Origin of the sequence: Telluribacter roseus (genome assembly GCF_017355915.2) — a bacterium.
GTDB lineage: Bacteria > Bacteroidota > Bacteroidia > Cytophagales > Spirosomataceae > Telluribacter.
On sequence record NZ_JAFEUV020000024.1, the window covers coordinates 1 to 44,423 of the forward strand.

At 51.2% G+C, this 44,423-nt stretch carries 34 protein-coding genes; 15 read left to right on the top strand and 19 right to left on the bottom strand.

Features of this window, described 5'->3' with window-relative positions:
* Positions 1–816: 816 nt before the first annotated feature.
* A complete protein-coding gene (locus JTN23_RS24680; RefSeq protein ID WP_247237821.1) occupies positions 817–3,258 on the bottom strand; it encodes a ribonucleoside-diphosphate reductase subunit alpha in 2,442 nt (813 codons plus the stop codon).
* Between the two features lie 484 nt (positions 3,259–3,742).
* Between JTN23_RS24680 and JTN23_RS24685 the strand changes: the two genes are divergently transcribed.
* From JTN23_RS24685 to hemC, 6 genes are all read left to right on the top strand, one after another.
* Positions 3,743–3,985 (top strand): type B 50S ribosomal protein L31, encoded by a 243-nt coding sequence (locus tag JTN23_RS24685; protein WP_247237788.1) that lies wholly within the window; start codon positions 3,743–3,745, stop codon positions 3,983–3,985.
* 128 nt (positions 3,986–4,113) lie between these two features.
* Positions 4,114–5,325: a putative sugar nucleotidyl transferase gene (locus JTN23_RS24690; RefSeq protein WP_247237789.1), complete on the top strand. Its 1,212-nt coding sequence runs from the start codon at positions 4,114–4,116 to the stop codon at positions 5,323–5,325.
* 6 nt (positions 5,326–5,331) lie between these two features.
* On the top strand, positions 5,332–6,453 hold the full coding sequence (gene holB, locus JTN23_RS24695) for a DNA polymerase III subunit delta' (RefSeq protein WP_247237790.1): 1,122 nt from the start codon (positions 5,332–5,334) through the stop codon (positions 6,451–6,453).
* Positions 6,450–6,956 (top strand): ATP-dependent zinc protease family protein, encoded by a 507-nt coding sequence (locus JTN23_RS24700; protein ID WP_247237791.1) that lies wholly within the window; start codon positions 6,450–6,452, stop codon positions 6,954–6,956. The genes holB and JTN23_RS24700 overlap by 4 nt, the downstream gene beginning before the upstream one ends.
* Before the next feature lie 8 nt (positions 6,957–6,964).
* Positions 6,965–7,867, top strand: coding sequence for a 30S ribosomal protein S6--L-glutamate ligase (rimK, locus tag JTN23_RS24705; protein WP_247237792.1), 903 nt, complete (start codon positions 6,965–6,967; stop codon positions 7,865–7,867).
* A gap of 153 nt (positions 7,868–8,020) precedes the next feature.
* Positions 8,021–8,956 (top strand): hydroxymethylbilane synthase, encoded by a 936-nt coding sequence (hemC, locus tag JTN23_RS24710; protein WP_247237793.1) that lies wholly within the window; start codon positions 8,021–8,023, stop codon positions 8,954–8,956.
* Positions 8,957–9,036: 80 nt separating this feature from the next.
* Here hemC and JTN23_RS24715 read toward each other — a convergent pair whose 3' ends face one another.
* The 11 genes from JTN23_RS24715 to JTN23_RS24765 form a co-directional block, all read right to left on the bottom strand.
* On the bottom strand, positions 9,037–10,719 hold the full coding sequence (locus JTN23_RS24715) for a RagB/SusD family nutrient uptake outer membrane protein (protein ID WP_247237794.1): 1,683 nt from the start codon (positions 10,717–10,719) through the stop codon (positions 9,037–9,039).
* 11 nt (positions 10,720–10,730) lie between these two features.
* Positions 10,731–13,670, bottom strand: a complete 2,940-nt coding sequence (locus JTN23_RS24720; protein WP_409049473.1) for a SusC/RagA family TonB-linked outer membrane protein — start codon at positions 13,668–13,670, stop codon at positions 10,731–10,733.
* A 432-nt stretch (positions 13,671–14,102) separates the two neighbouring features.
* On the bottom strand, positions 14,103–14,618 hold the full coding sequence (locus JTN23_RS24725) for a cupin domain-containing protein (protein WP_247237796.1): 516 nt from the start codon (positions 14,616–14,618) through the stop codon (positions 14,103–14,105).
* A 78-nt stretch (positions 14,619–14,696) separates the two neighbouring features.
* Positions 14,697–16,004 carry an acetylxylan esterase gene (locus JTN23_RS24730; protein ID WP_247237797.1) on the bottom strand — a complete coding sequence of 436 codons (1,308 nt, stop codon included), beginning with the start codon at positions 16,002–16,004 and terminating at the stop codon, positions 14,697–14,699.
* 210 nt (positions 16,005–16,214) lie between these two features.
* Positions 16,215–17,432 carry an AGE family epimerase/isomerase gene (locus JTN23_RS24735; RefSeq protein WP_247237798.1) on the bottom strand — a complete coding sequence of 406 codons (1,218 nt, stop codon included), beginning with the start codon at positions 17,430–17,432 and terminating at the stop codon, positions 16,215–16,217.
* Positions 17,432–18,625 carry a glycoside hydrolase family 130 protein gene (locus tag JTN23_RS24740; RefSeq protein WP_247237799.1) on the bottom strand — a complete coding sequence of 398 codons (1,194 nt, stop codon included), beginning with the start codon at positions 18,623–18,625 and terminating at the stop codon, positions 17,432–17,434. Before JTN23_RS24740 ends, JTN23_RS24735 begins: the two co-directional genes overlap by 1 nt.
* A 19-nt stretch (positions 18,626–18,644) precedes the next feature.
* Complete coding sequence (locus JTN23_RS24745) at positions 18,645–20,471, bottom strand: sodium:solute symporter family protein (protein WP_247237800.1); 1,827 nt, start codon at positions 20,469–20,471, stop codon at positions 18,645–18,647.
* A 48-nt stretch (positions 20,472–20,519) separates the two neighbouring features.
* Positions 20,520–21,635, bottom strand: coding sequence for a glycoside hydrolase family 26 protein (locus tag JTN23_RS24750; RefSeq protein WP_247237801.1), 1,116 nt, complete (start codon positions 21,633–21,635; stop codon positions 20,520–20,522).
* Between the two features lie 245 nt (positions 21,636–21,880).
* A complete protein-coding gene (locus JTN23_RS24755; RefSeq protein WP_247237802.1) occupies positions 21,881–23,092 on the bottom strand; it encodes a glycan-binding surface protein in 1,212 nt (403 codons plus the stop codon).
* Positions 23,093–23,128: 36 nt separating this feature from the next.
* Positions 23,129–24,802 carry a RagB/SusD family nutrient uptake outer membrane protein gene (locus JTN23_RS24760; protein WP_247237803.1) on the bottom strand — a complete coding sequence of 558 codons (1,674 nt, stop codon included), beginning with the start codon at positions 24,800–24,802 and terminating at the stop codon, positions 23,129–23,131.
* A 34-nt stretch (positions 24,803–24,836) separates the two neighbouring features.
* Entirely contained in the window at positions 24,837–28,097 is a 3,261-nt protein-coding gene (locus JTN23_RS24765) for a SusC/RagA family TonB-linked outer membrane protein (RefSeq protein WP_247237804.1), read from the bottom strand.
* 289 nt (positions 28,098–28,386) lie between these two features.
* Here JTN23_RS24765 and JTN23_RS24770 point away from each other — a divergent pair, with 289 nt between their 5' ends.
* Complete coding sequence (locus JTN23_RS24770) at positions 28,387–29,271, top strand: AraC family transcriptional regulator (RefSeq protein WP_247237805.1); 885 nt, start codon at positions 28,387–28,389, stop codon at positions 29,269–29,271.
* Between the two features lie 178 nt (positions 29,272–29,449).
* On the opposite strand, the gene JTN23_RS24775 is transcribed toward JTN23_RS24770, so the two are convergent.
* Positions 29,450–30,517: a branched-chain amino acid aminotransferase gene (locus JTN23_RS24775; RefSeq protein ID WP_247237806.1), complete on the bottom strand. Its 1,068-nt coding sequence runs from the start codon at positions 30,515–30,517 to the stop codon at positions 29,450–29,452.
* Positions 30,518–30,857: 340 nt separating this feature from the next.
* On the opposite strand from JTN23_RS24775, the gene JTN23_RS24780 reads away from it, so the two are divergent.
* From JTN23_RS24780 to ypfJ, 5 genes are all read left to right on the top strand, one after another.
* Positions 30,858–32,651 (top strand): CotH kinase family protein, encoded by a 1,794-nt coding sequence (locus tag JTN23_RS24780; protein ID WP_247237807.1) that lies wholly within the window; start codon positions 30,858–30,860, stop codon positions 32,649–32,651.
* Positions 32,652–32,795: 144 nt separating this feature from the next.
* Positions 32,796–33,347, top strand: a complete 552-nt coding sequence (locus JTN23_RS24785) for an RNA polymerase sigma factor (RefSeq protein WP_247237808.1) — start codon at positions 32,796–32,798, stop codon at positions 33,345–33,347.
* A complete protein-coding gene (locus JTN23_RS24790) occupies positions 33,334–34,026 on the top strand; it encodes a hypothetical protein (protein ID WP_247237809.1) in 693 nt (230 codons plus the stop codon). Before JTN23_RS24785 ends, JTN23_RS24790 begins: the two co-directional genes overlap by 14 nt.
* A gap of 40 nt (positions 34,027–34,066) precedes the next feature.
* Positions 34,067–35,164 (top strand): hypothetical protein, encoded by a 1,098-nt coding sequence (locus JTN23_RS24795; RefSeq protein WP_247237810.1) that lies wholly within the window; start codon positions 34,067–34,069, stop codon positions 35,162–35,164.
* A gap of 293 nt (positions 35,165–35,457) precedes the next feature.
* Positions 35,458–36,327, top strand: coding sequence for a KPN_02809 family neutral zinc metallopeptidase (ypfJ, locus tag JTN23_RS24800; RefSeq protein WP_247237811.1), 870 nt, complete (start codon positions 35,458–35,460; stop codon positions 36,325–36,327).
* A gap of 39 nt (positions 36,328–36,366) precedes the next feature.
* Here the strand turns inward: ypfJ and JTN23_RS24805 are convergent, their stop codons facing one another.
* The 4 genes from JTN23_RS24805 to JTN23_RS24820 all read right to left on the bottom strand — a co-directional run bounded on the left by JTN23_RS24805 (position 36,367) and on the right by JTN23_RS24820 (position 39,235).
* Positions 36,367–37,038, bottom strand: a complete 672-nt coding sequence (locus tag JTN23_RS24805) for a hypothetical protein (RefSeq protein ID WP_247237812.1) — start codon at positions 37,036–37,038, stop codon at positions 36,367–36,369.
* A 12-nt stretch (positions 37,039–37,050) separates the two neighbouring features.
* Positions 37,051–37,728 (bottom strand): hemerythrin domain-containing protein, encoded by a 678-nt coding sequence (locus JTN23_RS24810; protein WP_409049472.1) that lies wholly within the window; start codon positions 37,726–37,728, stop codon positions 37,051–37,053.
* A 75-nt stretch (positions 37,729–37,803) separates the two neighbouring features.
* Positions 37,804–38,583: a DUF5602 domain-containing protein gene (locus tag JTN23_RS24815; RefSeq protein ID WP_247237814.1), complete on the bottom strand. Its 780-nt coding sequence runs from the start codon at positions 38,581–38,583 to the stop codon at positions 37,804–37,806.
* Between the two features lie 178 nt (positions 38,584–38,761).
* Positions 38,762–39,235 (bottom strand): cupin domain-containing protein, encoded by a 474-nt coding sequence (locus tag JTN23_RS24820; protein ID WP_247237815.1) that lies wholly within the window; start codon positions 39,233–39,235, stop codon positions 38,762–38,764.
* A gap of 81 nt (positions 39,236–39,316) precedes the next feature.
* On the opposite strand from JTN23_RS24820, the gene JTN23_RS24825 reads away from it, so the two are divergent.
* A complete protein-coding gene (locus JTN23_RS24825; protein ID WP_247237816.1) occupies positions 39,317–39,733 on the top strand; it encodes a MarR family winged helix-turn-helix transcriptional regulator in 417 nt (138 codons plus the stop codon).
* 89 nt (positions 39,734–39,822) lie between these two features.
* Here JTN23_RS24825 and JTN23_RS24830 read toward each other — a convergent pair whose 3' ends face one another.
* Both JTN23_RS24830 and JTN23_RS24835 read right to left on the bottom strand, forming a co-directional pair.
* Complete coding sequence (locus JTN23_RS24830; RefSeq protein WP_247237817.1) at positions 39,823–40,773, bottom strand: DUF6624 domain-containing protein; 951 nt, start codon at positions 40,771–40,773, stop codon at positions 39,823–39,825.
* An 11-nt stretch (positions 40,774–40,784) separates the two neighbouring features.
* Positions 40,785–41,447: a hypothetical protein gene (locus JTN23_RS24835; protein ID WP_247237818.1), complete on the bottom strand. Its 663-nt coding sequence runs from the start codon at positions 41,445–41,447 to the stop codon at positions 40,785–40,787.
* 223 nt (positions 41,448–41,670) lie between these two features.
* Here JTN23_RS24835 and JTN23_RS24840 point away from each other — a divergent pair, with 223 nt between their 5' ends.
* The gene (locus tag JTN23_RS24840; protein ID WP_247237819.1) at positions 41,671–42,849 is read left to right on the top strand and encodes a serine hydrolase domain-containing protein; all 1,179 of its coding nucleotides are present in this window, start codon (positions 41,671–41,673) and stop codon (positions 42,847–42,849) included.
* Positions 42,850–43,110: 261 nt separating this feature from the next.
* Positions 43,111–44,268, top strand: coding sequence for a PQQ-dependent sugar dehydrogenase (locus JTN23_RS24845; RefSeq protein WP_247237820.1), 1,158 nt, complete (start codon positions 43,111–43,113; stop codon positions 44,266–44,268).
* Positions 44,269–44,423 lie beyond the last annotated feature (155 nt).

The window sequence follows — 44,423 nt, forward strand, 5'->3', positions numbered from 1 at the left end:
TGTCTCAGCCTTTCTGGCTTATGTATATCCTGCTGGATTGTTTCAGACACCTCAATCGCTTCGTGGAAGTGGAGCCAGGAAGACTGGCTGCTTTACCTTGTGGGCGCCTTATCATAACGGCGCTGGTGCTTAATTTAGTTCCTCTTATAGAAGAACTTTTTGCTTCACTACTAGGGGCTTCTTGTGCCCCGGCCGGACCGTCTGTCCTGCCTGCTTCCCGTTGTTTGGGAGTGCAAAAGTAGTAGGTAGTACCTATCTTCTGCAAGTGTTTTTTAGATTATTTTTTCAGCGTTTGCTAAGTGCCTCACACGGTGAGGGTAAAGCGGCTGATAGGCTTCTGCTTCCGTATTAGAGCCTAAGAAAGAACATCCGTAGATGCTCTGGTAGTTCCTATGCTTGGGAAGTTTTTGTAGGACTTTCTTCTTGATAAAAGAAAGGGCCCAGGCTTGTTAGCAGGACCAGAAGTATAACAGCAGTTACTCTTCTTGAAGTTCCTGAGTCCAGAAAGATTTTGTAGATGATCTTTACTCACAAAGGAACGGCCAACGCTTGCTAGCAGGACCAGATAGATAACACTTCCTGATATTCTCAGAGTTCCTCTTTAAGTAATGATTTCTCAGAGGTTTTACATCGCCAGAGGACTGGGAAGCTAACACGTGTCACTTCCCCAGGTTCCTTGCCGCTGGCTTTATAAGGGAGTCCTTATAGCCGAAGAAAGGCCCCTGTCTTTATGGGACAGGGGCCTTCTTGCTTAGGTAATATAGTAACGCCGCTGACAGGGCTTTTAGTTCTTCATCGTTGAAGATTTTCTAAGCCTTATGCACCACAAGCTTCACAGCCTTCGGGATCATCCAGAGAGCACTGCATATCAGAGCGGTTGTCACGAGTGACGGGCTTCTTGTGCTCTTCCGCGTACTGAGCGTAGTTGAGCTCTTTCTCCTCCACATTAGCCACGGCTGGCTCGATCTGAGCTTCGGCCTGCTTCTGTACAGTAAACTTGATCGGATCGGCGGCGGCACGGGTACGCAGGTAGTACATACCTGTCTTGAGACCCTTCTTCCAGGCATAGAAGTGCATCGAAGTCAGCTTACCAAAGTTAGGATCTTCCATGAAGATATTGAGCGACTGCGACTGGCATATAAAGGCACCACGGTCAGCCGACATATCCATGATAGCACGCTGCTTGATCTCCCAGGCCGTCTTGTACAGATCTTTGATATTTTGAGGAATCTCAGGAATAGGCTGAACAGAACCGTTGGCCATGATCAGCTTATTCTTCATATCCTCATTCCAGAGTCCCAGTTTCACGAGGTCTTTCAGGAGGAATTTGTTAACTACCACAAATTCTCCGGACAGTACGCGACGCACGTAGATGTTGGACGTGAAAGGCTCGAAGCACTCGTTGTTACCGAGAATCTGGCTGGTAGAGGCGGTTGGCATAGGGGCCATAAGCAGTGAATTACGTACACCGTACTTCATTACTCCTTTACGCAGATTCTCCCAATCCCAGCGGTTGCTATCTGGCTTCACGCCCCACATATCAAACTGGAATATACCTTGTGAGATGGGGCTACCAGCCCAGGTCTCGTAAGGTCCTTCTTTACGGGCCAGCTCCATAGAAGCTTCCATAGCACCGTAGTAGATGGTCTCGAAGATATCTTTATTAAGCTGACGAGCTTCGTCTGAGTCAAACGGCATCCGCATGAGACAGAAAGCATCCGCCAATCCCTGAATACCTATACCTATAGGACGGTGACGCTTGTTGCTGCGCTCGGCCTCGGGTACGGGGTAATAGTTCAGGTCAATGATCTTATTAAGGTTGCGCGTTACAACCTTGGTTATTTCGTAAAGTTGCTTGTGATCAAAACGCATAAAGCCGTCGGCTCCTTTGGTCACGAACTTAGGCAGTGCGATCGAAGCCAGGTTACACACGGCTACCTCATCGGCAGCGGTGTACTCCATGATTTCGGTACATAGGTTCGACGACTTGATGGTACCCAGGTTCTTCTGGTTAGACTTGCCGTTAGCGTGGTCCTTATACAGCATGTAAGGCGTTCCGGTTTCGATCTGGGATTCCAGAATCGCAAACCACAGGTCTTGTGCCTTGATGGTTTTGCGGGCTTTGCCTTCAAGTTCGTACTGCTCGTACAGTTTCTCAAACTCCTCGCTATGCGTATCAGCCAGACCGGGACACTCGTGCGGGCAGAACAGCGACCAGGTGTCGTTGGCTTCTACTCGCTTCATGAACAGGTCCGGAATCCACATGGCGTAGAACAGGTCACGGGCACGACGCTCTTCCTTACCGTGGTTCTTTCTCAGATCCAGGAAGTCGAAGATATCAGCATGCCAGGGCTCCATATAGATAGCGAAAGAACCTTTACGCTTTCCACCTCCCTGATCAACGTAGCGGGCGGTGTCGTTGAATACACGCAGCATAGGTACGATACCGTTGGAAGTACCATTGGTACCTTTGATATACGAACCGGTAGCCCGGACGTTGTGGATGCTCAGACCAATACCACCTGCCGACTGTGAGATAAGCGCGCACTGCTTCAGAGTATCATAGATACCGTTGATGCTATCTTCCTGCATGGTCAGCAGGAAGCATGACGACATCTGTGGCTTGGGAGTACCGGCATTGAACAAGGTAGGTGTCGCATGCGTAAACCACTTCTCCGAAAGCAGATTATAGGTTTCGATGGCAGCCTGTACGTCCTGCTGGTGAATACCAATAGCCACACGCATGAGCATGTGCTGCGGACGTTCGGCAATCTTTCCGTCTACCTTTAGTAGGTATGACTTCTCGAGTGTCTTATAGCCAAAGTAGTCGTACGCGTAGTCGCGGTCATATATAATAGTAGAGTCCAGTACCGCAGCATTACGGCGGATCACATCGTATACTTCCTTAGAAATCAGGGAAGCGTTCTCCCCTGTCTTGGGGTCAACATACGTATAAAGACGCTTCATCGTAGCCGAGAAGGACTTCAGCGTATTCTTATGCAAATTGGAAATAGCAATACGGGCCGCCAGAATAGCGTAATCAGGATGCTTGGTAGTCATCGAAGCGGCGGTCTCAGCAGCCAGGTTGTCCAGCTCAGCCGTAGTCACACCATCATAGATACCCGCTACCACTTTCTTAGCTACCTCGATGGGCTGTATGTAGTTCCCATCAAGACCATAGCAGAGCTTTTCAATTCGAGCTGTGATCTTGTCGAATTTCACAGACTCTCTTCGACCATCGCGTTTGATTACGTACATTGGCATGGTATAGAGTTGGTTTTCAAGAAGTTATAGATTGATTTTTAATACTCACTTAGACGTAGCGCCTCAAAATTTTTCCTTGAAGTAACGGCTTTGCCGTCGAAAAAACAACGGGCTTTTTTGTGACTCAGGGAAAAATCTAATCGGTTTTGAATGTTAATGAATTGTTAAGATTCTTATTTCAAGCCGCTTATAGAAACGCCTACCCAAATACCTCTATCAAAATAATACCACAAAAAAAATCCCCCCACAAAAAGGCCGGTAGTTACTTGTTAATCAAACAGTTACTATGTACGCGTGCTCTATAATTTAACTACTATAACTCAGTTTAACAAGAAATTGATTTGAGATTGGGGCATAAACTTCACGAAAGGTCGAAAATAAAAAATATCGCCTGCAGTGTTTGGGGAGATAAGAATAAGTTTCTATTTTTGCAGTCCTTTTCGCAGAAACGTAAATAACACATTAACAATAGATAACGATGAAAAAAGATATTCATCCTAATTACAGAGAGGTAGTTTTCTGGGATTTGTCAAGCGACGATAAGTTTATCACCCGTTCGACTATCCAAACTAGCGAAACTATTCAGTGGGAAGATGGCAAAGAGTACCCTGTTTACAAGGTGGAAGTTTCTTCTAAGTCACACCCATTCTATACAGGTAAGAACATCCTGGTTGATACAGCCGGTCGTGTTGACAAGTTCAGAAAGCGTTACGGCAAGTAATAGCCCATACAAGAACATACTGATACTGGGGCAGTCTCCAATTGCGAAAGCAGAGAGACTGCCTCTTTTTTTTGCCCGATCCAATAAATTAGGCGAAATTTGAACGTACCATACCATACTCCCCTGGCATGATCAACGTAGTTCTGTTTGACGACCCAACCCTGCGGGTCCAGTTGCTTCCATTTACCTTTACCCGGCCGGTAGCAGCTATCCGGTGCGGCATCAAAACCATAGCCGAAAAATGGGCTGATACACTGGGCACTCTCCCATCGTACCTGACGGAACCCTATCTGCAGAACCGGTTTGCGCTGGTAACAGCCGAAGACAACCTTTATATAAATGGCTCCCTCTGCCCGGACGGGCAGCTCCTGGAGGCGCTCAAAGGCCTGGCTGCCGAAACGGCCCTGGTATCGGAGCATAACGAACTGCTGGCGCTGCGGACTACTTCCCACTGGCACCCCAGTTCGGGTGTTACAGCCTCTGCCATTCAACAATATACTCATCCACTGGTCATGATCCGGCAGTTATGGGATATATTCGGAGAGAATGGAGCTCAGATCAAAGCTGATTTTGAACATATCACCAAAGGGCGTGCCTCCGCCAGCCTGACGGATCCCTTTACGCGCTGCTACAATCCGGAGGCTATCTTTATAGAAGAAGGAGCTACCATTAGAGCGGCAATCTTGAATGCTGAGAATGGCCCTATCTACATTGGCAGAAATGCCGTGATCAATGAAGGGTCGGTAGTACAGGGCCCTTTTGCCATGGGAGAAGAAGCGGTACTGAATCTGGGAGCTACCATCCGCCCCAACACTACCATTGGCCCCTACTGCAAAGTAGGCGGTGAGGTGAATAACTCAGTACTGTTCGGGTACAGCAATAAAGCGCACTCGGGCTACCTGGGTAACTCGGTATTGGGTGAATGGTGTAACCTAGGTGCCAACACCAACAACTCCAACCTCAAGAATGACTACACTACGGTAAAGTTATACAACTACGCCGCGGGAGAACTCGTAGACACCGGACGGCTGTTCTGCGGGTTATTCATGGGCGACTATACCAAGGCCGGTATCAGTACCATGTTTAATACAGGTACGGTGGTAGGTGTCAATGTTAATGTATTCGGGGCCGGCTTTCAGCCCAAGTTCATCCCATCGTTTACTTGGGGAGGACAGGCCGAAGGCTTTACTACCTATCGTTATGAAAAAGCCATGGCCGTAGACCGCGAAACGGTTAGCCGACGTGACATACCCTTTGGTGAAGAAGAAGAAACCCTGCTCTGGGAAGTATTTGAGCGTACGCAGGCTGTACGCATGAAACAAGATATACGCTCTTTCTGATATACCGTGCTATTTAGAGATATACCCGGCCAGGATTATGTAAAGCAGGCGCTTATACGCTCGGTGCACCATAGCCACGTAGCGCACGCGCAGCTCTTTGACGGCCCAACCGGTGGAGGTACCCTGGCGCTGGCCCTGGCGTTCGCTACGTACATCAACTGTGAGGAGCGCCTGGATGATGATGCCTGCGGACATTGTGCCTCCTGCGTCAAAATGAACAAGCTGGTACACCCCGACCTCCACTCTATTTTTCCGATTGCTACTTCCAAAAAAGTAGGTGGTAATACTAGTGAGGCTTTTTTGCCCCTTTGGCGGGAATTTGTACTGGAAAGTCCCTACCGGCTCTTACCCGAGTGGCTTGACTTTATTAATGCCGAAAACAAGCAGGGGAATATTTCAGTTGAAGAGGCCCGGAATGTACTTCGCAAGCTGGCTCTCAAGTCGTACGAAGGTGAGTACAAGATCCTGATTATCTGGAAGCCGGAGCTGATGAACATCGCCTCAGCCAACGCCCTGCTCAAGATACTGGAGGAGCCTCCGGCCAAAACGCTTTTCATACTGGTAAGTGATCAGTCAGACCGCCTGCTTACGACCATACTGTCCCGCACCCAGCGGGTGGCGGTGCCGGCATTTGATGACGAGGAGGTGAGTGATTTTTTACAGAAGTATCATCAGGTGGAAGAAAGCCGCGCCCGGCAGATTGCCTACCTTTGTGATGGCAACCTGGCCGAAGCCAGGCGCATGGCACAGGAGAGCCCCGATGACCGCCAGACTTGGTTTGCCGACTGGATGCGCTCCTGCTACAGGAATGATGTCGTGCACCTGGTTAAGCTGGCCGATGCGTTTGATGCCATGAATAAAGAAACACAAAAGGGGCTTTTTGAGTATTCATTACGGCTATTCCGCGACATGCTCGTGTGGACTCAGGGAGCCGGTGAACTACTCCGCGTACCAGGTGAGGAGCTGTCGTTTGTACAGAACTTCTCAAAGGCGGTTTCTATGAACGCGCTGGAAGGTATGATCGGAGAAGTGAACGAGGCCTACTACCACGTAGAGCGTAATGTCCGGGCCAAGATGGTATTCCTGGATCTGTCCCTAAGGGTGGCACAGCTTTTTAAAAAACCATGAAAAAAAAGCCGAAGAAGTCTTCCCAAAAATCAGGTAAAGACGTTATCGGAGCAACGGAGATGGTGGATTTTCCGGAACTGGGCTGGCACCATGTGCAGGCTCGTGTCGATACAGGAGCCGCTACCTCTGCCATTCATTGCTCACGGGTGCGCCTGGTCAGGCAGGGCGAACAAGTTCGGCTTAGTTTTTATCTGGATGTGCAGAAAGGCGCTCCCAAGCAGCGCTTCTCGGTCAGCGAATTCAAAGAAAAAACCATAAAAAATTCGTTTGGGCAGGAAGAGCGACGTTATGTCATCAAGACCAAAATCACGCTAATGGGGCGAAAGATCCGGACGGAATTCTCACTAGCTGATCGCCAGAAAATGACATACCCGGTACTACTGGGTCGTAAACTACTTAAAGGACGATTCGTCGTAGACGTTTCCCAAAAGAACCTTTCATCACAAACCCAAAAGTCCAGGGCCTTCGAAGAGCCGGATGCTACTGCTTCAACAATCGTTTAACAATCACTATGAAAATTGCCGTATTATCCACCAATCCCGAGCTTTACTCTACACGAAGGCTGGTGGAGGCTATTAAGGATAAAGGTCATCAGGCGCTGGTAATCGACCACCTGAAGTGCTTCCTGATCGTAGAAGGTGGGAGGCCTTCAGTCATATATAAGAATGAACTTATAACAGATATTGATGCTATCATCCCCCGGATCGGCAGCTCAGTAACGGCCTTTGGCTGCTCGGTGGTGCGTCAGTTTGAGCTGATGAAGGTGTTTTCGACCGTAAAGTCCCAGGCCATTACCCGTTCCCGCGACAAGCTGCGGAGTATGCAGATCCTGACCAAAGCCGGGGTGGATATCCCGAAAACAGTATTTGCCAAGAATGCTACGCAGGTAAAGGATCTCATCAAGATCGTGGGTGGACCGCCGGTAGTGATAAAGCTACTGGAAGGTACCCAGGGTGTAGGTGTGGTACTGGCGGAGAGTGCCCAGGCGGCCAAGTCCACGATTGAGGCCTTTTACGGATTAAAGGCTAACTTTCTGATCCAGGAATTTATAGCGGAGTCCGGCGGGGCTGATATCAGGGCCTTTGTGATTGGCAACCGGGTGGTAGCGGCCATGAAGCGCCAGGGCATGGAGGGTGAGTTTCGCTCTAACCTGCACCAGGGAGGCGAGGGCCAGCGCATCGAGCTGACTCCGCAGGAAGAAGAAACGGCTATCGCGGCGGCCCGGGCGCTGGGGGTGAGGGTAGCGGGGGTGGATATGCTACAGTCGAAGCGGGGGCCACTGGTGATGGAGGTTAACTCCTCACCCGGACTGAAGGGGATCGAAAAGACCTCGGGTATTGACGTAGCGGGAGAGATCATCAGCTACATTGAGGAAAAGATCAAAGCCGACGAAGGAGATACCGTAGGGGTTTAGCTGCTATAAGCTGTAGGCTTTATGCTGTAAGCTGTACGCTTCTTCGGTGTGACATTCGTCAGGGTTTGAAATAGGATTTGTACTAATTTTGTTTCCATAGTGCTTACTGCTTTGGGCATACAGCCTAAGGCATACAGCCTAAAGCAACTAAAAATGCATATAAAGATTGGAACACGAGGTAGTAAACTAGCCCTATGGCAGGCGTACTACGTCGAAGAACTTTTACAGAAAGGCGGACTCACTACCGAGATTGTTATCATCGAAACCAAAGGTGATAAGATCCTGGACCGCTCCCTGTCGAAGATAGGTTCGAAGGGAGTATTCACGGAAGAACTGGAAGATCAACTGCGCTTTGGGGGCATTGATATTGCCGTGCACAGCGCTAAGGATCTGCAGTCGTCGCTACCGGCGGAGTTCGAGATTGTAGCCTTTACCGAGCGGGAGCAGGCCAATGACGTACTGGTGAGCCACGACAAGAGCCTGTCGCTGAAGAGCGGGAAGCCCTTTGTGGTAGGTACCTCTTCTACCCGTCGGGTAGCTGTACTGAAGCACTTCTACCCCCACATCAAGACCGTAGACATGCGCGGCAACCTGCAGACCCGCCTGCGGAAGCTGGAAGAAGGGCAGTGTGATGCACTGCTACTGGCTTATGCCGGCGTGCACCGCATGAACTACGACGATGTAATCGCGGAGCACCTTTCGCTGGATGAGTTTACGCCCGCCGTCGGACAGGGTAGCGTAGCCATTGAGTGTATCTCTTCACTGGATGAAGAAAAGAAAAGTACCTTACGCCGCCTGCTCAACCACGCCCCCAGCGAGGTGTGCCTGCGGGCCGAGCGGGCTTTTCTGAAGTACCTGCAGGGTGGATGTAGCGTACCGGTATTCGGGCTGGCCACTTCTACGGACGGGCAGTTGTCGGTAACGGGAGGTATCATACGCCTTGATGGTAGCGAGGTACTTCGCCGTACCAAGACGGGCCCCGATGCTGACGCTGAGCAGCTAGGTACTGCCCTGGCCGAAGAGCTGATAGCTGCCGGAGCGGGAGAGATCCTGACGGAGATCAAGTCCCAGCAGATCCAGCAGTTATAGTAGAGCCATTCCTATACTTATATACAGCAAAAGCACGCCGTACGGCGTGCTTTTGTTCTTGAGTGCTAGTTATATTCTACCTAGTAGCTTTCATTCTGCGTCAGGTAGCCGGGCAGGTTCGAAGCTCCATCAATGGCCGTCTGCGGAATAGGGAAGATTCTCTTCCGCTTGTCGTTGTTGGTCTTTTCGGTCCAGGTATCCTCGTACTTACCGAAGCGGATCATATCCGTCCGGCGGAGCATTTCCCAGTAGAACTCAAAGCCACGCTCACGGTACAGCAGGTCGAGTGACATAGCGGTGAGAGGGGGCGGCGGTGTGGTAGCGGTACGGGCAGCCCGTACGGTATTCACATCGGCCAGCGCACTGGCAGCGTCACCTCCTTTGCGAAGCTTGGCCTCGGCACGCATCAGGTACACATCCGCCAGCCGCAGAATAACGATATCCGCCTCCCCAAAGTTACGACCACTGACCGACTTCCGGCTAAACTCATACTTCTCTACCCGGTAGCCGGTGTTGTAGTCACTTCCTTCTACGGTAAAGTCAATCTTCTCGGTAAAATTGACCGGCAGCGTAGGACGGTTGCGGGTATCGTTATAAAGTGGCCCAACCAGCATCCGTCCATCTGCGCATTTCAGAAAAGCACCGTTCTTACGAATAAGACCATACTGCTGACCACGCAGGATACCTCGGTTGATGTGGAAGTCTGCCGCCGCCACGCAGGTAGCCTCGGGATTGGTGTAGATTTCCAGGTTCTGCTTGTGGAACCGCGGGTCTACCGATGGGTCCTGGGGAGCGTAGGCATTGACCCAGGTCCGGTAGTAGTCGGGAGTGATACCGGGACCGTCGGTACCGTTGGCAGCCGGAAACTCCGGCAGCGGAAACTGATCACCCGACAGCGAGAAGTAGGCCATCCGGTTATGTCCGTTCAGATCAGCCCGCTGATCTACGGCGAAGATGATCTCCTTGTTGGTATGGTTGTCGGAGTTGAAGATCGAGAAATAGTCTCGGGATAGCTGGTATTGCCCCGACGAGATAATCTTGTCGGAATATTCAACCACTTTATCCATATCCTCCGGCTTAAACGTAAAGGTAGCCGCGTAGGGATCACGGTATACGGCGGCATTGAGATGCAGACGCGCCAGCAGTCCCCATACAGCACCTTTGCTCAGGCGACCGTGGCCCACGTTTGTTTCCAGATTCGGCTCTACGGCCAGTAGCTCGCTTTTGATGTACTCCACAGCCTGCTCTCCCCGCAGGATGGTAGACGTAGCGCTGAGGTTATCCTTCACGAACACCAGCCCGAAGAGGTCCAGCGTAAGCATGGAGTAGTAGGCACGCATCCCTCTGGCTTCGGCCAGGTAGGTGCGGCTCACAGGATCATTGAGCGTGGGCAGCGTATTGATAGCCGTGATTGCTCTTGACATTCCCTGCAGTACCAGGTTCCAGGTGTTGCGTACGTTGGGATCGGTGCTGGTGGTTGTATGCGTATGCATGGCCAGGTAGATACCGTTGTCTCCCCAGTCGGTACCACCCCGGTAGGGCAGAATAGCCTCGTCGGTCGAAATTTCCTGCAGAGCAAAGTAGTTGGTGTGCAGGAATATGTTGGGCAGCAGAGCGTACACGGGTGCAATGATACCATCAGCCGCCTGCCGGTCCGATAGCCCCCTTGCAGAGGTCTCGTCCAGTACGTTTTCCATCAGGTTGGTACAACTATTCAGCACCAATAGGCCACTCAGGGCTGCAATAGCGATATATTTTTTCATGGGTTCTCTGATTAAAAAGTAAAGTTCAGACCAAAAATCAGGTTTCTGGCTTTGGGATAGCTGAGATAGTCAATACCGTACGACAGGATACCATTGACCGTACGATCGGTATTGACTTCCGGATCGTAGCCGTCGTAGTTGGTGATCACAAACAGGTTCTGACCCGTTACGGATACCCGGATGCCCGAGATCCAGCGGTTGATGCCCAACGATTTGGTATTGAGGTTGTACCCTAGCGAGAGGTTGTTGAGCCGGAAGAAGGCGCCATCCTTCAGGTACCTCGACGAAACCGGAGCCGAGTTGTTGACAGACTCTTCCGGGAAAGCAATAGCCTCGGGCGTAGTGTTCAGCCCTTTCGAGAGTCGTAGCTTATAGAAACTAGCGTTAGCCGTATTGTCATATACCTTGTTGCCCGCTACTCCGTTGAAGTTGACAACCAGATCGAAGCCTTTATAGGCCACACTACTGTTGATGTTGTACTGGCGGGTAGGCAGGGCGCTGCCAATGGGTACGCGGTCTTTATCGGTAATGATACCATCACCATCTACATCCCGGAAGGTACTGATCCCGTTCTCGTCAAAGCCGGTAAATTCTTTCAGGAAGAAAGTACCGATGGGCTGGTTATTGATGTACCCATTGATCGTAGCCGAGGTAAGCCCCGAACCGGAGGCAGCCCCCGAAGGAATTACGGTATAGGGTGAGTTTTCAACCCGGTTGTGGATAAAGGTCATGTTTCCGCCTAAGTCAAACCGGAATCCGTTGGTAGTAGTATAGCGGTAGTTCAACTCAAATTCTACTCCCCGGTTGGTAATGTTCATATCCGGTACGTTGGTCCAGAAAGTACCCGCCGGCTGAACGGGGTCCGCCGGGATCACTTCCAGCAGGATGTTATTGGACACCTTATTGAAGTAGTCAACCGTTCCGGACAGCGCTCCATTGAAGAGGGCAAAGTCAAGCCCGATGTCCGTCTGGGTCGATACTTCCCACTGGATATTAGGATTGGCTAAGCGTGAGTAGGAAGTACCCGCCGGATAGGGTCCATCAGGAGAGAGTGGATAGCTGGTGGTAGATGAAACCTGTGACGTAAAGAGCGCCTGGGTGATCTTGGATGGAATCTCCTGATTACCCGTTTGTCCCCAGCCGGCACGTAGTTTCAGATCCGTAAAAGGTCCCGACTTCAGGAACTCCTCTTCGGAAAGTCTCCAGCCCGCCGAAATTGAAGGGAAGATACCGTACTTGTTATTAGCCCCGAACTTCGACGATCCATCGGCGCGTACGGTAGCTGTCAACAGGTACTTGTCGTTGTACTGGTAGTTGATACGGGAGAAGAACGACTGCAACTCATTTTCCAGCGCATAACCTCCGGGGCGATTGTTAACCAGGGTCAGCTCCTGACCTATTCCCGGATTGTAAATGGGTTCAATACTTCCGAGAGGGAATTTGTTGATGCTGGTGTTCCGTCCCTGTACAAATATCTTCTGGTACGAATGTCCCAGCAGGGCTGTCAGGTTGCTCTTGTTCCTGGTCAGGGTATAGGTAAAGTAGTTTTCTACCAGCGTATTGCGGTTGTAGGTATTATAGGTTTCGAGTCGGCCATCCTGCTGCGGTACCGCGTTAGACAGTGACTGAATATCACGTACTGAGGAGGAGTTATCCACTCCTATATTCAGCTTATACACCAGATCTTTGGTGATCTTGAAAGAAGGAGAAATATTAGCGATGACGCGGTTGATGGTCGTGATGTCTTTCTCGAGCTTCAGCGGGATCAATGGGTTGGTACCGCCCTGGTACTGGAAGGGTTCGCCTTTGTCGTCGTAGGCCGGGAACGTAGGATTAGCCGAGATCGCGCCACCCACCAGGCTTTGGATTGGAGGACGCTGGTTTTGGGTATAGGTGGCATTCAGGTTCAGGTCCAGGCTGAGACGGTCTTCCAGGAACTTCTGGCTTACATTGATACGACCCGTGTAGCGATCAAGGTCACTGTTCTTGAGGATACCCTGCTGTTTCTGGATACCTACGGAGCCGTAGTACGTCAGCTTATCTGCTCCGCCACCAAACGACAGATTGTGATTCTGGGTGTAGGCGGTGCGGGTTACTTCCCGTTGCCAATCAGTGTTGGCTCCTCTGTCTTCGAGTACGCCCCCCAGCGCCGTTACCTGCTGGCGAAACTCATCCGCCGTGAATACCGGCAGAGCCCGCGCCAGCGTAGATATTCCCAGGCTTCCGTTGTAATTAAAGGTAGATACCCCGGCCTTGCCTTTCTTGGTAGTGATCAGAATAACACCATTAGCACCGCGTGATCCATAAATGGCAGTAGCCGACGCGTCTTTGAGTACATCAATGGATTCAATGTCCTGCGGGTTAAGGAAGTTGAGCGGGTTAATAGCACCACCGGTACTTGAGTTATCCAGCGCCATACCGTCCAGTACAAACAGAGGTGTACTACCCGTACGTACCCCACCCGGACCACGAATGCTGATGTTCTGGTTAGCGCCCGGCTCACCACTGGCCGATACTACGTTCACACCCGCTACCTTACCCTGCAGGAGCTGCTCGGGCGAGTTGATAATTCCCTGGTTAAAATCAGCGGGCTTCAGCGACTTCACGGCACCGGTCATGTCCTTTTTGGTAGCACTACCGTAGCCAATCACTACCACCTGCGACAGATTAGAAGCCTCGGTATTCAGTTGTACGTTGATGGTACTTCTACCATTTACAGGTACTTCCTGCTTTTCGTACCCAATGTAGCCAAATACCAGCACCGCCCCCGCATCGGGTACAGTCAGGGTATAATTACCGTTAGCATCGGTGTTGGTACCGCGCTGGGTACCCTTCAATACTACTGTACATCCTACCAGCGGATCATTGGTAGTAGCATCCGTTACACGACCACTTACGGCTATTTCTACCACGTTGCTTCCCTTCTTAGCTACTCCTGATTCACCAGGCAGTTGTGTAGTACGAGCCAAAGCCAAATTTGTACTTTGCCCGTACACGTGGGTTATACTGATACACAGTATTATACACAAAAAAACGCCAATACAACGAAGTAATGGCGGCGGAGATGGATAGAAATGCTTCATAACAAATTGGATTTGTTAAAGATGAATAGATATACAAATTAAAATACATTCATAAGCACTTACTATTGCAATAAAAATTCTTAATAATATAATAAAACTAAAACAAATTTCTTAATATCAAACAGGTCGCTTTTGAATAAAAGCAACTTATCTCATAACTAAACCTAGTTGTAAGCTCTATAAGTATAATAAGTCATTATGGTCGGTATATAAATAAGAGTATCAAGGGAGAAGCAAAAGATAAACAAAAAGGGGTGGCTATCGCCACCCCTTCTGTTATAGGGTAATATACTAAGAAGCTTATCTTCCAAAATCATCCTGTACCCGTACGATATCGTCTTCATCGGAAGGGTTGGAAGCATCGGTATGTTGCCAGATCTCGGCGATGATGCCGTACTGGTCTACTCCTACCAGGCGGTGACGCTGTCCTTGGTTCAGGCTGATCACAGCATTGATAGGTAGTTCCTGTAGGTCCGTTTGCTCGTCGGTTTCGCTGGTAACTACACCTGCTTTACCACCAATTACTTTCCAGATTTCGGCGCGACGGTGGTGGTACTGCCACGAGAGGCGCTTACCGGGAGCCACGACCAGTATCTTGGGGCTCAGTTTGTCGAAACCAGCAAAATCAGCTACCGAAAGGTGCGGAAAGAACTGCTTGATGAATTCAGGAGCCTGCGACTCTTCCAGTACAAAGAAGCCTCCCCACGGGCGGTTATGATCCTTACTTACAACAGTAAAGCCCAGCGAATCGAGGTACTGCTGTACCTGCTCAAATACTTCGGTTTTGTCAGAGGTGGCGGATAATGATTCTAACATACGTACTACCAAGTAGAGGTTTATAAGTAAAAACTGTGCTTAAAAGTAAGCGAAAAAAGGTAGGCGGAGAAGTCCTTCCTACTTTTTCAGCTGGTTAATTATCCAGCGGTTCTGGGCCTCCTGCTGCTCGGGGAACACCCAGTGCGCCGACTCCCTCGCCAGCATCAGGGTCTTTTCACCCCTGATGACATTAAGGGCGGCATAAATGGACGTAGGCGGACATACGTTGTCATTGAAGCCAAACGAGCTGAACGTAGGTACCTTCACAAAGCGGGCAAAGTTGACGACGTCGTAGTACTGGACCGTTTCGAGTACATCTTTATGGCTGGGGCGCGTCCACTTGGATTGGTCGGCCAGGTAGTGCGGCCAGCCTCCGGCGCGCCCGTGGAGGTAGCCCGTCATGTCGCTCATAGCCGGGTGGATGGGAGCCGTACAGGTCACCCGTGGATCCAGCGCCGCCGTCACGATGGAGAGGGCTCCTCCCTGGCTGCTACCCATCACACCCAGGTTCCTGCCATCGAACTGGGGCAGCGAAGCGATGAAATCATTCGCCCGCACGCAGCCCAGGTACACCCGCTTATAGAAGTAGTTGTCTTTGTCATGGATGTTGTTGGTCCAGTAGTGGTTGTTCCAGCCCGACAGCAGGTCGTCGTAGTTTGGCTGGGGCATAATGACCGAGATACCATGTATCCCGATCTCGAAGGTAATGATGCCCTGCTCGGCTAATCCTACGTCGCCATAGTAGGGACGAATACCTGCGCCGGGTACTTTCAGTACTGCGGGGTACTTTCCCTCCTTCTTAGGTACACACAAGATACCGTACAACCGGGCGCCGGAGCGCCAGTTCTGCAGGCTCACGTGGTACACATTTACATTTTCGGTCGAGCGCTCCGAGATTAGGGTCATCTTCGGGTCCATGGGTATGCGGGCGTTTTCGGCCTTGGCCTGATTCCAGTACTGCTCAAAGTTGGCCGGAAGGGTTACCGTAGGCTGGATCTGCTCCGGACTGAATCCGGCCGTAGTCCAGGCGCTGTACTCCTTGCCTTCGTAGGTAGTCCAGACGGTACAGCGCAGGAAGCCGGGCGCCTTCATGGTACCTCCGTCCAGGGTAGTTTCGCCGGCTTTTAGTACTACCTCCTGCTTTATGGTAGGGTCCATCTTCTCGGGGCCAATCTCGTAGCGAATTAGGACATCCTTCATCGGCACGTGGCTTTTGAGTACCTGTACGTTGAACTTCACCTTATCCCCTACCTTATACGTCCAGTCGGGACGGTCAGGCGCTACGATCACCTTGACCCAGCGCTCAGGCGGAGGGGGTTGGGCAATGCCCTGCAGGTACATCAGGGTCTGGCACAGGAGGAGGAGTTTTTTAGAAATAGGAATCATATTTGTGTTTAGGTAAAGTCTAAGTGTATAATTTTCAAATCTGTTCAATGCCTAAAAGAATAAAATTAGCTATACTGACATTGCTAGCTTTTGCCCTCACGGCCGGGCGGGCCTCGCCCTCTCAACGCCTCTGTATTCTGCTGGTCTGCGCAGAGCTTGCGCACAAATGCCAACAGAATAAGGTCGGCTTATGTGAGGGCTGATAAATAATCAGAAAGCATTAACATTTTTGGATATTAAAAATTTTAGTCTCCGACTTACTTCCAGGCAGGCGCGGCTGTTGTGGTAAGGGCATTTCCAGAAGCCCACTTTGTCTTCCGGCATGGGGCGGTAGTCTCCGTATACGCCCCAGATCCACTCGCCCCGTTCGTGATCAATCAGGTACTGTTTGGCAAATTCCCACAGCCGGAGCGAGAGGTCCAGGTAGCGGGTATCTCCGGTATTCTGGTAGGCATTGAGGTACCCCACCATTCCCTCGGCGGTTACCCACCACTCCCGGTGCGTGTCGTAGTGGTCAGTAGCCGGATCATACTCGTGGTGGAGGCTACCATCCGGATTGAGCCCCTCAGCCGCCGCATCCGCCATTTTCACGGCTACCTGCTTCCACTTCTGCGTGAGAGCCTCGTCGTGCAGTACCTCTGCCGACTCCTGCAGGAGCCAGGCGGCTTCTATATCATGCCCATAGGAGATAGCCTGCGACTGCGGACGCCATTCGTTGTCAAAGAACAGCCGCATGTGGTAGGTTTCGGGGTCAATGATCCGCTGCTCGAATACATCCAGCAGGTGGCGGATCTGCTTGTGGAGACCGGCATCCGGCCACACCCGATACAGATTGACGTATGCCTCGATGATATGCAGGTGCGTGTTCATGGTCTTGGGATCATTACGATCCTTCTCACTCAACCGCAGGTCATCCAGTAGTTGCCAATTTTCACTGAACGCCTCCAGGTAGCCACCATAGGTCCTGTCGAAGCTGTACTTCTCGATCAGATTATAGAGATCAATAGCGAAGTCAAGTACCTCCTGCTCCTGATTGATGCGGTAGTACTCAGCCAGACCGTAAATAGTAAAGGCCAGGCCATAGATCTGCTTGCGGCGGTTCAGTGGAGCGCCCGCGGCATCGACCGACCAGTACACGCCTCCGTGCGTCCAGTCGCGAAAGTAGTTCTGCATATAGTGGTAAGCCCGCTCGGCCAGCAGGTAGCAGACCGGATCGCCCCCGTGATTATAGGCAGCGGCAAAGCTCCATAGTATACGGGCATTGAGCACACAACCTTTTTCAGCCTCCGGATGCACCGCCCCCAGATAGTCCAGCCTGCCTACAAATCCACCTTGTGCTATATCAATTGAGCGGGATTTCCAGAAGTCCAGAATAGAGCGGAGTTCCTGCTCGACTTCCGTCTTGTATACTTTTAGATTTTCAGACATCAGGCTACTTCGTTCTTCTTTTGGGCAAAATAGGCTTTGTTCTTATCGATGAGCTGAGTCAGCGTGGCTACTGAGGCGGCTGATCGCAGACCATCCGCCGGGGTATTCATCACGTAATCCAGCAGGCGATCCACGCTGGACGTAGCCACGTGCATACGGGTATCCGACGAAGCGTAGTAGATATATACAGTACCATCCTCATCCACGATCCAGCCGTTGGCAAAAGTTACGTTCGATACATCCCCCACCCGCTCTTCGCCCTCAGGGGCTATGAAATACCCGCCCGGCTTGTAGACTACCTTGGTCAGGTCATTCAGGTCGGTCATGAACATATAGAGTACATAGCGCAGTCCGGCGGCGGTGTTGCGTACCCCGTGCGCCAGGTGCAGCCAGCCGTGTTCTGTCCTGATCGGCGCAGGTCCTTGCCCATTCTTTACTTCGTACACCGTATGGTAGCGCTTTTCATCCACGATGTATTCTTTTTCTACTACGGCTCCTTCCATGGTATCCGCGAAGCCTAATCCAATACCTCCGCCGGTACCCGCCTCAATGAAGCCATCCTGCGGACGGGTATACAGGGCGTACTTGCCATTCACAAACTCAGGGTGTAGTACTACGTTACGCTGCTGAGGCGAAGGTGTTTTCAGGTCCGGCAGACGCTCCCACTCCACCAGATCCCGGGTTCGTACAATCCCACACTGCGCCACCGCCGACGATTCATCGCCTGGCTTCGCCGAGGGATCTTTGCGCTCGGTACAGAACAGACCGTAGATCCATCCATCTTCGTGCTGCGTAAGGCGCATGTCGTACACGTTGATATCGGGCTCATCCGTCTCGGGTATACGAGCTGGGTAGTCCCAGAACCGGAAGTTGTCTACACCGTTGGGACTTTCGGCTACGGCAAAGAATGACTTGCGATCCATCCCTTCGGTACGTACTATGAGCAGGTACCGGCCATCCAGCTTGATAGCGCCGGCATTGAAGGCCGCATTGATCCCGAAGCGCTTCATCAGGTACGGGTTGGTCTCGGGGTTGAGGTCGTACTCCCAGTGCAGGGGAGCGTGTTGAGCCGTCAGTACGGGGTATTTATAGCGCTCATAGATACCATTGCCCAGTGCCTCTTTTTCGTTGGGCTGGGTTACTAGTTGGTCATGAGCCTGCTGTAAAGCCTGTAGTCTTTGGTCAAAATTCATTGTTGATTAGTCTGTTCGGTTAAAGTTCTTTTAATCTATCCCACCATGTTTTTTTAAGTATCAGCATCGTCAGGAGCATCACCAATGCGGTGATGCCCAGGTACGTCCACTCTTTCAGCACCAGGTACATAGGAAGTACCACCAGACTGGTCTGCCAGATAATGCCGATCAGCACGTTGAACATGTCTCGTCCAAAATCTCTGTTACGTTCAAAAGAAGGATCTTCCTGTACTACCTTATCGTGAATGGGTCCCCAGAAGCCCCACGGTCGTACGTTGCGGTAGAAAGTAGTGAGCACCTCCATCTCCGTAGGTGGTGCCAGGTAGGTACCTACGATACACCCGATGAGCGATATCACAAAGAGCAGCGGGAAGTAGTAGAGGTCCAGGGTGTCGGTGAAGACCGTCGGAAACACCATCGCGGCCAGGATACCCATCAGCATGCCCCAGAAGAAACCGCTGCCATTAAACCGCCACCAGTGCCACTTCAACATATTAGCGGCTATATATCCTCCGTACAGGGCCGACACAATCCACTGTAGGATGGAATTGACATCTTTAGCGAAGAAGCCAAGAATAATACTGAATAGTACGATGACAATACCTACCGTATAGTTCATCTGCGCAATGCTACTATCAGACGCCTTTTGGTTGACGTACTTCAGGTAAATATCATTAACGATGTAGGCCTGAGCGGCATTGAGGGTACCCGCAAAGGTACCTATAAACGACGCCAGCAGCCCCGCCAGCAGCAGGCCCATGATACCTACCGGAGCAAAGTTGAGGACGGCAGAGGGAAGGATCTTTTCAAAGTCAATGCCCCGCGCTGAGTTCAGGTTCAGCTGCTCGTAGTTCAGGATAGCCAGTACCGCAAACCCCATGATCATGAGGTAGCGGGTCGGCATCAGCACCAGGGATACAAACCCACTCATCTTGGCAGCATCCTGCGGGGAGCGGGACGACAGGATCTTCTGCATATCATAGTTGGGAGCCGGTCCGGCTATGCTGGCCATGATGCCCTTGGTGAGCATGAGCGTAAAGAAGATGCCGAACATGGAGTAGCGGTCTTCCCGGATCTTCTGATTTACCTCATCAATGATCCCGGTCCAGTCCAGCCCCAGCTTGTTGCCAAAGAAGGGGTTGAGCCAGCCATCAGGTACTTTCAGCTCTGCTACCGAAAGGTTATTCATAGCCAGTACCGCTATCACAATGGCCGAGAGCGTCATGATGATGTACTGGATCAGGTCGGCCCATACGATACTTGACATCCCACCCAATACTGCATAAAACACCGCAAACAGTGTAAACAGTACTCCGTAAAAGTGGGGGATAAACTCCGGAGCTACCTCAAAGGGAACATAAGGAGCCATGTACTGCCAGGGGATGAATATCTCCACAAACTTACCCAGCCCGATAAAGCCATAGGCCATAAAGCCCAGACAACTCAGTAGCGCAAAAACCACGACTATCGTATGGGAGCGGGTGGCCTGCGGGCCGGTACCAAAGCGGGTGGTGATCCACTCGGCGCCGGTAGTTACGTTGGAGCGGCGCAGCCAGGCCGCCAGGTACATCATCATGAATACCTGGTTGAATGAGGGCCAGAGCCAGGGAATCCAGATACTCTTCATGCCATACACAAAGGCCAGCATCACCATCCACAATGTACCTGATATGTCGAACATACCCGACGCGTTGGACAGCCCGAGCATGTACCAGGGTAGCGTGTTGCCTCCCAGCATATAGGCTTTCTTATCAGCCTTCGCCCTCTTGCGCAGAAGTACCCCAATCAGTGAAATGGATATCAGATAGACCAGGATAACTGCCAGGTCCAGTAGGGTTAATTTCATGGGTTGATGTCAGTTAACTACCCGCTGGTGCGTTGGTGATTCGTGTGTTTACCGCTTACTGTATATATTTTCGCGGGCTACTCCCTGTTCGAGTAGTATAGTACCTGAGCCAACCAGCTTCCTTAAATCTTCCGCACTGGCCTGACCGGGATAAGGTCCAAAGAAATGATCAGCCCGTCCGTTGCGCCAGACGAGCAGGTAGCTCAATCCCGAGTCCTGCACAATAGGTTGTATAATGCTGGTCCACCACGTGGGTTCGGGTAGCTGGTCCAGGCCCGTTTCGGTAAGGGCCCATACCTTTCCACGCTGCTGCCCCAGCTCCCGTATAGTACCTACCATACGGCGGGTCGTCTCTATAAAAGTTGTATTGCTCTGGGGGGCGTTGCGGTGATAGTAATCAAAACCCAGAATATCTACGTACTGGTCGCCGGGGTAGCGCTCGAGGTAGTGGGCTTCATCGCCGAAGTAGTCTGTGGAGTAGGCGTAGAGCAGGTTATGTACTTTGCGTTTCTTTCGCAGGTAGTCTACCGTAAATCGCCAGAATGCTTTGTATTCTTCGGGAGTCACTTGTCCGGCTCCCCACCAGAACCAGTTGCCTGTATGCTCGTGATAAGGGCGGAATATCACCGGGATGTACTCGCCTTCCGGCCCTTTCAGGCTCCTGAAGAAATCCGCCAGTCGATCCAGCGTTTTCTCGTAACTCTTCCGGTTGGTTCGGTCCGTCAGGATGCGGTGAATGGTAGAGTCGCCTTTGTCCCAGGTGGTTTTGGTGAAGTCGAGGGGGTTGTTGGGATGCCAGCTGATGGTGTTGACGCCTCCGCGCCGGTAGGTTTCAACGATAGATTGACGTATTTTTTCAAAAGGTACTCCATCCAGATTGACCAGGCTATCCAGCTCCAGATGCCCCAGGTCATGACCTACTACGGCCGGATGCTCTCCTGTCAGTGTTTTTATATCCGAACGACCTGGATCCCCTACCCACCGGCTGCCGTCTTTGTTCAGGCCGTAGGCCAGCGCATCCTGCTGCCCAAACAGGACTCCCTTCTGCCGGAGCTGTTTCAGGCTGTTGTAAAGGTTTTTGGTCTCGCGGGTAGCCTTTCTATCAATCTGCGCCATCAGGGCCGTAGGCCCGATCAGGAGCAGTAGTACTATTCTCTTGAACATAGACTCTGGTGATTACAGAAAAAACAATTTGGGATAGGCCAGTGGCCTACCCCAAACCCAACATCAATTAACCTATATAAAAATCCATCAAAGCTATTTCTGTGTGTGAAAGTGTTAACAACTAAGCACCCGCCCTTCCTGCGGGAGGCCCTACAACATTTCTGAATTCAACAAGCTCAGCAGCCGGGGCCACTTGAGTGAGCTTATTGAATTCAGAAACAAGACTTTATTTTAATATACTGCTATTAGTACTTAGGCACGATGCGGAGGTTGTCCCAGTAGAGTCTCATCTTCTTGGCATCACCACCAAACACGTACACCCGCATCTCTCTGAGCTCATTCACATCAGCAGCATCCAGCGTCTTTACATTCTGACCTTTCTTGCTGCCGGCGTCGTCTTCACTGTACACAAAGTCAGCCAGAGGAATGGTTACCGTCTGCCAGCCGGACGTCCTGAAAGTAGCACCGCTGTAGTTAGTACCGCCCCAGGGGAAGTTGTAGTTGAAAGTACCTCCCTGCGACTTGTACCAGATACGCAGCGGGTTTGAGGTCCAGTCTTCCGGTACGTATACTTCCATCTTTATTACGTAACGATCTACGCTACCCGGTGTAACACCATAGTCAGCCAGACGCTTCATATCTGCTACGTGGTAGTCTTCGTTCCAGTCCCAGGCACCGATGTTGCCATCGATTACTACGTAGTTACCAGAGATAGGCGCCGGATTGGGTCCATTCGAAATCTTGATGGACGTCCAGCCTGGCTTCTCAGGGTCAGCCGTAAAGATCAGGCCACGCTGATCCTTGTAGTGCAGAGGTACTTCTCGCTCGATGGTACCGTTGCTCACTTTCACGACGGTATTCTCAGGCGTGTTGGCCGGAATGGCTACACGGATCTCGCTGGCAGTCACGGCAGTGGGCTTCACGGTAGTGGCACCAAAGCTTACCTGGGTATTTTCCTGCGTAAAATCATACAGGTCCAGGTTACGCGCCTTGATGATCAGCGTCTGGCCAGCCGGAGTAAACTCTTCCACCGCTCCACCGAAGCCTACAATGGCCAGCGGGGGTACATTGACGTTAAAGTTCATGCTGGTTTCACCGGATGCTCCTGACACAGTGATCTTATTCGAGATCTCGCCGGGAATAATTTTCGGGATCTGGAAGGTAATCTCACTGGCCGTAACGTGGGCGGCCTTCACATCCACCTCCACATCGTTGACCGTGATCTTACTTATGTTACACAGGTTAGTACCTTTCAGGATGATCCACTCGTCCAGTTCAGCGCCCTGGAAGGTTTCGCTACGCTGGGTAGGCTTGGTAACCTCCGTAAGCGTAGGAGCCCCCGAACAGCTTTCAACCGGTACCAGGCTTTCTTCCTGCTCACAGGCAGTAAAGAGCAGTGACCCCGCCAGGAGGTATACTCCCAATCTCATATATAGCTTGCTTTGTACTTTTTTCATGTTCCGATAGAGTTATAGATCTTGCCAGCTCTGATATTACCATCCCTGGTTCTGAGGGCCAAAGTTTTTGTTGGTGTTGATCTCCTGAACTGGTACCGGGAAGAGCAGGTTACGTGGTTCGCGACGCTTCACTACGTTGTTTTCATCCACGCCGATCGCGTTCATCACATCCAGGTAGATACCCCAGCGCATCAGGTCCCACTTACGATTCATTTCCAGAGCCAGCTCGCGGGCACGCTCTTCGATCACGTACGAGCGGAACTGCTGCTGGGTCATTCCGGCCGGAGCCGCCGAAGCGTTGCTACGGGTACGGATGCTGTTGAGAGCGGCGTAAGCCTCAGCGGTAGGTCCACCATTTGCTTCGTTGGCTGCTTCGGCATACACCAGTACGATGTCAGCGTAGCGCAATAGCGGGAAGTGGTAGTCGGTACGATCGATGGTATTGTCAGTAACAGCACCAAACTTGGTAAGGCTGGCGTAGTAGAACTCCGCCTGATTAGGCAGATTCACCTCTTCACCAGTGTAGCCATACTTAGGATCTCTGGCCTCTACTTTGCTGGCATGCTTGGCCGGGTAGAAGTGCGTGTTACCCCACTGCTTCCAACGGTGCTGCACTCCTTTTACAACGCGGTCGTCCTTATCGTCTTCGAATAGTTCGTACCAGTGGTGACGCATAGCTACCCAGCGACCGTTAGCTACTTCGCCGTCGGCATTGAGGTACCCCAGGTACCAGGTGTTGATACCAAGTCCCAGCGCCTGGCTTCCGCTTACGGCCTGTACCATCCAGATATGCTCGCCGCGGTTACGGTTGGTGATGTTCCATACTTCTGAGTAAGAGGGGAACAGGGTAAACTCCCCGCTATCCATTACTTCTTTGGCCTTATCACGAGCCAGACGGAAGTACTCGGCTGAATTTACGCCTTCGAGGCCTGCTACTACCTTCTTTGTGAAAGTCAGTCGGGAAGGACTGTCTTTCAGAGTACCGTCAGCGTTCTTGGCAGGACCACCCTGTACGGTTACCTGAGCACCTTCCAGTGAGCCTGACGCCATAGTTACGTATACTTTGGCGAGCAGGGCGCTGGCGGCTCCCTTGCTTACTCTGCCTACTTTGAAGCCAGGGTCATTGCGGGTATAGAGGTTGCCTTCGGCCGCTTTCAGTAGTTCTATGATATGATCGTATACCACTTTTACGTCCTGACGTGGCTGCTGCGGATCCGCGCCCGCTCCCAGCGAAGTAGGCATAATGGGTACCGGACCGAACATACGTACCAGGTAGAAGTATGACCAGGCCTTCAGAAACTGAAACTGCCCGATAGTGTTCTTACGCGCTCTTTCATCGAAGGTCATTTTTTCGACCGTCTCGATACCTACGTTGGAACGGTGGATGATCTTGTACAATCCTCCCCAAGTACCTTCGTACATCCAGGTATCGCGGTTGAAGTTACCGGAACCTACCGATCCAAAAGCCCAGCTGGGTCCGGTAGAGTAATCGCTATCGAAGTTTCCGATACGAGGCCATACGTCGTAGCGGAACAGGTTTTCGTTGATGGTGGTGTAGGCACCCTGCAGCAGCAGGTCCGCACCACTTTCGCTATCTTCCAGACTAGTGGGTGAGAGGAAGTCAAATACCTCTTCCTGCAGGGCATCTTCACAGGACGTCGCACTCAGCATACCACCCAGCAGAAAGGTTAAAAACAGTATTTTTCTCATTTTACTACTTAGTTATTGCTTGGTTAATTGATTGTTATAGGGTTGCTCTTACACCAAAGTTGAAAGAGCGGGCATTGGGGTACGAGTTCAGGTCTACACCCATTCTACCACCACCTGATCCAAGGCCGTTCACATCGGGATCGTACCAGCTGTACTTGGTCAGAGTCCACAGGTTGTTTCCATTTACGTATAGGTACAGCGAGCTCAGGCCTTTCACCGGGTTGTTAAAAGTATAGCCCAGGCTAATGTTCTTCAGACGCAGGTACGAGCCATCTTCGATATCGCGGTCCGAGATACGACGGTCGCGACGCTCGGTACGCCATGCTTTGGGGTACTTGGCATTGGCTGCATTTTCAGGAGTCCAGCGTAGTGTATACGACTCTTCCAGAGCGTTACGGATATCTCCGGTGTTCATGTCGAACAGGTTGGCGTTAAGGATGTCGTTACCCTGTACACCCTGAAGGAAGAAGCTGGCCGTAAACTTCTTGTAGCGGAAGGTATTGTTGATACCGTACAGGAAGTCAGGGTTGGTGTTACCGATGATAGTACGGTCGCTTTCGTTGATTGACGTCGGATCATCATCCAGGTTTACATACTTCACTTCACCGATCAGTTCGCGCTGAGACGCTTCGTTCAGGTGAGCCTTAGAAGGATCCGCCTTTACTTCGGCCAGGTTATCGTAGAATCCGTCAGTGACGTAGCCGTAGATCACCCCGATAGGCTGTCCGTTACGACGCAGGAACACTTCACGTACGTTGTAGTACAGGTTAGAAGCGTACTGATCGCTCTCCAGACCTCCGATACGGTTGCGGTTGCTGCTGATGTTAGCCGTCAGATCCCACTGCAGCAGGGACGAAGAAGGCAGTACGTGAGCTGTTATTGAAGCCTCAATACCGTGGTTCGTTACAAAGCCAACGTTTTTGTACTTCACAGGGAATCCTGAGCTGGGAGGCGTTTGCTCTTCAGTCAGCAGGTCAACGGTCTTCTTGGCGTACAAGTCCAGGGTAGCGTTGAAACGGTTGTTCAGGAATGCCGCGTCAATACCTCCGTTGAACTGGTTGGTAGTTTCCCAGAACAGGTTGGGGTTACCGGGGCGGTAGCCTTCCACCAGACCGGGCGTAAGTACTCCGTTCACTACACCATTCAGAGGCTGCAGCTGATCCAGCGTCTGGTATGGTCCGATCGACTGGTTACCGGTCTGGCCGTAGCCTACGCGTAGTTTCAGGTCGTCGAAGAAGTTCAGGTTCTTGATAAATGCTTCGTCCGAGATACGGTATGCTAGAGCTCCCGAGAAGAAGTCAGCCCACTTGTTATTAGCGGCAAAGGCAGTAGTTCCGTCACGACGGTACGAAATAGTCGCCAGGTACTTACCCTTATAATTATAGTTGGCACGTCCCAGGAACGACATCAGTCCACCGGCAGTCTGGCCATTCTGGATCTGATAGGTCGACTGGTTACCGCGTCCGAAGTTGAAGTCTTTGGTCAGGTCATCAGGGAATCCTGAGGCTGATGTATTCAGGAAGTTGCTCACCCATTGCTCACGGGTTGCACCAGCAAGAGCTACAAACTCATGATCGCCGAACTTCTTGTCGTAGGTAAACAGTGACTCAAACGTAGTAGCAAACCAGTTGCTGGTGTTCTTACCGGCCAGACCATTGCGTGGCTCACGACCTTCGGTCAGGAAGCGGCCAAAGTACATACCCCGGTCGTTGTAGCTGTAGTTAAAACCTACGTTCTGGCGGAACTTCAGGTTAGGCAGGATCTGGATCTCCGCAAAGTTAGACGAGAAGATGCTGTTACTAAACAGCTGGTTCTTCATGTTGCGGGTATAGAAGTACGGGTTAGCCATCAACCAGGCCAGCTCGTTGTTCAGCTCCATATTTCTGGAAGGCTCAAACACCGGTACAGTAGGCAGATACGCCAGTGCTGTACGCAGAATACCCTGCAGACCGGCTCCCGAACCACTACCTGAGCTGGTTGGTACTGAGTTGTTCTCAGAGCGGCTCAGGTTGTTGTTAGTACTCAGAGTCAGCCACTTGTTGAAGGTACGGTATACATTGGCCCGTACGGAGTAGCGCTTGAAGTCAGAGTTAACGATGATCCCCTGCTGGTTTACGTAGTTACCTGATACCGAGTAGCCACCGTCTTTGGTAGCACCGTGGAAGCTCAGGGTATAGTCCTGCGAAGGAGCTACCTGGAAGATCTGGTTCTGCCAGTTGGTTCCCCGGAAGTTTTCTACGGGAATGTTACCTGACAGTGTATTAGTAATACCGTTCAGGAAGTCCTCCGGCTTAGGCAGGTAGTAGTTCTGGATCCGGCTAATCTGAGTTCTGGTCACAGGATCCACCCAGGTAGTATCTGACATCATCATACCGGGGAACGGCAGACGGTCATACGGACGGCCTTCGTAGTAAAGCGCGTTCTGTACCCCTTCGTTCATGTACATGGCGTACTGGTGCGCGCTCATCAGAGGGATGTTCTTAGACACCTGTGAGAAACCTACGTTCGTGGTAAATTCCACTATGTTACGGCCCTCGCCGCTGCCTTTCTTGGTTGTGATCAATACAACCCCGTTGGCACCACGTGAACCGTAGATAGCGGTAGCCGAAGCATCTTTCAGTACCTCAATCGACTCGATGTCCTGAGGGTTCAGGAAGTTCAGCGGGTTAGAGTTCTGGCTGGTATTATCAAGGCTGGCTCCTACTACTGAGTTAGAAGCACCGCCACCCGATGTAAAAGGAATACCATCGATTACGTACAGAGGCTGGGTGTTGCTGGAGAAAGAGTTAGAACCCCGTACCTGGATGTTCACGCCACCACCGGGAGCACCGTCATTTTTCTGTACCATTACCCCGGCCATACGTCCCTGCAGACCCTGGCTGATGTTAACGGGGTTGGCCTGAAGCATTTCTTTGGTATTAACAGACGATACCGATCCGGTCAGGTCGCGCTTCTTCTGCACACCGTACCCCACGATCACTACCTGCTCCAGCATGCGGTCGTCCGACTGGAGGGTTACATTAATGGTACTGCGATTGCCAATCTCAACATCCTGGCTCTGCATACCAACATAACTAATCACCAGTGTCTTACCACCGGTAGGTACTTTGAGGGTAAACTTACCATCTACATCGGTAGCTGTTCCCGTTGAGGTGCCCTTCACCACCACGCTCACTCCCGGCAGCCCTCCTCCGGTTTCATCGGTAACAGTACCGCTTACTGTACGATCCTGAGCTGTTCCGGATAGGATACTTCCTATCACAAAACAGATGATCATGAGTAGTCTTTGCAACATTCTATTGCTCATTTTTGGTTTATAATTTTTCTCACAAAATAATACACTTTAAAGACCGTCGATATAATACTATCTTATCATTTCTTTGAATTAAAAAATCATTTTCTGTAATTTAGCTGTACTACTACCTATACCACATATAACTTTTTAAATATTTATAGCACTATTTTTGCACATTTAGTGCATTTATTATAGTATACTAATGTTGACGGAAGTTTATATATGATAATACTTTTACGACAGTATATTTGTAACCAAACTGTACGATAAAGCAAACATTTCTACTACTATGAGCGAAATCTATAGTGAAATAACACCCTTGACCCAATATGACTGCTTTACGATCTTTGCCCGTAACAAGCGGCATTTCGACTTCCCGCTCCACTACCACGAAGAGTTTGAACTGAATCTGATTGTGGGAGGAAAAGGGGTCAAGCGCATAGTAGGTGACCATACCGATACCATTGATGATCTGGAGCTGGTGCTGGTTGGAAGCAACCTGCCCCACGGCTGGTTTACGCACCAGTACCAGTGGCAGGAAGGAATGCCGGATATCTACGAGATCACGATCCAGTTTCACCGCGACCTGTTCGACGAGAAGTTCCTGCGCCGCAACCAGCTCTACTTCATCCGCTCGCTATTCGAGAAAGCGGCCCGGGGTATCTGCTTCTCCAAAGAAACGGTGGAGCGCATCATGCCCCGCCTGAAAGAGCTGACCGAAAAGAGCGGCTTTGACTCAGTACTGGAGCTCATGTCGATCCTGCACGACCTGTCGGTATCGCGCAACATGCGCATGCTCTCCAATGCCACCTTTACGGACGACAGCTTCAACTACAACAGCCGGAGGATCGAGAAGGTATTCTCATACATGCGGGACCACTACGACAAGGAGATTACGCTGGAAGAGGTAGCCAAGCTGGCCGGTATGACTAAGGTTTCGTTCAGCCGGTTTATCAAGAAGCGCACCGGCAAAACTTTTATAGAAAGTCTGAACGAAATTCGTCTGGGACACGCCTCCCGCCTGCTCATTGATACCACCCACACCATTGCGGAAGTAGCCTACAAGTGCGGCTTCAACAATCTGTCGTACTTTAATCGCATTTTCAAGAATAAAAACGGTACTACCCCTAAGGAATTTCGGGATAACTACGCCGGTACCCGGACTTTTATATAGCGGCAGAAGATCCGCTGGTATTTCTGATATTCTCCCCTCACTCTACACGCGCAGAATCTACTCTGTAACACCTCCCTTCCTCATTCCTGACTACACGATGACCCACAAAAAGAGCAGCCGGAACGGGTCCGGCTGCTGTAACTAACGCTTACTGATCTGGACTATTACATCCGGTTACTTATATTTTTTGAGTCCAGCCAAATACATCCTCAATCTTACCGGTACGGATGTCGGTCAGGTACTCTTTTACTTTTGCAACGAAGGAATCTTCTTTGATGGCAGGTAGCTCATAGTTGGTACCTTCGTAACCGATCACGGCGAAAGGCGATACCACTACGGCCGTACCAGCACCGAAAGCCGCTTCCAGACGACCTTCCTTAATGGCATCGATGACCTCTTTGATCGCTACCCGGCGCTCCTCCACGGGTACTCCCCAGTGCTGAGCGATCTCGACGATGCTCCGGCGGGTAATACCATCCAGGATAGTATCTGACACGGCTGGAGTTATCAGTTTGCCATCAATTACAAACATTACGTTCATGGTACCCGACTCCTCTATGTAGGCATGGTCACGGGCATCCGTCCAGATCAGCTGGTCGTAGCCCTGCTGCTGGGCCAGGCGTGTAGGGTACAGCGAAGCCGCGTAGTTACCGGCACATTTGGCGGCACCTACTCCACCTTCGGCAGCGCGGATATAAGAGGTCTCTACCTTTACCTTGGGAGGATTAGCGTAGTAGTTACCTACCGGACCGGTAAAGATGATAAAGATATAGGTATCCGAAGGACGTACGCCCAGGTAGGCATCCGACGCAAACATGTACGGACGGATGTACAGCGAGCTACCTGGCTGCGAAGGTACCCAGCCAGCATCCAGGCGCAGCAGCTCGTTGAGGCCACCCATAAATACTTCTTCGGGTACCGTAGGCATGCACATACGCTCAGCCGAACGGTTGAAGCGGGCCCAGTTGTCGCGGGCACGGAACGTCAGTACTTCACCGGCTTCGTTCTTATAAGCCTTCATTCCCTCGAAGATCGCCTGACCATAGTGCAGAGCGGCCGTAGCCGGGCTCAGCGCCATGTCGGCGTAAGGAATGATGCGGAGGTTCTGCCACTGCCCGTCGCGGTACTCCGCCACGAACATGTGGTCTGAAATATTACGACCAAACACCAGGTTGGTGAAGTCTATTTCGCTCAGGCGCGGACTCGTCGTCTGCTGGATTTCGATGGGCAATGTATCGGCTGTCATAAGGCTTAGTATGATTTCTGAACTAACTAGTAACGAATGTATGTCGATGAAGTGTAGTGCCGCAATTTAGTTAATTTTTATTAATTGAATAAAAGTATTTAGTGTAACAATTATCCAAATGGCTTGTTTGCCTATGCTGCCGGTTATAAGCAGCATCTGCAGACGCTGCTTTCGAGTCAACTCTTTCCTGGTCTGTCACTTTCGCTACGTCGCCGATACCTGCGCCGCTGCTCATCCCTCTTTGACACTGCGTCTACCACTAGATAATATTTTTTGAGTATTTGAAGGAATTATATAACATTTATAGTACTTACACCGATTTCCCACACTATACATCACCATGAAGATACCACTACTACTGGCATCTGCTGTCCTCCTGTACGCAGAGGTACAAGCACAGCAACTTCCCACCTCATCCAACCTTCCCATTGTAGTAATCAAGACCAGCGGTCAGACGATTGTAGATGATCCCAAGATCACGGCTGATATGGGGATTATTTACAATGGCAGTGGCGTTCGGAACAATCTGTCGGACCCTTTTAATCATTACAACGGCAAGATCGGTATCGAACTCCGGGGCAACTCCTCACAACTGGTCAATCAGGAAAAAAAGGCTTATGGCTTCGAAACACGCAATGCGGATGGCTCCAACCTGAACGTATCCCTGCTGGGGATGCCTTCCGAAAATGACTGGATCCTCTTTGGCGCGTTCGACGACGAAACCTACATGCGTGATGCTCTGACGCATACCCTGTTCAGAAACATGGGCCACTACTCCTCCCGTATTGCTTTTGTGGAACTATACCTCACCTCCGACAATACCGTCGACTCGTACAGCGAGTACCGGGGGATCTATATTCTGATGGAGAAGATCAAAAGGGATGCCAACCGGGTCAACATCTCAAACCTTGAGTACAAGGATAGTACAGGCAACGCCCTAACGGGTGGCTATATCGTAAAAATTGATCATCACGTAGGCAATCCCGGCCCGTACTGGGATTCGCAGTTTCCGAACGAGTGCGGCGACTTCCGAACCGACTTTGAACTTCACTTCCCTGAGGACGAGGCCATCCATCCGGCCCACCTTACCTATATCCGGGACTACCTCCATCAGTTCGAGACGGCCCTGCACGGAGAAGCCTTCAAGGATCCGGTCAACGGGTATCGAAAATACATCAACGTGTCTACCTTTATTGATTACTTTTTGCTTTCGGAGGTAGTCCGATCTGCCGATGCGTATAGTCATAGTACGTTCATGTATAAGCAGCGGGACAGCCGGGGTGGCAAACTATCCATGGGTCCGATGTGGGACTACAACGCTTCAATGGGAAATACCCCCTGGAACTTCTGCGACGCCAACGATACCGAAGGCTGGCAGTACCAGAGCCAGCGCCTGTGCCGTACCGACCGCAAGCAGCCATTCTGGTGGAAGCGGTTCATGGATGATCCGGCCTTCGTGGCGGAGCTGCAGGCCCGCTGGCAGAGCCTGCGTAGTGGAGTACTCCAGACAGCCACCATCAACGGCATCATTGACCAGTTTATCGCTACGGTGTCCGAAGCCCAACCCCGCGACTACCAACGCTGGAACGTAACGGGCGAGCGCGGTAACTTCCCAACCGAAATTGCCTACCTGAAAAGCTGGCTGAACCAGCGCCTCACGTGGATGGACCAGCACGTACCCAACCTGGGCAACTACGTACGTTTTAGCGGTGGCGTTACTCCTACCATTACCTGCGAGCAGCCGGCTCAGCTCCTTACGTACTCCGGCCAGCACCTTGAGTACCAGTGGAAGCTCAACAACACGCCCATTGCTAACGCTACCCAAAGTACCTATACGGCCACCCAGCCCGGTACCTATACCGTAGCCGTAACCCTAGCCGGCAACTGCTATACCGAGCCGCTCTCCACTCCCTCCATCAGCCGGATTGTGAGAAGCATCCAGAACGGCAACTGGCAGTCCGGCACGACCTGGGCCTGCGGTACTATACCTACTTCGCTGGATGAAGTGACCATCCAGTCGGGGCACATAGTACAACTGGATAACACCGGTAGTGCATTCAGCCTCAAGCTAGAAGAGAGCGCTCGCATTGTACTGGAGAATAGTGGGACTATTGGTTTGTCTTCTAATCAGTAAGTACACACAGGTATTCAGGCACTTGCCATTCCCGTACCTGACTATTGTAGTGAACTCTACTTTTTTATTTCTAAATTAAAATCTCCCGGGCAACCCCCGGGAGATTTTTTGCATTTCTATCATCAAAGACCAAACCAGCGCAGCATGTTACAGGAGATTGTCCGGCAGTGCCAACGGGAAAACCCCTTCGCCCAAAGGCGTCTGTACGACCATTTTGCCAATCGCCTGTACCGCCTTTGCCGTCGCTACGTCAAGAACCCGCTCGAAACGGAAGAGGTACTGATGAATGCGTTCCTGAAAATATTCCGATCAGTCGGGGGCTTTGAGTACCGCAGCGATGATGAACTGGAAGTATGGATGAAGCGCATCGCCGTGAACGAATGCCTCATGCACCTGCGCCGGACCAAAACAACCGAGTGGCTTTGGGATGATACGCCCGCGGAGGAGGTACCCTACTCGACCGGATCGAGCGCCGAAGCCGATCTGCACGCCGAAGGCATCCACGAGCTGATCCTGAGCCTGCCGGATGGGTACCGGACGGTGTTCTGCCTATACGCCCTCGAAGGGTACTCGCACAGGGAGATAGGTACCCTGCTGAACATTAGTGAGAATACCTCCAAGTCACAACTGAGCAAAGCGCGGGCGGCCCTGCAGGCGCTGCTCTCCAAAAACGGATACACTTATGAAAGAAGATAATATAGACGACCTGTTCAGGTCCAACGCGGAGTACCTGGCCGACCAGCCCCACCGCGACTTCAACGCGGACCTTTTCTGGCAGCAACTCCAGCCCGAACTACCCAAGACAACTACCCGGCCCAAACGCGTAGCCTGGTGGTACTGGGCCACCGCCGCCGCGGTACTATTGGCGGTCGGAATCAGTATCGACTGGTGGAAGGAGCCGGCAACGCTCCGGAAAAATGCAGGTACCATAGTGCAACAAGTACCCGCGCAGCAACAGACTGCACCAGGTACTGAGGTACCTTCCCATGTGGAAGCACCTGCTACCGGGGCTCCTTCGGAACGAATGGTCACTCAGGTACAGCCGGAGAAGTCAAAGAAAGTACCAGGAGCGGAATCTTTGACTACTCCCTCTGCTCCCGCTCAGGAGTACAGACCGGAGCCACCGCTGATAGCCGCTACCAGCTCCCCTGCTACAGAGGTACCAGATAGCCGGGAATCCGACTCACTTCTAAACCCTGTTACGGCGGCTCCGAAGCCTGCCTACCGCATCGTACACCGGAACGAGCTGATGCAACAGGAGAAGCACGAAAGTAAAGCCCGTACACAGGTGGTACTTAGGGTGGGTCTGCCTGCCGCCGCCGAATCAGACCTACCCTCCTCCCGTAAACCCATAGCCATACCCCTTTTTAATTAAGTCAGCCTTACCTACTCACTTTTTTCTAACACCTATTTCCATGCAAAAACTGATCATCTGGGTCACTCTCCTGCTGGGGAGTGCCACCACTCCCCTATTGGCTCAACTTGGCAATGTCAACTACGCCTTTGACTCCCGGCTGGATGCGCACGCCTTCCGCGATGAGTACCCTGACTTTCTCCAGACGGCTTCTTTTGAAGTACAACTCTCCAAGGGCAACCGACTACTCCTGATGAGCCAGAAGTACTCCGGTACGCGGCTGGTACAGCGTCCCGACTCGCTGGTGCGCCAGTTCTGGAACGAGTACGGCCGCTTCATCGAACAAATGCCGGACCATACGGAAGGTACTTCGGTACATTATGTACTGGAAGAAAACCAGGCCCCGCAACTCCGGTGGAAGCGGTACCCCCAGCCTGCGTCAGAGTTTTCGGTCATGAATAACGAACTGGTACAGGTAAAGTCGGTGCAGGATACGCTGCATATAAGTGTCAGGAAAGCCGATAACCGGCAGGCGGAGCTGTACCTGCTGGTCAATGACCTGCGAAGTATACCGCTGCTCCAGGATGAGATCCGGGAGAAAACCACCTACCTCATCCAGAGCCTGGAAAAGAAAACGGACCCGAAGGTACTCGAACGCTCACCCGAAGTATACGGCCGGTACCTGGGCGACCGCCAAGTACAAGTAGCCAACTTCGGTTCGGATATGCTCATTATCTCGCCCAGTGCCAGCCTGGGGTACATCCGAGGCAACTGGATGACGTCGCTTAATGCCGAAACCACACTGTTTATGGAGAAGTCGCCGCTGAAACCGCGCATCGGGTACCAGCAGCAGTACTTCTTTAACCGCAGCCCCGAGGGCCAGACGCGCATCTACCAGAATGGCTTTGTGATGGCCGGACTTTCCTTCTTTCAAAAAACCAAAGGGGGAGTGCGAATTGGGAATAAGGAAGTAAAGCAGACCGGACAGCTGATGGTAGGGTACCTGGTTCACCGTACAGGCAACTACTACGAGCCTAACACCTGGAAGATTTCGGGAGGCCTTAATCTCACCCCCACCTTAAGGATAGAGCCCGAAGTGTACTTCAATGGTACCTTCAAAAACCTGAGCCCCGGCCTGAGGTTTACGATTGGGTTTTAACCTGCACCCGTGCCACGGTTTTGAACCGTGGCACGGGTAAGTATTTTGATCAAATCTGACTGACTGTCTGTACCCGTGGCACGGTTTCAAACTGTGCCACGGGTAATGCTGCCTGAAGTAAGAACGTATATAATCTGCTATATCAGAATAGTCTTCGTCCTAAGAAAAACACTTCCTATTTTTTAAAGTTTATCTACACGGCACTACCCGCTACTGATGCTGCTGATACAGTAGTCAGGCATATTGGACAGGGTAGTTTAGATTATATCCGAAGAATCAAAAACAAGTATACTATGCGCTGGCAGGATTTACGAAGAAGCAGAAACGTGGAAGACCGACGTGGTATGTCGGGCGGAGGTAAGGTAGCAGTAGGCGGCGGACTGGGTGTTATTGTTTTGGTAGTGCTGGGTCTGCTAATGGGTCAGGACCCGACTGAGATATTGGGCAACCTACAGGGAGGTGGGCCTACAACGCAGCAGTCCGAAACGCGCCCCGCCGAACGCGGCCCGGCAGGCCCTCGGCCTGACGATCAGATGGCTGATTTTGTATCGGCGGTGCTGGGTAGTACCGAGGATGTATGGGGACGGATCTACGCCGAAAACAACGCGCAGTACCAGCCCCCTACTCTGCAGCTATTCAGCGACGCCACCCAAAGCGCCTGCGGCGGCGCCTCGTCAGCCATGGGCCCCTTCTACTGCCCGGCCGACCAGAAGGTATACATCGACCTGACGTTTTGTGACCAGCTCAGGGATCGGTTCCGGGCACCGGGTGAGTTTGCCGTCGCCTACGTAGTGGCGCACGAAGTAGGTCACCACGTACAGAACCTGATGGGTATTTCGGGTCAGGTGCAGCAGCAACGGGGGCGCCTGAGTAAGGCCGACTACAACAAGCTCTCGGTAAAGCTGGAACTACAGGCTGACTTCCTGGCGGGCGTGTGGGCCAACCGCGCACACGAAATGAGCAATATTCTGGAAGCCGGTGACCTGGAAGCTGCCCTTACGGCCGCCAACGCCATTGGCGATGACAAGCTCCAGAAGGAGTCACAAGGCTACGTAGTACCGGATGCCTTTACCCATGGTACCTCGCAGCAGCGCATGTACTGGTTCAAGAAGGGCTACCAGACCGGCGACCTCAGCCAGGGCCGGTTTGAGGATATAAGGTAGGTGTTGTAATGGATTGACATTTCAGGAAAATAAGCTAGACTAGGGCAGCCTTGCCAGCTCCTCTCTGATCTCCTTAGTCAATCCATCCCTGTCTGTTATATCCCACACCGCATTCTGAATAGCTATCTTACTTTCAGCTGCCCCCAGATCCTTTCCTTCTATCAATCGAGCTAGTTCGGCTATTTCCGCATTCTCTGTAACAGGCCCCAGAACAAATTTATCATAAGGGCTTGGTACATCCCGTACCGCGTTAAGGCAGTATAGATTAAGACCTATGCTCAGGTATCCATCCGCCGGTACCTCAAAGGTCTCTACCTTTATTAGCAATCCATTCTGTACTTCTTCAGTAATCGAAACAAAGATGAGCCCCAGAGGCAGGGTAACGGTAATAGGTCCTTGGGTACTATTCTGAAAGTTCAGGCAGACTTTCACCAATCCTCCGCTTCCCCTCTCGCAGGCTTCTCCCTTTTTACAGTCACATTCAAATTTATCAAACGCCGGAATGGTATCGCTCTGAAGAGTGATACCAGCGGGTAAGGTAAACTCTCTACCCACCGGAAACTCCGTAGACTTCCCGAATCCTCTTTTACTCGCCTCTCCATTATTCAGTCCCGGAGCTACTCTATTATCCGTGAGATTCTCACATCCTATCGTAACAGTAAACAGTAGCATGTACACTGCATATATCAATTTGATCAAAGGTGTAGACATGATGTGTGTATGTTATGCGGTAAGTTGGGTTTCTATAGCATTCAAATCTCCTGCCGGAAGTACCTCTTTGGCTACCTTTTTAAATCCTTCCATGGTTTCCAAAGACACTCTGGATTGTAGTCCGATAAGCCATTGAATGGCTTCATTTGAGCTGATGGATTGTAGGGTCCAGGCGATTTCTTTCAGGAGCAAGCCGGAGTCTCCGGAGTTTACGATAGGGCTCTTCATGCGGGTTATCTCTTCATCCGAGTAGTACTTCCACAGAAGCGGGTTCACTTTCTCCTCTTCCTTTTCCATGTGTTCAAGATGAAAAGCTATGTAGCGGTTGAAAGTGTGAAAGAGCTCAGCTCCCACGGATTGTAGAGTGGTATGATTAGTAGGTACCTGTAGCTCGTCAACTAGCTGTAGCAGCTTACTATCCAGCTTATGTCCATGTGCATGGTCCTCTTCCAGCTCAGCCAGTAAGGCCCCATCATACGTTGTAACGTGCGGAAAAATGTAGGTATCCTCGTGCAGGGAGTGCCGTTCTATTAGTTCAAGTACCTCTGCCAGTAATGCTACCGCCTCCTTCCTCTGCTTATCATCCGTAAAATCCGTCTTTTGGATTTTCATTCCTGTACTGTACAGCATACCTCTCAGCCCCTTGTGGCTGTAATAAAAGGTATTGTACCTGTTGCCATTGCGTTCCATCGGAGTTTGGGTTTGGAGTGGTGATTTACCAGGTACTTCCTCCACAGGCTCATGGAGGAAGTGCCTGGTACAGTATTATTTAAGTTGAAGCCCATCCAGTATAATGAAGTAGGCCTTCTCCTGCTCACTGTATTCGATCCGGTACGTAGATGGATAGTAGAGCCCCGTCTTGTGGAAGGCTCTGGGCTGGGCAATCGGACTTACTGACTTGGTCTTGCTCTGCAGGTGGCTCAGCGTGACCATAGGTTCGTAAAAAGTCACCCTCCCATTATACGTACCATACAGGAAGGTGTGGGTAAAGGGTTGTTGCATAGAAGCGGGATCCACCCAGTGCTTGCCCATCTGCGGCACACCACCCGGTATAGGTACATACGTCTCCGGCATATACCGGGCCTCGGGCAGTTCTTCGATCTTCGGGTCTTCCGGACCTATGGCCATACGCTCCTGTTCGCTCATCATATAAAAGTGGATATCAAAGTGAGGCTTGTCGTAGACATTCTCCGGCGGATGCCCCACCGGATTCCAGTCCAGCGTCACGTGGTCGAAGGGAGTCCTCAACTTTTGCTGGGGCAACGGCAGGGGGAACGACGGAGCCTCGGTGTGTTGAACGCGGTGATTGTGACCATCCGGCAGGTTCTGCAGGGCCGCCTCGGTCAGCTTCACCCCCACCGAAACTGGATTACCTGCGTTGTCCACCTTTAAGAAGGTGCGTGCCGTACCATTGCCAACGCTTACTTCGCTCCCGTAGTAGGTGTCCGCAGCCTTGACTTCATCCTTGGGAGTACAGCTACTGACCAGCAGCCCTCCCACCAGCAGGGCACAAAGCGTCCCCTCAAACAATTTGATTGTTTTCATTTTAGTATGGATTATATGTTAATGTTTGGTTTGTAAAAGGCAAGAGGTATCCTGTACAGGAATAGCTGCATGTACTAAACCTGTCAGAGAAAATTACCTGTAAATAGAAGTGTAAGGTAAGGAACAGCCGTCCCAAAGTACCTTCGGAATCAGGACGGCTGGACCGGGTGCCGGTACGTCAGACCATTTCTACCCCGTATTCTTTTAAGGTAGTTACGTTATGGTAGATGATATCCTCGGGAGGAGGTCCCTGCAGAGCCGGAAGGGGTTTCATATCCGGGGCAGGAGCACTGTTGTCCCAGAACCACTGATCAAGTCCGGCGGGACTAATCCACATGAGTACCCGGGCTACCTCCGATTTTACCTGAAACGTGTGGCTCACCTCTTTGGGCAGAAAAACATAATCTCCGGTGGAGGCTTCAAAAAATTCATCCCCGACTTTGAAGGTGATCTTACCATCCAGGATGTAGTAGGCTTCATCTTCGTGAGCATGCGTGTGCTCTGGTGGCTCAGCTCCGGGCTGCACATCAATCTTCAGGAGTGCGTGGCGATTTCCCGTATCTTCGCCTTTGGCAAGAAAATGAAAGAGGGCTCCTGGTATCGCTCTAGAATTTTCAGGAGTGGGTTGAGTTAATGTTCCTTTGTTTTTCATGACTTTTATTAATTAGTAAGCTTAACTGACTACAAAGGTAAGGTAGACTGACTATATTTGCCAAACTTTTCATCAAAAAAAATGCAGAATTATAAAAATACAGGCGTATATCTAAGACAATTACTTGACAGTCTGATAGATAACCTACATAATGAGCTGGAAGTAGCTGGATATGGCGAGATACGACCTACCCACGGGACGGTGTTTCAGTACATCAAAGAGGAAGGATCCAGGATAACGGAGCTGGCCGCCGAAGCCAAAATAACGAAGCAGTCAATGAGTGCCATCGTCTATGAACTGGAAGAAAAGGGATACCTGGAGAGGAAGCCTGACGAGTCGGACAAGAGAGCCGTGCTTTTTGTCCTGACTACGAAAGGCAGAGAGCTGAGAGCCCTGGGCCGATCTATTAACCATGCCTTCGAGAAAAGGTGGGAAGCCAGGCTTGGTGAAAAGCAGTACCAGGAGTTCAGGAAATACCTGGAGGAGCTTTGCTCGTAGACTGGAGTTTGAACATCTTAATCCACCAAGCCTGTAAGAGCATGACCTGGTGGATTGGGACGAAAGTCTGCTTTAGTCTATCAATGTCCCTACTCCTTAGGTACTACGTACTCAAAGCCAAAATCCTTCGCGTACTCTTCAAGCGGAGGAAGCCCTACTTCTGCTCGTCGTTTGTTCACATTAGGTTCATCCTCAATGGGGACGAAGGCAGTTTTACCATCGGGACTTCTATCTACCTGCGTGCCGTACAGCTGCTTTTTCCCTTTAAAAACGCGGATACGATCCTGTAGTAGGGCAAAACATGATTTATCCAGTTCTCCCTGCTCAGCCGCCTGCTGAATCAGCGGCAGGTACTTTTCCTGTATAGCCAGTGCAGCGTGCTGGACCACCAACCAGGCCGTCATAGATTGCTCTTCACCAACCAGACTTTTACCCGGATAGCCATACTTTTTAATAATTCTCTCTATTTTAGGAAGATTGACAGAATCGGCTCGCGCTATTTCTTTCCATACGGTTTTTGCCAGCGGAGAGTCAAAGCCGTACTCCCGGCCGAGGGTATCTATCTTCAGCCGGGGTGTTCGGTCAGCTTCAAGAATGACTGCCAGCTCACGCTCAAGGGACGGATTACGCCCTGCGGCTATTTTCCTCTCATCAAGGAAGCTTTCAAAATTCGTAGCTAATGCACTAGTTCGTAAAGGAGCCAACTCAGGTATTTCTCCATGTTCCTCCCATAGATACTCACTCGCTTCCCAATCCAAGGTAAGTGCTTCTTTCAAATAAACCAGGGCTAGCTCCTGCTGCTGACACTGATAGGCACAAACCGCCGCTCGTAGGGTACTCAGGGCACTGGTGTGATTAACCAAAAAAGCGCGTTTGTACTGGGCCAGACAGGTAGTACAGTCTCCCTCTTTCAGGGCTTTTAGTGCTGCTTCCACGGCATTGATATAAACAGAATCCTGCGTGGCATAAATAACCTCCTGCGCTACCGCAGGCCTGCTCACTATCCACAAAAAGCTTACTAGCAGTATAAAGTGCTTCATAATTTCCTGTGCTAGACTTGAGGTACTTTCCCTTTATTTTTTTCACGCGCTTTGAAGTAGGCAGCCCATAAGGCCGCCATAATAATCACAGAGGTGTAACTGGAAAGGGGAGGCTTAATACCGGATGAATAAGCACGCAAGAATACCCATGCCATCGTCAATGACATGGCTCCCAGGAGAAAAGGCATCCATTTTTGCTCATATAGGGAGGGCTTACGAACCAGTTCGGCGTTGGTCTCGAGGATGTACTGGTCAATAGTACGTTCCAGATCATCACATAAGGCCTCAAACGCCTCAGGCTTACAAAACTGATGATTCGCCATTAGCTTGAACTTGGTGTTATCCTTAAAAGTACAGCTCAGTCGGGTACCATTATAATACTCTACTTTATAAGATTTGAGCTCGCTAAACTGGATAGAACGAGTCTGGTCGGAAAGTAAAAGGGTAAGCGATGTATCCTCCAGTTGGGCTTCTCCTACTTTCTTTATTTTATTCCTATTAAGAAAGAATACGAGAAAAGGAGTACCTATAGCCAGTGTGGCATATAATGTGCTCCCAAGGAGAGGGGCCATGTAGGGCACACCTAGCAGGAGAACTATTAATAAAGCAAAGCAGGCAGCTAACAGCAGGAAAATTGTACTCTGATTGGTGTACTCGAAGGTATAGTGTTTCATGGAGTGGAGGGGTTTAGGATAGTATTGTCGAACAAATCAGGTAGTAAGTTAAGAAATAGCTCTATATGTAGATATAATGGCGAAAAACTTAACATACTCTTACCCCTTACCTATAAGATCGTATACACTAACATGAGCGAGAAGAAGTTCTTCAAGAGGCAATGCGCTATTTTGAACGGGTACTTTACTTTTGTAGATTGGCTCCCTTTACAATAGCAAACTAATGATCAGATATACTCTTTTAGCCCTGACCTTTACCGCCAGCCTCTTTGCCTGCCAGCCGCAGCCCCGGCAGACCGCATCAACAGGTACCTCCCTGCAGACCAAACCCTACTACTACCCCACCAAAGGTGAATGGAAGCAGCGCAAACCTGAAGAGGTAGGCATGGACGCAGCCCTGCTACATGAAGCTGTAACCTGGGCCCAGACGCAGGAGACGCAGCAGATGCCCAAAGACTTCTCAACGCAGAAGGAGATATTTGGCGAGCCCCTAGGCCCCTTACCTCCTACCCGGGCCAGTACCAATGGCATTATCATCAAGGACGGCTACATCGTAGCCGAGTGGGGCGATACCAAAGCCGTAGATCCTACGTACAGTGTAGCCAAGAGTTTCCTATCCACCATTTTGGGCCTCACCATCGACCGGGGCATGATCAGGAATATCACTGATCCGGTGGCTAACTACATCAAAGATGGTGGCTATGACTTAGAGCAGAACCGCAAAATCACCTGGGAGCACCATGCCCGCCAGACCAGCGAATGGGAGGGCGAACTATGGGGCAAAAAACATGACTTCGTGGGCAAGGAGGCCTACGGAAGGGGCGAGCGCAAACCACGTACTCTACAGGAGCCGGGCACCTACTACGAATACAACGATATCCGCATTAACCGCTTCGCGCTATCGCTGCTACGCCTGTGGGAGAAGCCACTGCCGGAGGTACTGAAAGATGAAATTATGAACCCGATTGGTGCCTCGGATACCTGGCGCTGGGTCCCCTACCGCAACTCCATAGTAGAGATCAACGGCAAACCGATGCCTTCCGTGAGCGGCGGCACCCGCTGGGGCGGCGGCCTCTGGATCAATACCCGCGACGAAGCCCGCTTTGGGTACCTGTTCCTGCGCCAGGGACGGTGGAAGAACAAACAGCTAGTGTCAGAGAAGTGGGTGAAAGATGCTACCACCAAACGTGGCCCCGTAGGCCCGGACTACGGGTACCTATGGTGGCTCAATACCGACGGCAAAGAATGGCCCGACGCCCCTACTACCAGCTACGCCGCCATCGGAGCCGGTTCGAATACCATCTGGATCGATCCCGAACACGATATAGTGATCGTATGGCGCTGGCAAAACGGCGACCAGAATGGCCTGATCAAGCGGGTACTGGCGGCCGTGAAGGAGTAATCAAGGTAAGAAAATTAAAAGAGCGGAGAGCAGCCTACTTGTATCAAAGTGGGTTCTCTCCGCTTTTTGTTTGTAACTCGTGAGATACTCATAATCAGTAGGTTCGGACTAACAGCAGATCGTTTACGAACTCCACGCAGCAGGCATATACGTTATAATCGTTTGATTATCAACCATAAGCATTCTGCAAGTACTGCCAAACAACCACTGGCACACGGGGTTAATTAGTAAACAATTATTGAAAACCATACCATTAAAATTATGAAAACAACAGGAGAAACCTTGCTGAGGCGAATGACCCGTTGCCTTTACGGAATGCTGGTACTTGTCCTTCTGGCCTCCGGGACGGCATATTCTCAACCCGAAAAACCTACGGTGCTGGTAAAGATTGGTGCCATCAAAATCGAACCCATCGCCGAGAATCTGGAACATCCCTGGGGAATGGCATTCCTGCCGGACGGGCGCCTGCTTGTCACTGAGCGGGCCGGAAGATTGCGGATCCTGGATAAGAACAACAAGCTCTCTCAACCTGTCAAAGGTACTCCACAGGTACTGTACAAAGAGCAGGGCGGGCTGCTGGATGTAGCGCTGGACCCTGATTTCCGGCAAAATCGGCTGGTGTACCTCTCCTACGCCGAACTAGGTAGCGATAGCCTGGCTTCCACCGCCCTGGGTCGGGGCCGGTTGGAAGGCAACGAGATCCGCGACTTTAAGGTACTATTCCGGCAGGAGCCCAAAGTAGATGGCGCCAAGCACTTTGGCGGACGCATCCTGTTTTCGCCGGAGGGGCACCTGGTACTTACTCTGGCCGAGCGGTTCAAAGGTGAGCCCGCGCAGGACCTGTCCAACCACCTGGGTGCTATCGTGAGGCTGAATCGGGATGGTACCATTCCTAAAGACAATCCCTTTGTAGGGCAGCAAAACGCCCGCGACGAAATATGGTCTTACGGGCATCGTAACATTGAAAGTGCTGCCTTTGATCCGGCCACGCGCCTGCTATGGGTGGCCGAAATGGGACCTATGGGTGGTGACGAGCTCAACCAGCCCAAGGCCGGCAAAAACTACGGCTGGCCCCTTGTGAGCTGGGGTAAGCACTACGACGGCAAGGATATTCCGGACCCAACTACCCGTCCTGACCTGGCCGATGCGGTTATTAAGTGGACGCCTACTATCTCTCCATCCGGAATGATCTTTTACTCAGGATCCATGTTTTCGGATTGGAAAGGACACGCCCTCATTGGCGGCCTGACCAGCACGGGCCTTGTACGTGTACGGATGAACGGGGAGAAGGCCGAAGAAGTAGAGCGCATCCCACTGGCTGTACGCACCCGTGACGTCAAGCAGGCTCCGGACGGATCTATTTACGTATTGACCGACTACGAAAAAGGAAAGGTACTGCGCCTGCACCTGATGAAGTAGCCGTACAGATAAATAAAAAGGCCCGTGCAGACACGGGCCTTTTTTGTGGTAATTCTTGTCTTGTCCTAAAATAGCGATACAAAAAAGTATTGTTATGAAAGCAGAGAAGAAGTATGTCAAGCGGAGTCAGAAGGATTACACTACGAGCTTCAAGC

Coding starts and splice junctions, on each gene's coding strand:
- JTN23_RS24680 (WP_247237821.1), bottom strand. CDS start 3,258: ATGTACGTAATCAAACGCGATGGTCGAAGAGAGTCTGTGAAATTCGAC.
- JTN23_RS24685 (WP_247237788.1), top strand. CDS start 3,743: ATGAAAAAAGATATTCATCCTAATTACAGAGAGGTAGTTTTCTGGGAT.
- JTN23_RS24690 (WP_247237789.1), top strand. CDS start 4,114: ATGATCAACGTAGTTCTGTTTGACGACCCAACCCTGCGGGTCCAGTTG.
- JTN23_RS24700 (WP_247237791.1), top strand. CDS start 6,450: ATGAAAAAAAAGCCGAAGAAGTCTTCCCAAAAATCAGGTAAAGACGTT.
- rimK (WP_247237792.1), top strand. CDS start 6,965: ATGAAAATTGCCGTATTATCCACCAATCCCGAGCTTTACTCTACACGA.
- hemC (WP_247237793.1), top strand. CDS start 8,021: ATGCATATAAAGATTGGAACACGAGGTAGTAAACTAGCCCTATGGCAG.
- JTN23_RS24715 (WP_247237794.1), bottom strand. CDS start 10,719: ATGAAAAAATATATCGCTATTGCAGCCCTGAGTGGCCTATTGGTGCTG.
- JTN23_RS24725 (WP_247237796.1), bottom strand. CDS start 14,618: ATGTTAGAATCATTATCCGCCACCTCTGACAAAACCGAAGTATTTGAG.
- JTN23_RS24730 (WP_247237797.1), bottom strand. CDS start 16,004: ATGATTCCTATTTCTAAAAAACTCCTCCTCCTGTGCCAGACCCTGATG.
- JTN23_RS24735 (WP_247237798.1), bottom strand. CDS start 17,432: ATGTCTGAAAATCTAAAAGTATACAAGACGGAAGTCGAGCAGGAACTC.
- JTN23_RS24740 (WP_247237799.1), bottom strand. CDS start 18,625: ATGAATTTTGACCAAAGACTACAGGCTTTACAGCAGGCTCATGACCAA.
- JTN23_RS24745 (WP_247237800.1), bottom strand. CDS start 20,471: ATGAAATTAACCCTACTGGACCTGGCAGTTATCCTGGTCTATCTGATA.
- JTN23_RS24750 (WP_247237801.1), bottom strand. CDS start 21,635: ATGTTCAAGAGAATAGTACTACTGCTCCTGATCGGGCCTACGGCCCTG.
- JTN23_RS24755 (WP_247237802.1), bottom strand. CDS start 23,092: ATGAAAAAAGTACAAAGCAAGCTATATATGAGATTGGGAGTATACCTC.
- JTN23_RS24760 (WP_247237803.1), bottom strand. CDS start 24,802: ATGAGAAAAATACTGTTTTTAACCTTTCTGCTGGGTGGTATGCTGAGT.
- JTN23_RS24765 (WP_247237804.1), bottom strand. CDS start 28,097: ATGTTGCAAAGACTACTCATGATCATCTGTTTTGTGATAGGAAGTATC.
- JTN23_RS24770 (WP_247237805.1), top strand. CDS start 28,387: ATGAGCGAAATCTATAGTGAAATAACACCCTTGACCCAATATGACTGC.
- JTN23_RS24775 (WP_247237806.1), bottom strand. CDS start 30,517: ATGACAGCCGATACATTGCCCATCGAAATCCAGCAGACGACGAGTCCG.
- JTN23_RS24780 (WP_247237807.1), top strand. CDS start 30,858: ATGAAGATACCACTACTACTGGCATCTGCTGTCCTCCTGTACGCAGAG.
- JTN23_RS24785 (WP_247237808.1), top strand. CDS start 32,796: ATGTTACAGGAGATTGTCCGGCAGTGCCAACGGGAAAACCCCTTCGCC.
- JTN23_RS24790 (WP_247237809.1), top strand. CDS start 33,334: ATGAAAGAAGATAATATAGACGACCTGTTCAGGTCCAACGCGGAGTAC.
- JTN23_RS24795 (WP_247237810.1), top strand. CDS start 34,067: ATGCAAAAACTGATCATCTGGGTCACTCTCCTGCTGGGGAGTGCCACC.
- ypfJ (WP_247237811.1), top strand. CDS start 35,458: ATGCGCTGGCAGGATTTACGAAGAAGCAGAAACGTGGAAGACCGACGT.
- JTN23_RS24805 (WP_247237812.1), bottom strand. CDS start 37,038: ATGTCTACACCTTTGATCAAATTGATATATGCAGTGTACATGCTACTG.
- JTN23_RS24810 (WP_409049472.1), bottom strand. CDS start 37,728: ATGGAACGCAATGGCAACAGGTACAATACCTTTTATTACAGCCACAAG.
- JTN23_RS24815 (WP_247237814.1), bottom strand. CDS start 38,583: ATGAAAACAATCAAATTGTTTGAGGGGACGCTTTGTGCCCTGCTGGTG.
- JTN23_RS24820 (WP_247237815.1), bottom strand. CDS start 39,235: ATGAAAAACAAAGGAACATTAACTCAACCCACTCCTGAAAATTCTAGA.
- JTN23_RS24825 (WP_247237816.1), top strand. CDS start 39,317: ATGCAGAATTATAAAAATACAGGCGTATATCTAAGACAATTACTTGAC.
- JTN23_RS24830 (WP_247237817.1), bottom strand. CDS start 40,773: ATGAAGCACTTTATACTGCTAGTAAGCTTTTTGTGGATAGTGAGCAGG.
- JTN23_RS24835 (WP_247237818.1), bottom strand. CDS start 41,447: ATGAAACACTATACCTTCGAGTACACCAATCAGAGTACAATTTTCCTG.
- JTN23_RS24840 (WP_247237819.1), top strand. CDS start 41,671: ATGATCAGATATACTCTTTTAGCCCTGACCTTTACCGCCAGCCTCTTT.
- JTN23_RS24845 (WP_247237820.1), top strand. CDS start 43,111: ATGAAAACAACAGGAGAAACCTTGCTGAGGCGAATGACCCGTTGCCTT.